The 54,626-nt window shown below is 73.3% G+C and carries 53 protein-coding genes and 1 tRNA gene (1 of these 54 running past the window's edge); 28 read left to right on the forward strand and 26 right to left on the reverse strand.

The genetic code is table 11. The annotated features are described in order from the left end of the window. Window positions 1-119: 119 nt before the first annotated feature. Window positions 120-1,280 (reverse strand): S8 family peptidase, encoded by a 1,161-nt coding sequence (locus AB0L25_RS11530; RefSeq protein WP_500171022.1) that lies wholly within the window; start codon window positions 1,278-1,280, stop codon window positions 120-122. A 251-nt stretch (window positions 1,281-1,531) separates the two neighbouring features. Between AB0L25_RS11530 and AB0L25_RS11535 the strand changes: the two genes are divergently transcribed. Then, window positions 1,532-2,026, forward strand: a complete 495-nt coding sequence (locus AB0L25_RS11535; RefSeq protein ID WP_500171024.1) for a DUF3145 domain-containing protein — start codon at window positions 1,532-1,534, stop codon at window positions 2,024-2,026. Between the two features lie 367 nt (window positions 2,027-2,393). Here AB0L25_RS11535 and AB0L25_RS11540 read toward each other — a convergent pair whose 3' ends face one another. The 9 genes from AB0L25_RS11540 to AB0L25_RS11580 all read right to left on the reverse strand — a co-directional run bounded on the left by AB0L25_RS11540 (window position 2,394) and on the right by AB0L25_RS11580 (window position 11,650). Continuing rightward, entirely contained in the window at window positions 2,394-3,701 is a 1,308-nt protein-coding gene (locus tag AB0L25_RS11540; RefSeq protein ID WP_500171026.1) for a beta-ketoacyl-[acyl-carrier-protein] synthase family protein, read from the reverse strand. Between the two features lie 76 nt (window positions 3,702-3,777). Then, entirely contained in the window at window positions 3,778-4,029 is a 252-nt protein-coding gene (locus AB0L25_RS11545; RefSeq protein WP_191328964.1) for an acyl carrier protein, read from the reverse strand. A 55-nt stretch (window positions 4,030-4,084) separates the two neighbouring features. After that, the gene (locus tag AB0L25_RS11550; RefSeq protein ID WP_500171028.1) at window positions 4,085-5,053 is read right to left on the reverse strand and encodes a beta-ketoacyl-ACP synthase III; all 969 of its coding nucleotides are present in this window, start codon (window positions 5,051-5,053) and stop codon (window positions 4,085-4,087) included. Beyond that, entirely contained in the window at window positions 5,050-5,982 is a 933-nt protein-coding gene (locus AB0L25_RS11555) for an ACP S-malonyltransferase (RefSeq protein ID WP_500171030.1), read from the reverse strand. The genes AB0L25_RS11550 and AB0L25_RS11555 overlap by 4 nt, the downstream gene beginning before the upstream one ends. Before the next feature lie 160 nt (window positions 5,983-6,142). After that, window positions 6,143-7,390: a PucR family transcriptional regulator gene (locus AB0L25_RS11560; protein WP_500171032.1), complete on the reverse strand. Its 1,248-nt coding sequence runs from the start codon at window positions 7,388-7,390 to the stop codon at window positions 6,143-6,145. Between the two features lie 64 nt (window positions 7,391-7,454). Further along, window positions 7,455-8,579 carry an acyltransferase family protein gene (locus AB0L25_RS11565; RefSeq protein ID WP_500171034.1) on the reverse strand — a complete coding sequence of 375 codons (1,125 nt, stop codon included), beginning with the start codon at window positions 8,577-8,579 and terminating at the stop codon, window positions 7,455-7,457. Then, window positions 8,572-9,522, reverse strand: coding sequence for an alpha/beta hydrolase (locus AB0L25_RS11570; protein WP_500171036.1), 951 nt, complete (start codon window positions 9,520-9,522; stop codon window positions 8,572-8,574). The genes AB0L25_RS11565 and AB0L25_RS11570 overlap by 8 nt, the downstream gene beginning before the upstream one ends. A 161-nt stretch (window positions 9,523-9,683) precedes the next feature. Continuing rightward, window positions 9,684-10,349, reverse strand: coding sequence for a response regulator (locus AB0L25_RS11575; RefSeq protein WP_500171038.1), 666 nt, complete (start codon window positions 10,347-10,349; stop codon window positions 9,684-9,686). Beyond that, window positions 10,346-11,650 carry a sensor histidine kinase gene (locus AB0L25_RS11580; protein ID WP_500171040.1) on the reverse strand — a complete coding sequence of 435 codons (1,305 nt, stop codon included), beginning with the start codon at window positions 11,648-11,650 and terminating at the stop codon, window positions 10,346-10,348. The genes AB0L25_RS11575 and AB0L25_RS11580 overlap by 4 nt, the downstream gene beginning before the upstream one ends. Window positions 11,651-11,734: 84 nt before the next feature. Between AB0L25_RS11580 and AB0L25_RS11585 the strand changes: the two genes are divergently transcribed. Beyond that, the gene (locus tag AB0L25_RS11585) at window positions 11,735-12,760 is read left to right on the forward strand and encodes a PHP domain-containing protein (RefSeq protein WP_500171042.1); all 1,026 of its coding nucleotides are present in this window, start codon (window positions 11,735-11,737) and stop codon (window positions 12,758-12,760) included. Window positions 12,761-12,782: 22 nt separating this feature from the next. On the opposite strand, the gene AB0L25_RS11590 is transcribed toward AB0L25_RS11585, so the two are convergent. Continuing rightward, window positions 12,783-13,538 (reverse strand): sporulation protein, encoded by a 756-nt coding sequence (locus AB0L25_RS11590; protein WP_500171044.1) that lies wholly within the window; start codon window positions 13,536-13,538, stop codon window positions 12,783-12,785. Between the two features lie 90 nt (window positions 13,539-13,628). Then, window positions 13,629-14,972, reverse strand: a complete 1,344-nt coding sequence (locus AB0L25_RS11595) for a 3-hydroxybutyrate oligomer hydrolase family protein (protein WP_500171046.1) — start codon at window positions 14,970-14,972, stop codon at window positions 13,629-13,631. 250 nt (window positions 14,973-15,222) lie between these two features. Here AB0L25_RS11595 and AB0L25_RS11600 point away from each other — a divergent pair, with 250 nt between their 5' ends. The 5 genes from AB0L25_RS11600 to AB0L25_RS11620 are packed head-to-tail and all read left to right on the forward strand — an operon-like array spanning window position 15,223 to window position 19,818. Beyond that, a complete protein-coding gene (locus AB0L25_RS11600; RefSeq protein ID WP_500171048.1) occupies window positions 15,223-15,996 on the forward strand; it encodes an ABC transporter ATP-binding protein in 774 nt (257 codons plus the stop codon). Next, complete coding sequence (locus AB0L25_RS11605; protein ID WP_500171050.1) at window positions 15,983-16,690, forward strand: ABC transporter ATP-binding protein; 708 nt, start codon at window positions 15,983-15,985, stop codon at window positions 16,688-16,690. The genes AB0L25_RS11600 and AB0L25_RS11605 overlap by 14 nt, the downstream gene beginning before the upstream one ends. 10 nt (window positions 16,691-16,700) lie before the next feature. Next, window positions 16,701-17,942, forward strand: coding sequence for an ABC transporter substrate-binding protein (locus AB0L25_RS11610; protein ID WP_500171052.1), 1,242 nt, complete (start codon window positions 16,701-16,703; stop codon window positions 17,940-17,942). Window positions 17,943-17,951: 9 nt separating this feature from the next. Continuing rightward, complete coding sequence (locus AB0L25_RS11615) at window positions 17,952-18,815, forward strand: branched-chain amino acid ABC transporter permease (protein WP_500171054.1); 864 nt, start codon at window positions 17,952-17,954, stop codon at window positions 18,813-18,815. Window positions 18,816-18,831: 16 nt separating this feature from the next. Further along, window positions 18,832-19,818 (forward strand): branched-chain amino acid ABC transporter permease, encoded by a 987-nt coding sequence (locus tag AB0L25_RS11620; RefSeq protein ID WP_500171056.1) that lies wholly within the window; start codon window positions 18,832-18,834, stop codon window positions 19,816-19,818. Window positions 19,819-19,867: 49 nt separating this feature from the next. Here AB0L25_RS11620 and AB0L25_RS11625 read toward each other — a convergent pair whose 3' ends face one another. Both AB0L25_RS11625 and AB0L25_RS11630 read right to left on the reverse strand, forming a co-directional pair. Beyond that, a complete protein-coding gene (locus tag AB0L25_RS11625; protein ID WP_500171058.1) occupies window positions 19,868-21,748 on the reverse strand; it encodes a helix-turn-helix domain-containing protein in 1,881 nt (626 codons plus the stop codon). Window positions 21,749-21,759: 11 nt separating this feature from the next. Beyond that, the gene (locus tag AB0L25_RS11630; protein WP_500171060.1) at window positions 21,760-22,515 is read right to left on the reverse strand and encodes a 3-hydroxybutyrate dehydrogenase; all 756 of its coding nucleotides are present in this window, start codon (window positions 22,513-22,515) and stop codon (window positions 21,760-21,762) included. 101 nt (window positions 22,516-22,616) lie between these two features. Between AB0L25_RS11630 and AB0L25_RS11635 the strand changes: the two genes are divergently transcribed. The 3 genes from AB0L25_RS11635 to AB0L25_RS11645 all read left to right on the forward strand — a co-directional run bounded on the left by AB0L25_RS11635 (window position 22,617) and on the right by AB0L25_RS11645 (window position 24,782). Beyond that, the gene (locus tag AB0L25_RS11635; protein WP_500171062.1) at window positions 22,617-23,561 is read left to right on the forward strand and encodes an alpha/beta fold hydrolase; all 945 of its coding nucleotides are present in this window, start codon (window positions 22,617-22,619) and stop codon (window positions 23,559-23,561) included. A 50-nt stretch (window positions 23,562-23,611) separates the two neighbouring features. Further along, window positions 23,612-24,322: a helix-turn-helix transcriptional regulator gene (locus AB0L25_RS11640; RefSeq protein ID WP_500171064.1), complete on the forward strand. Its 711-nt coding sequence runs from the start codon at window positions 23,612-23,614 to the stop codon at window positions 24,320-24,322. Window positions 24,323-24,392: 70 nt separating this feature from the next. Then, on the forward strand, window positions 24,393-24,782 hold the full coding sequence (locus AB0L25_RS11645) for a VOC family protein (RefSeq protein ID WP_500171066.1): 390 nt from the start codon (window positions 24,393-24,395) through the stop codon (window positions 24,780-24,782). A 67-nt stretch (window positions 24,783-24,849) separates the two neighbouring features. Here AB0L25_RS11645 and aceE read toward each other — a convergent pair whose 3' ends face one another. Next, on the reverse strand, window positions 24,850-27,639 hold the full coding sequence (aceE, locus tag AB0L25_RS11650) for a pyruvate dehydrogenase (acetyl-transferring), homodimeric type (RefSeq protein ID WP_500171067.1): 2,790 nt from the start codon (window positions 27,637-27,639) through the stop codon (window positions 24,850-24,852). A 270-nt stretch (window positions 27,640-27,909) separates the two neighbouring features. On the opposite strand from aceE, the gene AB0L25_RS11655 reads away from it, so the two are divergent. The 6 genes from AB0L25_RS11655 (at window position 27,910) to AB0L25_RS11680 (ending at window position 31,625) form a co-directional block, all read left to right on the forward strand. Further along, on the forward strand, window positions 27,910-28,113 hold the full coding sequence (locus AB0L25_RS11655) for a DUF1918 domain-containing protein (RefSeq protein ID WP_500171069.1): 204 nt from the start codon (window positions 27,910-27,912) through the stop codon (window positions 28,111-28,113). Window positions 28,114-28,180: 67 nt separating this feature from the next. Continuing rightward, the gene (locus AB0L25_RS11660; RefSeq protein WP_500171071.1) at window positions 28,181-28,588 is read left to right on the forward strand and encodes a secondary thiamine-phosphate synthase enzyme YjbQ; all 408 of its coding nucleotides are present in this window, start codon (window positions 28,181-28,183) and stop codon (window positions 28,586-28,588) included. A 245-nt stretch (window positions 28,589-28,833) separates the two neighbouring features. After that, a complete protein-coding gene (locus AB0L25_RS11665) occupies window positions 28,834-29,265 on the forward strand; it encodes a DUF3052 domain-containing protein (protein WP_500171073.1) in 432 nt (143 codons plus the stop codon). A 369-nt stretch (window positions 29,266-29,634) separates the two neighbouring features. Next, window positions 29,635-30,093: a peroxiredoxin gene (locus tag AB0L25_RS11670; protein WP_500171075.1), complete on the forward strand. Its 459-nt coding sequence runs from the start codon at window positions 29,635-29,637 to the stop codon at window positions 30,091-30,093. Between the two features lie 60 nt (window positions 30,094-30,153). Next, window positions 30,154-30,501, forward strand: a complete 348-nt coding sequence (locus AB0L25_RS11675) for a hypothetical protein (RefSeq protein ID WP_500171077.1) — start codon at window positions 30,154-30,156, stop codon at window positions 30,499-30,501. 65 nt (window positions 30,502-30,566) lie between these two features. Continuing rightward, window positions 30,567-31,625 (forward strand): potassium channel family protein, encoded by a 1,059-nt coding sequence (locus tag AB0L25_RS11680; RefSeq protein WP_500171078.1) that lies wholly within the window; start codon window positions 30,567-30,569, stop codon window positions 31,623-31,625. A gap of 149 nt (window positions 31,626-31,774) precedes the next feature. Here the strand turns inward: AB0L25_RS11680 and AB0L25_RS11685 are convergent, their stop codons facing one another. Beyond that, on the reverse strand, window positions 31,775-32,722 hold the full coding sequence (locus AB0L25_RS11685; protein WP_500171214.1) for a phosphoribulokinase: 948 nt from the start codon (window positions 32,720-32,722) through the stop codon (window positions 31,775-31,777). 169 nt (window positions 32,723-32,891) lie between these two features. Here AB0L25_RS11685 and AB0L25_RS11690 point away from each other — a divergent pair, with 169 nt between their 5' ends. Both AB0L25_RS11690 and AB0L25_RS11695 read left to right on the forward strand, forming a co-directional pair. Beyond that, window positions 32,892-33,548 carry a response regulator gene (locus tag AB0L25_RS11690; protein WP_500171080.1) on the forward strand — a complete coding sequence of 219 codons (657 nt, stop codon included), beginning with the start codon at window positions 32,892-32,894 and terminating at the stop codon, window positions 33,546-33,548. Then, window positions 33,545-34,762: a sensor histidine kinase gene (locus tag AB0L25_RS11695; RefSeq protein ID WP_500171082.1), complete on the forward strand. Its 1,218-nt coding sequence runs from the start codon at window positions 33,545-33,547 to the stop codon at window positions 34,760-34,762. Before AB0L25_RS11690 ends, AB0L25_RS11695 begins: the two co-directional genes overlap by 4 nt. Here the strand turns inward: AB0L25_RS11695 and AB0L25_RS11700 are convergent. Further along, window positions 34,677-35,855 (reverse strand): saccharopine dehydrogenase family protein, encoded by a 1,179-nt coding sequence (locus AB0L25_RS11700; protein WP_500171084.1) that lies wholly within the window; start codon window positions 35,853-35,855, stop codon window positions 34,677-34,679. The two genes, AB0L25_RS11695 and AB0L25_RS11700, sit on opposite strands and share 86 nt — an antisense overlap. Before the next feature lie 157 nt (window positions 35,856-36,012). Here AB0L25_RS11700 and AB0L25_RS11705 point away from each other — a divergent pair, with 157 nt between their 5' ends. Further along, entirely contained in the window at window positions 36,013-36,189 is a 177-nt protein-coding gene (locus AB0L25_RS11705) for a hypothetical protein (RefSeq protein ID WP_500171086.1), read from the forward strand. Here AB0L25_RS11705 and AB0L25_RS11710 read toward each other — a convergent pair. After that, window positions 36,146-37,093: a LysR family transcriptional regulator gene (locus tag AB0L25_RS11710; RefSeq protein ID WP_500171088.1), complete on the reverse strand. Its 948-nt coding sequence runs from the start codon at window positions 37,091-37,093 to the stop codon at window positions 36,146-36,148. The genes AB0L25_RS11705 and AB0L25_RS11710 overlap by 44 nt on opposite strands. 197 nt (window positions 37,094-37,290) lie before the next feature. Between AB0L25_RS11710 and AB0L25_RS11715 the strand changes: the two genes are divergently transcribed. From AB0L25_RS11715 to AB0L25_RS11740, 6 genes are all read left to right on the forward strand, one after another. Continuing rightward, window positions 37,291-38,724 carry a form I ribulose bisphosphate carboxylase large subunit gene (locus tag AB0L25_RS11715; protein ID WP_500171090.1) on the forward strand — a complete coding sequence of 478 codons (1,434 nt, stop codon included), beginning with the start codon at window positions 37,291-37,293 and terminating at the stop codon, window positions 38,722-38,724. Continuing rightward, window positions 38,724-39,152, forward strand: coding sequence for a ribulose bisphosphate carboxylase small subunit (locus tag AB0L25_RS11720; RefSeq protein ID WP_500171091.1), 429 nt, complete (start codon window positions 38,724-38,726; stop codon window positions 39,150-39,152). Before AB0L25_RS11715 ends, AB0L25_RS11720 begins: the two co-directional genes overlap by 1 nt. Then, window positions 39,149-40,111, forward strand: coding sequence for a CbbX protein (gene cbbX / locus AB0L25_RS11725; protein WP_500171093.1), 963 nt, complete (start codon window positions 39,149-39,151; stop codon window positions 40,109-40,111). The genes AB0L25_RS11720 and cbbX overlap by 4 nt, the downstream gene beginning before the upstream one ends. Window positions 40,112-40,227: 116 nt before the next feature. Continuing rightward, the gene (locus tag AB0L25_RS11730) at window positions 40,228-41,136 is read left to right on the forward strand and encodes a PAC2 family protein (RefSeq protein ID WP_500171095.1); all 909 of its coding nucleotides are present in this window, start codon (window positions 40,228-40,230) and stop codon (window positions 41,134-41,136) included. Window positions 41,137-41,191: 55 nt separating this feature from the next. Beyond that, the gene (locus AB0L25_RS11735) at window positions 41,192-41,620 is read left to right on the forward strand and encodes a CBS domain-containing protein (protein ID WP_500171097.1); all 429 of its coding nucleotides are present in this window, start codon (window positions 41,192-41,194) and stop codon (window positions 41,618-41,620) included. Continuing rightward, window positions 41,617-42,267, forward strand: coding sequence for a dienelactone hydrolase family protein (locus tag AB0L25_RS11740; RefSeq protein ID WP_500171099.1), 651 nt, complete (start codon window positions 41,617-41,619; stop codon window positions 42,265-42,267). The genes AB0L25_RS11735 and AB0L25_RS11740 overlap by 4 nt, the downstream gene beginning before the upstream one ends. Here AB0L25_RS11740 and AB0L25_RS11745 read toward each other — a convergent pair. From AB0L25_RS11745 to AB0L25_RS11755, 3 genes are all read right to left on the reverse strand, one after another. Continuing rightward, window positions 42,230-42,388, reverse strand: a complete 159-nt coding sequence (locus tag AB0L25_RS11745) for a hypothetical protein (protein ID WP_500171101.1) — start codon at window positions 42,386-42,388, stop codon at window positions 42,230-42,232. The two genes, AB0L25_RS11740 and AB0L25_RS11745, sit on opposite strands and share 38 nt — an antisense overlap. Before the next feature lie 311 nt (window positions 42,389-42,699). Beyond that, window positions 42,700-43,374, reverse strand: coding sequence for a response regulator (locus tag AB0L25_RS11750; protein WP_500171104.1), 675 nt, complete (start codon window positions 43,372-43,374; stop codon window positions 42,700-42,702). Then, window positions 43,371-45,917, reverse strand: coding sequence for a sensor histidine kinase (locus AB0L25_RS11755; RefSeq protein WP_500171106.1), 2,547 nt, complete (start codon window positions 45,915-45,917; stop codon window positions 43,371-43,373). Before AB0L25_RS11755 ends, AB0L25_RS11750 begins: the two co-directional genes overlap by 4 nt. Window positions 45,918-46,296: 379 nt before the next feature. Between AB0L25_RS11755 and AB0L25_RS11760 the strand changes: the two genes are divergently transcribed. Continuing rightward, a tRNA-Val gene (locus tag AB0L25_RS11760) sits at window positions 46,297-46,371 on the forward strand. Window positions 46,372-46,434: 63 nt separating this feature from the next. Here AB0L25_RS11760 and AB0L25_RS11765 read toward each other — a convergent pair. Genes AB0L25_RS11765 through AB0L25_RS11780 form a run of 4 tightly spaced genes read right to left on the reverse strand, consistent with a single transcriptional unit; the run spans window position 46,435 to window position 51,908 of the window. Further along, window positions 46,435-47,409, reverse strand: a complete 975-nt coding sequence (locus AB0L25_RS11765) for an ABC transporter ATP-binding protein (protein WP_500171108.1) — start codon at window positions 47,407-47,409, stop codon at window positions 46,435-46,437. Next, entirely contained in the window at window positions 47,399-49,300 is a 1,902-nt protein-coding gene (locus AB0L25_RS11770) for a dipeptide/oligopeptide/nickel ABC transporter permease/ATP-binding protein (protein WP_500171110.1), read from the reverse strand. Before AB0L25_RS11770 ends, AB0L25_RS11765 begins: the two co-directional genes overlap by 11 nt. Continuing rightward, window positions 49,290-50,237, reverse strand: coding sequence for an ABC transporter permease (locus AB0L25_RS11775; RefSeq protein WP_500171112.1), 948 nt, complete (start codon window positions 50,235-50,237; stop codon window positions 49,290-49,292). Before AB0L25_RS11775 ends, AB0L25_RS11770 begins: the two co-directional genes overlap by 11 nt. A 6-nt stretch (window positions 50,238-50,243) precedes the next feature. Further along, window positions 50,244-51,908: an ABC transporter substrate-binding protein gene (locus AB0L25_RS11780; protein WP_500171114.1), complete on the reverse strand. Its 1,665-nt coding sequence runs from the start codon at window positions 51,906-51,908 to the stop codon at window positions 50,244-50,246. 163 nt (window positions 51,909-52,071) lie between these two features. On the opposite strand from AB0L25_RS11780, the gene AB0L25_RS11785 reads away from it, so the two are divergent. Next, on the forward strand, window positions 52,072-52,722 hold the full coding sequence (locus tag AB0L25_RS11785) for a TetR/AcrR family transcriptional regulator (RefSeq protein WP_500171116.1): 651 nt from the start codon (window positions 52,072-52,074) through the stop codon (window positions 52,720-52,722). A 36-nt stretch (window positions 52,723-52,758) separates the two neighbouring features. On the opposite strand, the gene AB0L25_RS11790 is transcribed toward AB0L25_RS11785, so the two are convergent. After that, entirely contained in the window at window positions 52,759-53,679 is a 921-nt protein-coding gene (locus tag AB0L25_RS11790; protein WP_500171118.1) for a DUF6891 domain-containing protein, read from the reverse strand. A 124-nt stretch (window positions 53,680-53,803) separates the two neighbouring features. On the opposite strand from AB0L25_RS11790, the gene glnII reads away from it, so the two are divergent. Further along, on the forward strand, window positions 53,804-54,626 hold the 5' portion of the coding sequence (gene glnII, locus AB0L25_RS11795; protein ID WP_500171120.1) for a glutamine synthetase. The gene runs 191 nt beyond the window's last position; only the first 823 of its 1,014 coding nucleotides appear in the window; it begins with the start codon at window positions 53,804-53,806; the stop codon falls past the right edge of the window.

Consider the following 54,626-nt stretch of genomic DNA (forward strand, 5'->3'; position numbering starts at 1 on the left):
CGTGCGAAACCGTTATGCCGGGCTAATGAGAACTCCCTCCGAGCCCCCCGCGGACCGACAACTTTACGTTCCGAACAACCTCAAGTACCCAGAGTTACCTTTTCGCCATCGTGCCGTAGTCAAGACCTGATGATTACTCCGAGGTCCGGGTGGGTAGGACGAACCGTTTGATCGAGGATCCTGTCCGCGGCGGCGACCGCGCCGAGCCCCTCGGCCGCCGCCAGGCCCGCGATCAGCCCCGCGACCATCGGCGTCGCGAACGACGTCCCGCTCCACGTCGCGAACCCGTCGAACCGGTCGGGATCGGTGCCGTCCGCGGGCGGCCGCGGCCCGTCGTACCGGACGAAGCTGCTCGCCACGTCCACCCCCGGCGCGGCGGCGTCCACCCACCAGCCGTAGTTGGAGAACCAGGCCCGGTCGTCCCCGTCCAGCGCGGCGACCCCGATCACCGACTTGAGCGCGGCGGGCCAGAACGGCCGGTCGTCCGCCGCGTTCCCCGCGCACGCCACCACGACCGTCCGGCGGCCCAGCGCGGCGATCGCCCGGGACAGCACCGGCGACGGGCGGTCGTCGTAGGTGTGGCAGCCGAGCGACAGGTTCACCACGTCCGCGTGGTCCCGCTCCGCGAGCCGCGCCAGCGCGCGGATCACGCCCAGCTCGTCGCCCACGCCGTCCCCGCCGAGCACCCGGCGCGCCAGCAGCCGCGCCGTCGGCGCGTGCCGCAGGACGACGCCCGCGACGAACGTCCCGTGCCCCGCCTGGGCGTCCGGTTCGCGATCGAGGTCGGCGTCCAGGACGTCCGCGTCCTCCGGGCGCCGCTCCCGGAACCAGTCCGCGCCCTCGAACCACGGGTGCGCCGCCAGCCCCGTGTCGAGGATCGCGACGGTCACGTCCCGGCACGCGTCCGCGGCGGGCCGCGGCGCCGGGACCGGGCCCGCCGGACGCGGCCGGTCCGCGGGCCCGCTCCACCACATCGGCTGCCCGTGCACCAGGTGGTTCGGCGCCACCGCGAGCCGGCGGTGCGGCCCGTCCCCGCCCAGCTCCGCCGCCAGCTCGCACACGTCCGGCCGCGCCCGCAGCCGCAGCCGCGCCACCCCCGGGCCGTCCTCCCGCGCGTCGCACCAGCGCCGCACCCGGTCCTCCGCCGCGGCGGCGTCGTGCCCGGCGACCAGGAGCTGGTCGCGGCGGACCAGCGCGGGACGTCCCGGCACCGGCTCCACCACCACCGCGTCCCGATGCCGCGCCAGCACCCTCTCCAGGACCGCCTGCTGATCGAACATCCGTCCTCGCCTCCCGTCGGTCGCTTCCGCACACATGGTGCCGCAGCGGTGACCGTGTGTAGTGGCGAACCGCGCGAGGCGCTCACCGTGGACGATCAACGGTGTGCATGGCGTGGTCAAGTGTTCGACAAACAGCGAACTCGCGGTGGTGCGACCCGTGCCGATGATGCACAATGAGGGACGCGGACGCCGACCTGGGACGTACGAGGCCGTAGGGGAAGACGAGCCTCGGTACAGATCCAGGAGGTCCGGTGACCGCACGTGGCGTTTTCTACGTCCACTCCGCGCCACCTGCGCTGAGCCCGCACATCGAGTGGGCCGCCGCAGGTGTCCTCGGCGTGCCCGTTTCCCTTGAATGGGCTGATCAGGCGGCCGCGCCGGGGACGCTGCGCGCCGAACTGCATTGGGAGGGCAAGCCTGGGACGGCCGCCGGCATCACGTCGGCGCTGCGGAGCTGGAAACTGGTGCGCTTCGAGGTCACCGAGGATCCCACTCCGGGCACCGACGGCGTCCGCTACAGCTTCACCCCGTCGCTCGGGGTCTTCACCGGCGTGATCGGCGCGAGCGGCGACATCATGGTCCCCGAGGACCGGCTCCGCTCGATCATGGCCAACGCCGCCGTCGGCAAGGCCAATCTGGAGCACGAGCTCGAGCGCCTGCTCGGCACGCCGTGGGACAACGAGCTCGAGCCGTTCCGCCGCGCCGGCGACGGCGCCCCCGTGCGCTGGCTGCACGCCGCCGTCTGACCGGCGCCCGGCCCGTCCGCCGGTCGTCCGCCGGAGCGTGCCCGCCCCGCAACGAGCACGCCCCACCGGACCCGGATCCCGCGTTCCGCGCCGCGCCGCCGCAACCGCGGTGGCGCGGCGCGCTCGTGCGCCGACACTCGGACGCGACGCCCCGGCGCGGCGCGTGCGCGTTGGAGGCGCCGCTCCCGGGCAACCCTGCTCCCGGCGCCTGGCCCCGTCGACGGGCGGGGCACGCGCTCGGTTGTTCGGACATATCGCCCAGGAGATGCCGTCGCGGGGCATGCGAACGGCCCGGGCCCCTGGTGGGGCGCCGGGCCGGGTCGCGCGGTGCGGGTCGGCGGGTCGCCGCCGCGGACGCCGCGGGCGGTCAGACGGCGCGCTGGAAGGCGACCGACACGTTGTGGCCGCCGAAGCCGAACGAGTTGTTGAGCGCGGCGGCCGGGCCGTCCGGGAGCTTGCGCGGCTCGTCGCGCACGATGTCCAGGTCGACCTCGTCGTCCATGTCCTCCAGGTTGGCGACGGCGGGCACGAGGCCCTCCTTCAGCGCGAGGAGCGTGAAGATCGACTCCAGTGCGCCGGCGCCGCCGAGCAGGTGCCCGGTCATGGACTTGGTCGCGGTGATGACGGCGCCGCGGGCGGCGTCCTCGCCGAGGCCCGCCTTGATGGAGGCGAGTTCGGCGACGTCCCCGGCCGGGGTGGACGTGGCGTGCGCGTTGATGTGCACGATGTCCGCGGGCTCCAGCCCGGCGTCCTTGAGCGCCCGCTGCATGGCCTTGGCCTGCCCGGCCCCGCTCGGGTCGGGCAGCACGATGTCGTAGGCGTCACCCGAGTAGCCGCAGCCGGCGGCGTACCCGAGGACGTTCGCGCCGCGGGCGCGGGCGTGCTCCTCCGACTCGAAGATCATCACCGCGGCGCCCTCGCCGAGGACGAACCCGTCGCGGTTCTTGTCGTAGGGACGGGACGCGCGCTCCGGCTCGTCGTTGCGGGTCGACATCGCCCGCATGGCGCCGAACGACGCCATCTGCAGCGGGTGGATGCAGGACTCGGTGCCGCCGCAGATCACCACGTCCGCGCGGCCCGCGCGGATCATGTCGATGGCGTAGCCGACGGCCTCGCCGCTGGACGCGCAGGCGCTGACCAGCGCGTGCGAGCCGGCCATCGCGCCGAACTCGATGCCGACGTGCCCGGACGCGCCGTTCGGCATCAGCATCGGGACGGTGAAGGGCGAGACCCGCGACCAGCCCTTCTCCCGGAAGACGTCGTAGCTGTTGAGGGCGGTGTGCAGGCCGCCGATGCCGCTGGACAGCACGACGCCGAGGCGCTCGCCGTCCACGGTGAAACCGCCGTCGACGCCGGCCTTCTCCATGCCCTTCTGGGGCTTGCCGCCGGTCGGCGGCGCGAACCCGGCGTCGCCCCACGCCTCCCGCGCGGCGATCAGCGCGATCGCCTGGCTGCGGTCGAGACGGCGCAGGGTCTGCCGGGGGATGACCTCGGACGGGTCGACCTTCAGCGTCGCCGCGAACTTCACCGGCACGTCGTCGATGTTGTCCCAGTCCAGCTTGCGGACCCCGGACTCTCCGGCGAGCAGGGCGGACCAGGTCGACGGCATGTCGCCGCCGAGAGGAGTCGTTGCACCGAGACCGGTCACCACGACCCTGGTCTGGCTCTTGCTCATGTCGGTTCTCCTTGCCGGCTGAGGGGGGTGGGTTCGGGCGCGCCGTCCGGGGCGGCGGCGCGCCTTCCCCGCGTCGTCAGGCCTTGAGCTTCTGGACGAAGTTGATGACGTCCTGGACCGTCTTGAGGTTGCGCAGCTCGTCGTCGGGGATCTCGACGCCGAACTCGTCCTGCGCGGCCACGGCGATCTCTACCATCGACAGCGAGTCGATGTCGAGGTCGTCGATGAAGTTCTTCTCGGGCGTCACCTCGGCCTTGTCGATGCCGACGATGTCGTCGATGATCTTGGCGAGGCCCTCGAGGATCTCGGCTTCGGTGGCGACTGCCATGGTTTCGCTCTCTTCCTTCAGTGGGTTTTCCGGGACGCGGCGCGGGCGCCGCGGCCTACGGGATCTGGATGACTTGGGCAGCGTAGGACAGTCCCGCGCCGAACCCGACCAGCAGGGCGGGGGCGCCGGACGGCACGTCGCCGCGTTCGATCATCCGGGACATGGCCAGCGGGATGGAGGCTCCCGAGGTGTTGCCGGAGTGGACGATGTCGTCGGCCACGACGGCGTTGACGGCCTTCACCTTGCGGGCGATCGCCTCGATGATCCGCAGGTTGGCCTGGTGCGGGACGATCGCCGCGAGGTCCTCGGGGGCGACGCCGGCGCGCTCGCACGCCTCCAGCGCGACGGGCGCGATGGCGGTCGTCGCCCAGCGGAAGACCGCCTGGCCCTCCTGCCGGATGAACGAGTGCCGGTCCGGAATGATGATCTTGTCGAAGCCCTCGCCGGCGCTGCCCCACACGACCGGGCCGATGCCGGGCTCGTCGCTGCCGGTGACGACCGCCGCGCCGGCGCCGTCCGCGAAGATGATGCACGTCGACCGGTCGGTCCAGTCGAGCCACTGCGACATCTTCTCGGAGCCGATGACGAGCACGTTGCGGGCGCTCCCGGCCCGGACGGCGGCGCTGGCGGTGCCGAGCGCGTAGCAGAACCCGGCGCACGCGGCGTTCAGGTCGAACGCGCCGGGCGCGTCGATGCCGAGGCGGTGCGCGACGGCGGCCGCGTGGCTCGGCATCGGCGACTCCGCCGAGCAGGTCGCGAGGATGACCAGGTCGATGTCGGTCGGCGCGAGGCCGCTGTTGGCGAGCGCCTTGCCGCCCGCGTGGACGCCGAGTTCGACGATGCCCTCGTCGTCGGCGGCGATGCGGCGCTCGGCGATGCCGACGCGGCTGCGGATCCAGGCGTCGTCGGTGTCGACGGTCTGCGCGAGCTCGTCGTTGGTGACGACGCGGGCGGGCCGGTAGTCGCCGAACGCGAGGATGCGCGCGCCCGCGGCCACCTCGGGGATGCGGAGCCCGGCGCTCATGCCGTGCGTCCGTTCGCGTGCGCCGCGATGACCTCGCGGGCCTTGTCGAGGTCCGCGGGCGTCTTCAGGGCGACCAGCTCGACGCCCTTGAGCTCGCGTTTGGCGAGCCCGGTGAGCGTCCCGGCGGGCGGCAGCTCGATGATCGCGGTGACGCCGATCTCGCGCATGCCGTCCATGCAGGCGTCCCAGCGGACGGGCGCGCTGACCTGCTCGACGAGCCGGTCGACGAACTCGCGGCCGGAGTCGACGAAGGCGCCGTCGCGGTTCTGCAGCAGCCGCGGCGCGGGGTCGGCGACGGGCACGCCGCGGGCGAGGCGGCGGAGCGTGTCGACGGCGGGCGCCATGTGCTCGGTGTGGAAGGCGCCGGCGACCGACAGCGGCCGGAGCCGGGCCTTCGCGGGCGGCTCCTCGGCGAACTCGGCGAGCCGCTCGACGGTCCCGGCGGCCACGATCTGGCCGGCGCCGTTGACGTTGGCGGGGGTGAGCCCGTGCTTGTCGATCGCGGCGAGGACCTCGTCGGCGTCGCCGCCGAGCACGGCCGTCATGCCGGTCTCGGTGACGGCGGCGGCCTCGGCCATCGCGCGGCCCCGCTCCCGGACGAGCACCAGCGCGGCCTCGGGGGTCAGCACCCCGGCGATCGCGGCGGCGGCCAGCTCCCCGACGCTGTGCCCGGCCACCGCGTCCGGCCTGCGCACGTCGTTCTCGAACAGCACCTCGTAGGCGGCCAGTGCGGCGGCGACCAGCAGCGGCTGCGCCACGGCGGTGTCGCGGATCTCCTCGGCGTCGGCGGTCGTCCCGTACCGGACCAGGTCGAGCCCGGTGACGGCCGACCACCAGCCGAGCCGGTCGGCGACGCCGGGGATCTCTAGCCATGGCTCTAGGAAGCCGGGGGTCTGAGCGCCCTGGCCGGGCGAGGCGACGAGAATCACAGCGACAAGCCTGCCCGTAAGGGGTCCCGGGTGCCGATGCGGATGAGTACGAACTTTCCTCGTGGGGCTTTGTAAGACCCCTACAAGCGGCGGGGCCGGTCGTTGTCCAGATCACTTGCGCGGCGCCGCGCGCCGCTCACTTCCGGAGAGCGCGTGCCGTTCACGCCCGGCTCACCCGGTTCGGGCGGTTGGCGAACCGCCCGAGGACGAGCGCGATCCGGAGCGTGAACGCGTTGCGGCCGTCCGTCGGCGCGAGCCCGGTCAGCTCGGTGACCCGCCGCAGCCGGTACCGGACCGTGTTGGGGTGGACGAACAGCATCCGCGCCGTGGCCTCCAGCGACGAGCCCTGCTCCAGGTAGGTCGTGAGCGTGTCGAGCAGCGGGGCGCCGGCGGCCAGCATCGGGTTGTAGACGGAGTCGACGAGGTAGCGGCGGGCGTCGTCGTCGCCGTCCAGCGCCCGTTCGGGCAGCAGTTCGACGGCCAGGACGGGACGCGGCGCGTCCGGCCAGCCCGCGGCGGCGCGGAGCCCGGCGACGGCGGCCTGCGCGGACGCCGTCGACTCGTACAGGTCGCCGACCTGCGGGCCGACGACGACCGGGCCGGGGCCGCACTTGGCCGCGATCGGCCGCGCCGCCTCGAGGGGGTCGGTGTCGCCGCCGACGATGACGATGACGCGGTGCCCCTGGACGCCCGCGAGGACGTCGGCGCGCGCGCGGCGCGCGGCGAGCTGCATCTGGTCGATCGTGACCTCGGGTTCCTCGTCCTCCGGCGTGAACCCCGCGATGACGGTGACGGGCTTGGACGTCCAGCCGAGCGCCGCCGCCCACGAGTGCATGCCGTCGTCGACCTCGCCGCGCATCACCGCGTTGACCACGAGCGCCTCCAGGCGGGCGTCCCAGGCGGCGCGGGTCTCGGCGGCCCGCGCGTACACCTGCGCCGCGCCGAACGCCACGTCCCGCGTGTAGCGCAGGATGGCCTCGCGGAGCTGCTGCTCCCCGCCGGGCGCGGCCAGCTCGTCCAGCCGCGTCTCCACCACGTCGATGATCACGCGGATCATGTCGATGGTGTGGTGCAGCTTGATGGAGCGCATCAGCTCGCGGGGCGCGGTGCCGAACACCTCGCCGGCGATGGCCGGGCGGGACTGCTCGTCGTTCTTGAACCACTCCACGAACGCCGCGATGCCGGCCTGGGCGACGAGCCCGATCCAGGAGCGCTGGTCGGGCGGCATCCGCCGGAACCAGGGGAGCTTGCGCTCCATGCTGGCGAGCGCGGCGGTCCCGAACGTGCCCATGGCCTTCTCCAGGCGCTGGGTCGTCTGCTCGCGGACCTTCGCGGAGTCGGCCTCGGCGGAATCTGTCCGGGCGGAATCCGTATGGGCGGAATCGGTCTCGGCGTCGGGGTCGTTCACGGTGGTCACCTTCCCAGAGTGCCACCCCGCCGCCGATGACCCGTCCGGAACCACGCGGGCGGCCTCACCGCCGCCGCGGCTTCTCGAACCGGTGCACCAGGGCCGCGAGCCCGGCGAGGACGGCCGCGAAGACCGGCAGCCACGCGACCCGGTGGACGATCCAGGCGGCGTCGTCCGGGCGGGTGTGCAGGCCCCCGGCCGCGCCGAACGCGAGGGCGGCCGCGACCGTGACGGCCATCAGCGCGGTCTGGTGCCACAGGTAGACCGTCATGGCGGGACGGTTCGCGGCGGACACCGCCGACCGCACGCGGGGCCGTCGCGTCCAGCGGGTCAGCGGCCCGTGCAGCAGCAGCGCGAGGCCGGTCTGCGCGAGGCCGAACGCGACGGCGGCGAGCGTCGGCGGGCTGAGGTTGGAGACGTCGGCGCCCGGCACCCCGACCATGCTCGCCGGGTAGCCCGCGAACGCGACGAGCGCGGCGGTCGCGGCGGCGCCGCCGGCCAGCAGCGCGACGGCCGTCCGGCGGGAGCGCAGCCCGCCGCGCGCCCAGCCGACGCCGAGGTAGAACGGCAGGAGCCAGCCGGTCGGGACGGTGAACCAGCCGATCCATTCGGGCGCCCCGAGCGCGAACCGTCCGGCGTCGATCAGCGCGGTGGCGGCGACGAGCAGGATCGCGCCCCGGGCGCCGAGCCGGTCCCAGAGGGCCGCGACCATCGGGGTCAGCGCGGTCAGCGCGACGAACACGACGAGGAACCACAGCGGGCTGAGCACCAGCTCGACCAGCGTCGACAGCGTCGCGCCGTCGAACCCGGCCCACGCCAGCGCCGCGGCGACCGGGACCCAGGCGGCGAACAGGAGCGGCAGCGGGCGCGCGAGCCGCCCGAGCCGGTGCGCGAACCGGCGGCCCCACGGCTCGTCCGGCCGCAGGCCCTTCGCCGCCGCGTACCCGCCGACGAGGAAGAACAGCGCGAGCGTCTGCAGCGCCCAGGTGACGGGCGCGAACTCCGGCATGGCCTTCAGCGGGCTGGTGACGTGCAGGTCGGTGCCGTGCCCGACGAACGCGGTGACCAGCCAGTGCCCCAGGACGACGCCGAAGATCGCGAACGCGCGCAGCGCGTCGATCGCGTGGTCGCGCCCGGGGGCCGGGGGCGCCGGTCCGGCCGGGGGCGCGGGGCGGGCGGTGTCAAGCACGGGCGACCTCCGAGTCGTGGCCGAGCGCGATGAGGGCGAGGTTGCGGAGCGCGGCCGACCCGGGCTTGAGGTAGCCGCTGTGGGGGCCGGTCCCGGCGTCGAACCGGACGGCGCCGAACCCCGGGGAGACCGGGTCGGGCCCGAAGCCGAACCCGGCGAAGCGCACGTGCGGGACGAACCGGATCCAGTCGCCGGACGAGCGGCCCGCCCAGACGGTCGCGGACGTCCGCAGGTCCGCGGCGCGGCGGGCGGTCGTCCCGGGGCTGCCGAACAGCGCGATGTCGTCCACCGGGACCCCGCCCAGGCCGGGGGCGGCCGCGCCGCACACCACCGACCCGTAGCTGTGGCAGAACAGGGCGAAGCGGGCCTTCCCGTTCACCCGGGCCAGCCCGCCGAGGAACCCCTCGAGCCGCCGCGCGCCCGACTCGGCGCGGTCGCCGCTCAGGACGTCCGGGCCGAGCGTCGCGGGGGCGCGGTAGCCGAGCCAGGCGACCACGGCGACCCGCGCGGACGGCGCCTCGGCGGCCGTCCGCCGGTACAGGGCGCGGGCGCCGCCGCCCGCGAACTTGACCGAGTCGAAGTTGGCGAGCGCGTTGTCCGCGCCCGGCACGACGACCGCGATCCGGTCGGCGCCGCGCAGGTCCCCGAAGACCTCGACGGCGCGCCCGTCCCCGCGCGGGTCGAAGGCCAGGAAGCGGCGCCCGGGGGCGAGGAACGCCGTCAGCGTGCGGGCCCGGTCCTCGTCGCCGGTCCGGACGGCCGTCGCGCGGGCGGCGGCGATGTCGCGGGCGGTCGCGGCGAACCGGTCGTCCAGCGTCGCGGCGGACAGCGCCGGGACGGGGGAGGGCGCGGCGTACGGGCCGGGCGCGCTCGTCGCGGCGACGGTCGAGCCCGCCGCGGTGAGCACCGTGAGGGCGGCCGCGGATCTGCGAACCCAGCGCATGGAGGGGCGTCCTTCCTGGTCAGTGGGGGTGAAGCACTGACAAGGAAGTTAGGAAGCGGAGGCCGTGTCGCAGATCAACCGGCGGTGCCGTCTTTCCGCCTCACACCGCGGTATGACCGGCGGAACCCAGGTATCGGTCGCGGGCCATGCCCCGGTGGAAGTCAGTCGCCGGGACGGACGAGCCCGACCTCGTACGCGAAGACGATCGCCTGCGGCCGGTCGCGCAGGTCCAGCTTCATCAGGATCCGCCCGAAATGCGTCTTCACGGTCTGCTCGGCCAGCACCAGCCGCTCGGCGATCTCCCCGTTGGACAGGCCCCGCGCGACGAGCGTGAGCACCTCGGTCTCCCGCTCGGTCAGCTCGTCCAGCCGCTTGCGGGACGGCGCCCGCGGGCCGCCCAGCCGGGCGAATTCGGCGATCAGCCGGCGGGTGATCGACGGCGACAGCAGCGCGTCGCCCGCCGCGAGGACCCGCACCGCGTCCGACAGCTCGGCCGCGGACGCGTCCTTCAGCAGGAACCCGCCGGCCCCGGCGCGCAGCGCCTCGTACACGTAGTCGTCGAGGTCGAACGTCGTCAGCATGAGGACCTTCGGGGCGTCCTCGGCGCCGTCCGCGAGCAGCCGGCGGGTGGCCTCCAGGCCGTCCATCACCGGCATGCGGACGTCCATCAGCACGACGTCCGGGCGCAGTTCGGCGACGCGGCGCAGCCCCTCCTCGCCGTTGACGGCCTCCCCGACGACCTCGATGTCGGGCTGGGCGTTCAGCAGCACCCCGAAGCCGGACCGCACCATGCCCTGGTCGTCGACGATCACCACGCGGATGGTCACGGCGCGCCCTGCGCCTTCTCGGCGGCCTTCTCCGGCAGCGTGGCGGTCACGGCGAATCCTCCCTCGGACGTGGGCTCGGCGGTCAGCCACCCGCCGAGCATGGCGGCGCGCTCGCGCATGCCGACCAGCCCGTGGCCGCCGCCGGTCGCGAAGCGCGCGCGGCCGCGGCCGTCGCCCGGGGGGCCGTTGACGACGCTGATCGAGAGTACGCCGTCCGCGCGGGCCGCCTCGACGTCGACCCGCGACCCGGGCGCGTGCCGCATCGCGTTGCTCAGCGCCTCCTGCAGGATCCGGTACGCGGTCAGCCCGACGCCGGACGGGAGCCCCGCGAGGTCGCCGGTCAGCCGCGTCGTCACGTCCAGTCCGGCGCCGCGGGCCCCCGCGACCAGCTCGTCCAGCCGTTCCAGGCTGGGCTGCGGGGCGGTGTCGGAGCCGTCCTCGGACCGCAGGACGCCGAGGATGCGGCGCAGCTCGGTGAGCGCGTCGAGCGCGGTCGACCGGATCTCGGCGAGGTCCTGCCGGGTGACGTCCGGGACCGCGTCGCTCTTGTACGGCGCGGCCTCCGCCTGGATCGCGATCATCGACATGTGGTGGGCGACGACGTCGTGCAGCTCCCGCGCGATCCGCTGCCGCTCGGTGAGGACCGCCTCGGCGTCGGCGTGCCGCCGCTCCTGCTCGGCCAGCTCGCGCCGCGACGTCCGCCGCACCCGCATCGCGTAGCCCACCGCCAGCGGCAGCAGGATCAGCAGGGACGCCCCGGGCGCCGACTCGGCGTCCTTGATCCACACCCCGGTCGCGGCCATGATCCCGGCGCCGAGCGTGACGTTCCCCGAGCAGCGCACCGCCACCGTGTACAGGCACACGATCGCGGCGAACGCCCCGGCCGGGACGTACGGGACGGTCAGCCAGTCGCTCACGCCGATGAGCGCCATCGCGACGAAGCTCAGCCGCCACGCCGCCAGCGGGTGCCGGTCGCGCAGCGCGAGCGGCGCGCACGCCGCGATCGAGATCAGCAGGAGGGTGGCGTCACCGGGGTGCCGGCCGCGTGCGGCGCTCTCGGTCTCCAGCAGCGACTTCGATCCGGCGATCAGCCCGATCGTGACGGCGAACCAGAACAGGTTCTCCACCACCCCGTACGGGAACCGGCCGACGATGACGTGCCTGGTCCAGCGCAGAGGGGCGGGCCAGGGGCGGTCGAGCGGCTCGGGGTCGGCCCGTCCGGTCACCGCGGCGGCCAGTACCCCGTCCAGCAGCAGGGTGCGCAGCAGGCTCGGCTCGTCCGCGCTCTTGTCCTCGACCATGCCGACCAGGCTAGGGACCGGCCGGCCGCACCGGGATGACACCAGGGTGGGACACCCATGTCATACCTGGGTACTCCCCGGGGCGTGGAGCCCGTCGAAGCGCTGCGCCGGATCGCGTTCCTCCTCGAACGCGCCGGGGAGCCCACCTACCGCGTGCGGGCGTTCCGCACGGCCGCCGCCCGGGTCGAGGCCACGCCCCCGGACGACCTGGACGCCCGCGCCCGCGCGGGCACGCTCACCGACCTGCCGGGCATCGGGAAGGTCACCGCCCTCGTCGTCGAGGAGGCGCTGCGCGGCGAGACGCCCGTCTACCTGCGGCGCCTCGAGGCCACCGAGGGCGAGCCGCTCGACGCGGCCGCCGCCGCGCTCCGTGCCGCGCTGAAGGGCGACCTGCACACCCACAGCGACTGGTCGGACGGGGGCTCGCCCATCCGCGAGATGGCCGAGGCGGCGCGCGCGCTCGGGCACGAGTACATCGCGCTCACCGACCATTCGCCGCGCCTGACGGTCGCGAACGGGCTGTCGGCCGACCGCCTGCACCGCCAGCTCGACGCCGTCGCCGAGCTGAACGCCGGGCTCGCGCCGTTCCGGATCCTCACCGGCATCGAGGTCGACATCCTCGACGACGGCGCCCTCGACCAGGAGCCCGATCTCCTCGACCGGCTCGACGTCGTCGTCGCGAGCGTCCACTCGAAGCTCCGCATGGACCGCGTCGCGATGACGGCGCGCATGGTCAACGCGGTCATGAACCCGGCGGTGGACGTCCTCGGCCACTGCACGGGACGGATCGTCAAGGCGGGAGGGCGGCGCGGCGGCCTGCGCCCGGAGTCGGACTTCGACGCCGAGCTGGTGTTCGACGCCTGCGCCGCGCACGACGTCGCCGTCGAGATCAACTCGCGGCCGGAGCGGCTCGATCCGCCGAAGCGGCTGCTGCGCCTCGCCGTCGAGGCCGGCTGCCGGTTCGCGATCGACTCCGACGCGCACGCCCCCGGCCAGCTCGACTGGCAGCCGCACGGCTGCGACCGCGCCGCCCGCTGCGCCGTCCCCGCCGACCGGATCGTCAACACCCTCCCCGCCGCCGACCTCCTGGCCTGGACGAACGCGGCGTAGACGGCGGGGCGCGGCGGACGGGTCAGACGTTCGGCGACCAGTACTTGCGGATGTGCTGGTCGATGGCGGAGGTCCAGGCGGCCCGGTCCCGGTCCGCGTGGCGCAGGGTGACGGCCGGATAGCCGCCCGGGTGCACGTCCAGTTCACCCTCGAACGTGATGAGCACGGTCTCCAGCTCGTAGGCGCCCTTGTTCCAGGCGGGCGGGAAGAAGAAGTCGAGCTCCTGCCAGTAGGGGGACGGGCGGCGGTCCTCCATGTTCTTCCAGCGGGCGGCCATGATCTTCACCTCGGACTCGTGGAAGCGGAACCCGAGGTCCTCGTAGACCTGGAAGACCATGTCCTGCGCGGGCAGGGCGTGCACGTGGACCTCGTCGAAGTCGCCCTTGTCCATCGCGTTGTCGATCGAGAGCTCCGTCCGCACGGCGACCCGGGCGCCGCGGAGCGGACGGCCGCGCTCGTGCGTGAGCGGCATGTCCCACGGCACGTCCAGCGCGACCGGGTGCGCGAGGGTCTCGCCCGCGGGCAGCCGGAAGCCGCCGAGGTCGGCTTCGACGATGGTGTACGGGTTCTTCCATTCGGTCGACCCGTCCTCCTCCAGGTCCTCCGCGCGGACGACCAGGTCCAGCCGGAGCCGCTCGATCTCGACGTCCGCGCCGCCGCCCCGGACGTGCACGGTGCAGCGCAGCGTGTCGCCGGGGCGGACGCTCGGGGTGTCGACGATCGTCTCGACGCGGGGTGCGTTGACGCCGAGCGCGCTGAGGAACGTGCGGAATGCCATGTGGGTGCCTCTCCCGTGCGAGTTCGTCCGAGCCGCGATGATCCGAGAGGCACCATAGTGGAGTCATCATCCGCTTTGCCGGGAGTGCGGTCAGCCGGTCAGGGAGCAGGTGTTCAGGACGTCCCCGGACGGCTCGGGCAGGGTGGCGCTCGGCGGCGGGGCGCCCCCGCCCGACGTCCAGGTCTCGAGCGCGGTGAAGGCGGAGCGCATGCAGGGCAGCAGCGGGCGCAACCGTCCGGGATGGGCGTCGACGAGGCCGTCGGTGTGGTTGGCGGCCTCGACGCGGTAGTAGCGGAACGGGGCCCGGCCGCGGTCGCGGACGAGCGCGGCGTACGCGTCGCCGTTGCGGCCGATCGGCAGCAGCGAGTCGTACGTGCCCTGCAGGCTGATCAGCGGCTTGCGGACGCGGCCGGTGAGGGACACGCGCTCGACCGCGCGGCGCACCTCGCGGGGCCGGGACGCGTAGTCGTACTCGGCCTCCGCGCCCGTGTACGCGGGGTCGAACTCCTCGCGGTAGATGCGCTGCGTCAGCTCCCAGTAGACCTTGTCGTGGTACGGCCAGAGGAACTCGGAGCCCGCGGTGAGGCCGACGTCGAGCAGCGCCAGGTGTGCGGAGGCGTCCCCCGCGGCGTACGACGGGTACGCGCGGAGAATCTGCGGCAGGTAGGTGAACAGGTTCGGGCCGTCCGCCCGCCACAGGGTGCCCTCGGCGTCGATGCCGCCGTCGTAGAGGTGCGGGCGGTTCTCGAGCTGCCAGCGGACGAGGTATCCGCCGTTGGAGATCCCCGCCGCGTAGGTGCGGGACGGGCGGCGCCCGTAGTGGCGCGCCGCCGTCTGCTGCGCGGCGCGGGTGAGTTCGGTCAGGCGGTGGTTCCATTCGGCGATCGCGTCGCCGGGGCGGCGGCCGTCCCGGTGGAACTCCGGGCCGCTGTTGCCCTTGTCGGTCGCCGCGTACGCGTAGCCCCGGCCGAGGACCCAGTCGGAGATCGTGGCGTCGTTGGCGTACTGCCGCCGGTTGCCGGGCGACCCGGCGACGACGAGGCCGCCGTTCCACCGTTCGGGGAGGCGGATGACGAACTGCGCGTCGTGGTTCCAGCCGTGGTGGGTGTTGAACGTGGAGCCGTCCCGGAAGTACCCGTCGATCTGGACGCCGGGGACGCCGCTCGGGTTGCGGGTTCCCGTCGCGTGCAGGCCCGCGTAGTCTCCCGGCACGGTGTGGCCCGACGCGACGGTCCCGGCGGTCGTGAGGTCGTCGAGGCAGGCGGCGACCTGCTTCTGGGCGCCCGGCACGGCCGGTGCGGGCTCGCAGCGGTTCTCGTGCGCGCGCGCCGGTGCGGCCAGCGCGAGGGTCAAAGCGCCCGTGGTGAGCAGGCCCGTGGCGAGCAGGCCGGTCGTGAGCAGGCCGGTGGTGAACAGGGGGCGGGTGGTCGGCATTCCGGCTCCTCTGGACGGAGGCGAGTGCCGACATGGTGCGGACCCCGGCGGGCGACGGCCACGTGTCCGGCCCACATAAGCGCGCGGCGTCCCATGTGAACGGGGCTCCGACCTGCACGTGATGTGGGTCACATCCGTATCGGCCGGGCGGAATGTGTCGCTGGCTCACATAGTCCGTTTCGCGGTGGCGGCCTAGCGTTCCCGAGCACGGCGGCCCGGTGTGGTCCGGGTCACCATGGGAGGAGGGCGCATGGGCGCTACCGTCCGGCCGGCGCCGGTGCTGACGGCGCGCGGCCTGGTCAGGGAGTTCCGCGGGTTCCGCGCCGTGGACGGCGTGGACCTGGACGTCGCGGAGGGCGCGGTGCACGCGCTCGTCGGGCCGAACGGCGCGGGCAAGACGACGCTGTTCAACCTGCTCACCGGCTTCCTCAAGCCGACGTCCGGGAGCGTGCGGCTGGCCGGGCGGGAGCTGGCGGGCAGCAGCCCGGAGCGGATCGCGCGGCTCGGGCTGGCGCGGTCGTTCCAGATCACCAGCCTGTTCGCCGAGCTGACCCCGCGCCGGCACGTGGAGCTGGCGCTCGCCGGGCGCACCGGCCTCGGGTGGCGGTTCTGGAAGTCGGACAAGTCGCTCGGGCGGTTCGCGGACCGCGCGGCCGAGCTGCTCGCCCAGGTCGGCCTGGAGGAGCACGCCGAGACCCCGGCGGGCGCGCTGGCGTACGGGCGCAAGCGGGCGCTCGAACTCGCCCTCGCGCTCGCCCTCGACCCGAAGGTGCTGCTGCTGGACGAGCCGACCGCCGGGATGGGCGTCGAGGACGTCGACCGCACCGTCGAGCTCGTCCGGCGGGTCCGGGCGGGGCGGACGGTCGTGCTGGTCGAGCACAACATGAGCGTCGTCTCCAGCCTCGCCGACCGGGTCACCGTCCTGCAGCACGGCCGGGTCCTGGTGGAGGGCCCGTACGCCGAGATCCGCCACGACCCCCGGGTCATCACCGCCTACCTCGGAGACGCCCATGCTGCGAGTTGACGGCCTGTCCGCCTGGTACGGCGAGGCGCAGGCCCTGCGGGACGTGTCGCTGCACGTGGACGAGGGCGAGATCGTCACCCTCGTCGGCCGCAACGGCGCCGGGAAGACCACGCTGCTGCGCTGCCTGATGGGCCTGCACGCGGGCGCGTCCGGAACCGTGGAGTTCCTCGGCGAGGACATCACCGCCCTGGGGCCGCACAAGCGCGCGCGGCGCGGCCTCGGGTACGTCCCGGACGACCGCGGCGTCTTCGCCACCCTGTCGGTGGAGGAGAACCTGCTGCTGCCGCCCGCCCGGCCGGCGAACGGCAAGGGGCCCGAGGCGTGGCCGCTGGACCGCGTCTACGACACGTTCCCGCGGCTCAGGGAGCGCCGCCGGTTCCCCGGGACGAAGCTGTCGGGCGGCGAGCAGCAGATGCTCGCGCTCGCCCGCGTGCTGCGCACCGGCGCCCGCCTGCTGCTGTGCGACGAGCCCACCGAGGGCCTGTCGCCGCTGATCGTCGCGCAGATCGGCGACATCCTGCGCGAGGTCAAGGCCGCGGGCGTCACCGTCCTGTTGATCGAGCAGAACGTGCACTTCGCCGCCACCGTCGCCGACCGCCACCACCTGCTCGCCGAGGGCCGGATCGTCCAGTCGATGGACAACGACGAGGTCCGCGCCCGCGAGAGCGAACTCCTGCAGTACCTCGGAATCTAGGGAGAGCCCGATGAAACTCATGGGACGCTCGGCCGCGCTCGCGGCCGCCGGAGCCCTGCTGGCCGGCTGCGGCGCGGGCGGACCCGGCGGGGGCGGCGGCAAGATCAGCGACGACAAGATCGTGCTCGCGGTGCTGACCGACCAGTCCGGCGTCTACGCCGACCTGTCGGGCGAGAACGCCGTGAAGGCGGTCGAGATGGCCGTCGCGGACTTCAAGAAGAAGTACGGCGACAAGGCGGTCGCGACGGAGATCGAGGTCGTCTCCGCCGACCACCAGAATAAGCCCGACATCGCCAACACCAAGGCGCGCGAACTCTACGACCGGCAGAAGGCCGACATGATCGTGGACGTGCCCACGTCGTCGGCCGCGCTCGCCGTCGCGAACGTGGCGGAGGGCAAGAAGCGCGTGTTCATCTCCGTGGGCGCCGCCACCACCGCGCTGACCGGCGAGCAGTGCAACAAGTACACCTTCCACTACGGCTACAACAGCTACATGCTCGCCCACGGGACGGGCACCGCGCTGACCAAGTCCGGGGCGAAGAACTGGTACCTCGTCTACCCCGACTACGCGTTCGGCCAGGACATGGAGAAGACGTTCAGCGCCTCGGTCAAGGGTGCGGGCGGGACGGTCGTGAAGTCCGACCCGACCCCCTTCCCCAACGACAACTTCTCCACGTTCCTGCTGAAGGCCCCGGACCTGGACCCGAAGCCGGACGTCATCGGCGCCATGCAGGCCGGCGGCGACCTCGTGAACCTCGTGAAGCAGTACAACGAGTACAAGCTGCGCGACAAGGGCGTGGGCCTCGCCGTCGGGCTGATGTTCATCACCGACATCCACTCGCTCGGCCCGAAGGCCCTGGAGGGCACCCGCTTCACCGACTTCTGGTACTGGAACCAGGACGACGACAACCGCGCGTGGGCCGACCGGTTCAAGCGGGAGACGGGCGCCCGTCCCACGGCCGTCCACGCGGGCGACTACTCCGCCGCCCTGCAGTACCTGGAGGCCGTCCAGCGCGCCGGGACGGACGCGTCCGACCCCGTGGTGGAGGAGCTCGAAGGCCACAAGGTGAACGACGTGTTCACCTCCACCGGAACGATCCGGGCCGAGGACCACCTGCTGACCCACGACGCCTACCTCGCCGAGGTCAAGCCGGAGAGCGAGGTCTCCGAGCCCTGGGACTACGAGAAGATCATCGAGACGATCCCGGCGGCCGAGGCGTTCCAGCGGCCGAGCCCGGCCTGCGAGCTCTGAGGCCGCCGGATGCTGCAGCAAGCCTTCAACGGCCTGGTGGGCGGGGCGTTCTACGCCCTGCTCGCCCTCGGCCTCGCGGTCATCTTCGGGATGCTCGGCGTCGTCAACTTCGCGCACGGCGCGTTCTACATGCTCGGCGCGTTCGGCTCCTACGTCCTCCTCGACTCCTTCGGCGTGAACTTCTGGATCGCGCTGCCGCTCGTCCCGCTCGTCCTGGGCGTGGCCGGCGTCGCGGTGGAACGGCTGTTCATCCGCCGGCTGGCGCCCCTCGATCCCCTCTACAACTTCCTGTTCACCTTCGGGCTGGCGCTGATCCTGCAGGACCTGGTGAAGCGGCAGTACGGCGTGCAGTCGCAGCCCTATCCGCGCCCGTCCGCGCTGAACGGCTCGATCGACCTCGGCCTGTTCACGTATCCCGCGTACCAGGTGTTCGTCCTGGCCGTGTCGCTCGTCGTGTGCGGCGCGGTGTGGTTCGTGCTGGCCCGCACCCGCGTCGGCATGATCGTCCGGGCGTCCACGGAACGGCCGGAACTGACCCGCGCCCTCGGCATCGACGTGGCGCGCTGGGTGACGCCCGTGTTCGGCTTCGGCATCGCGCTCGCCGGGTTCGCGGGCGTGCTCGCCGCGCCGATGCGGGCCGTCAACCCGCTGATGGGCGCCGACCTGATCGTCACCGTGTTCGCCGTCGTGGTGATCGGCGGCCTCGGCTCGGTGTTCGGGTCGGTCGCCGCCGGGTTCGCGGTCGGGCTCGTGTCGGCGCTCGGCAACTACTACGTCCCGTCGCTGTCGCAGACGCTCGTGTTCATCCTGATGGCCGTCGTGCTGCTGTGGCGTCCCGCCGGCCTGTTCGGGCGCGAGGAGGCCGCACTGTGAACCCGGAGGTGGCACCGTGATCCTGTCCAAACTCGCCGGACGCCCCGTGCTGCTCGCCGTCGGCCTCGTGGCGGCGCTCGCGCTGCCCTGGTTCGTCTACCCGCCGGTCGCGCTGGACATCGCCTGCTGGGCGCTGTTCGCCGTCGCCGTCGACCTGCTGCTCGGCTTCACCGGGCTGCTGTCGTTCGGGCACGCCGCCTTCTGGGGCGGCTCGGCGTACGCGACCGGCCTGATCGCCCTGCACTCCGGGCTGCCGTTCCCCGTCGCGATCCTGGGCGGTGCGGCGTTCGCCGCCCTGCTCGCCCTCCCGATCGGGTTCCTGTCCGTCCGGTTGCGCGGCATCTACTTCGCGATGGTCACCCTGGCCTTCGCGCAGATGGTGTACTTCGTCGCCAACCAGTGGAGGGACGTCACAGGCGGAGAGAACGGCCTCCAGGGCATCCCCAGGGAACTGTTCGGGCTCGACCTGTCCGACCCGTTCTACTTCTACTACGCGGGCCTCCCGTTCATCCTGGCCGGACTGTTCGCCGCCTGGCGCATCGTCCGTTCCCCGTTCGGGTGCGTACTGATGTCCATCCGCGACAACCCCGCACGGGCGCGCGCGCTCGGCTACAGCGTCGACCGCTTCAAGCTGCTCGCGTTCGTCCTGTCGGCGGCCCTGTCCGGACTGGCCGGCGGCCTGTTCGCCATCGGCCACGGCTTCGCGTCCCTGCAGGGCGTGTACTGGACGACGTCGGGCGAGGCCGTGATGATGGTCGTCCTCGGCGGCATCGGCACGCTGTGGGGCGGCATCGTCGGCGCCGCGCTGATCGTCGAGCTGAACGACTACCTGGCCACCGCCGGGTTCCAGGAGACCGGCATCATCACCGGCGGCATCTTCATCCTCGTCGTGCTGCTGTTCCGGCGCGGCGTCTGGGGCACGGCCCGCGACCTGATCGCGGCCCGCGCGGCGCGCCGCCGTCCGGCGGAACCCGCGCGCGACAAGGTCGAGACCCCCGCGTGACGCACGGAACGGGCCGCCGTCCCCGCAGGACGGCGGCCCGTTCGCGGCGTCACCGCAGGCGGTGCAGCCGCAGCGCGAGCTGCAGCTCCAGCGCCCGGTCCGGGGACTGCCAGTCCTCGCCGAGCAGCCGCCCGATCCGGTCCAGCCGCTGGCTGACCGTGTTCACGTGGATGTGCAGCTCCTGCGCCGTCCGCGCGAGCCCCCCGCCCGCCCCGAAGTACGCCTCGAGCGTGCGGACGAGCGCCGTCCCGCGCCGCTCGTCGTAGTCGATGACCGGCCCCAGCGACCCGGCGAGGAACCCCGGCACGTCCCGGTCGTCGCCGATCAGCAGGCCGATGAACCCCAGCTCGGACGCGCCCGCCCCGTTCCCGCGGCGGCCCAGCGCCACCAGCGCGTCCGCGCACCGCTGCGCCTCCCGGTGCGCCCCGGCGACCTCGCCCGGCCCCCGCACCGGGCCGGCCGCGCCGACCGTCGCCGGAGCCCCCAACGACGCGCCCAGCTCCTTGGCGACCCGCCGCGCGGCGTCGCCCGGACGCTCGCCCGGCAGCAGCAGCACGACCTCCTCGCCGCGGGACGCGGCCAGCCCGTGCTCCACCGCCGCGAACGACGACGCCCAGAACTCCGCGCGCCGCCGGTGGTCGCGCGACTCGTACCGGGCCGACAGCACCACGTGCGGCGCCCCGAGGTCCACGTTCACGCGCCGCGCCCGCGCCGCCAGCGCCGCCGCGTCCGCCCGCCGCTCCGACAGCAGGTCGTCGAGCAGCTCGCCGCGCACCCGCCCCTCCGCCTCGGTCACGCTGCGCTGGAACAGCAGCAGCAGCGCGGTGACGAGCGCGGCGCGCTCCAGGATCCGCTGGTCGGCGTCCGACACCTCGCCGGACGTGCGCAGCACCAGCGTCCCGAGCATCTCGTCGCCGCTCGACACGGACGCGATCCACAGATCGCCCCGCCGCACCGTCCGTCCCTGCGCGCGCGCAGAGTGCGCGGACGCCGAGACCCCGGCCAGCTCCTCGTCGCTCAACGGTGCCGAGGCGGCCCCCGTCGTCGCCAGCCGGGCGCCGTCCGCGTCCAGGACGTGCAGGGTGCCGCCCAGCAGCTCGGTGACGATCGCGGCGACGTCCTCGACACCACCCCCGCGCACCACGACCGCCGTCATCCGGTCGTGCGCGCGCGCCGCCACCTCCACGGCCGCGCTACGCGCCTTGACCTCCTCGTTGGCGGCGCTCAGCTCCTCCAGAGCCGTGCGGGTCTCCTCCAGCAGGCGCGCGTTGTCGATCGCGATCGCCGCGTGCGCCGCCAGCGACCCGAGCAGCGCGACCTCCTCCTGGTCGAACGGACGCTCGCTGCGGTTCGCCGCCGTCAGCACGCCGATCACCCGGTTGCCCAGCTTCATCGGCACGCCCAGGATGGCGACCAGGCCCTCCTCGGCGACCGCCTCGTCGATGAACCCGCGATGCTGGAACTGCTCGTCCACCAGGTAGTGGTCGCTGTTGTACGGCATCGCCGTCTGCGCGACCAGCCCGACCAGCCCGGTTCCCATCGGCAGCCGCAGCCGCCGGAACGCCGCCGACACCGACCCGTCCGTCACCCGCATGTACGTGTCGCCGCGCGCGTCGTCGTTCAGCGTCAGGTACGCGATGTCGGCGTTCAGCAGCCGCCGCGCCCGCCGGGTGATCGCCTCCAGCACCGCGTCCAGATCGCGCAGCCCGGCCAGATCGCCCGCCGTGTCGAACAGCGCCGCGAGCTCCGCCTCCCGCCGCGCGTGCCGCCGCATCACCGCCCGCACCCGCAGCGCCGCCAGCTTCGCCGCCTCCAGCTCCGCCAGGACGGCCGGGGGCGCCCCCTCCGCCCGCGCCTGCACCAGCGGCCCCTCGAACTCCACGGGGGACGCCTCGCGGGCGAGCAGTTCGAGAAAGACGCCGCACGACATACGCGACATTGTCAATGGGCCGTCCAGCCTCCGTCGAGGGTCAGCGACGCACCCGTGACCATCGCCGCCGCGGGAGAGCACAGGTAGGCGACCAGCTCGGCCACCTCCTCGGGCTCCGCGAGCCGCTTCACAGCCGCCTTCTGCAGCATGACCCGCTCCACGACATCGTCCTCCGACATGCCGTGCGCGCGCGCCTGATCCGCGATCTGCCCCTCCACCAGTGGGGTCCGCACATAAGAAGGATTGACGCAGTTGGACGTCACGCCGTGCGGCGCGCCCTCCAGCGCGATCACCTTCGACAACCCCTCGAGACCGTGCTTGGCCGTCACGTACGCGGCCTTGAACGGCGACGCGCGCAGCCCGTGCACCGACGACACGTTCACGATCCGGCCCCAGCCGCGCTCGTACATTCCCGGCAGCGCGTCCCGCACCAGCCGGAACGGCGCCTCCACCATCAGCCGCAGGATCCGGGCGAACACCTCGGGCGGGAATTCGTGGAGCGGCGCCACATGCTGCACCCCCGCGTTGTTGACCAGGACGTCGAACCCGGCGCCCACCCCGGCCACATCCGGCCCCGCGAGATCCACCGCCAGCGCGGCGCCGCCGAACTCCCGCGCGGCGCGCTCCGCCGCCGTCCCGTCCAGGTCCGCCACGGTCACCCGCGCCCCCGCCGCCGCCAGCCGCCGGGCGCACGCCAGCCCGATCCCGCTCGCCCCGCCGGTGACCAGGGCCTGCCGCCCCGTCAGGTCCGGTGTCACGCTCGTCATGCGCAGAACCTACGCACACCGCCACCCGGGACCCATGTGGCCCGGACACACAATCCCGGCCCGACCGATGTGGGCCCCGCCGCGCCGTCTACGTTGGTGCGATGACCGAGATCGCGCACCGTTTCGTCGAGGGGAACGGCGGCCTGCGGATGCACGTCGCCGAGGCCGGCGAGGGCCCGCTCGTCCTGCTCCTGCACGGCTTCCCCGAGTGCTGGTACTCCTGGCGCCACCAGCTCACCGCGCTCGCCGCCGCGGGCTTCCACGCCGTCGCCCCCGACCAGCGCGGCTACGCCCGGACGGGCGGCCCCGCCGACCCCGCCCAGTACACGATCATGCACCTGGCGGGGGACGCCGTCGGGCTCATCGACGCCCTGGGCGCCGAACGCGCGGTGGTCGTCGGGCACGACTGGGGCGCGCCCGTCGCGTGGGCCGTCGCCCAGATGCGTCCCGACAAGGTCCGCGGCGTCGTCGGCATGTCGGTGCCGCACCGCCCGCGCAGTTCCCGCCCGCCCGTCGCGACGATGCGCCGCTACTTCGGCGACGGCTTCTACATGGTGCGGTTCCAGGAACCGGACGCCCCCGAGGCCGAACTCGACCGCGACCGCGCCTCCACGTTCCGCCGCATGTTCCACGCGATCTCCGGCGACGGCCCCGGCACCGCCCTCGTCGCCCCCGAGGGCGGCGGCGTCCTCGACGCCCTCCCCGAACCGGACGAACTCCCCGCCTGGCTCACCGCGGACGACATCGCCGCCTACGTCGCCGAGTACGCCGACAGCGGCTTCACGGGCCCGGTCAACTGGTACCGCAACCTCGACCGCAACTGGGACCTCACCGCCGCCTGGCACCGCGCCCCCGTCACCCCGCCGGCCCTGTTCGTCGCCGGCGACCGCGACCCGGTCGCCGCCCCCGACGCCGTCGCCCGCCTCCGCGACTTCGTCCCGAACCTGCGCGGCACCGTCTCCCTCTCCGGCTGCGGCCACTGGACCCAGCAGGAACGCCCGGACGAGGTGAACCAGGCCCTCCTCGACTTCCTCCACACCCTCTGACCCACCCGGCCGCGGGCCGGGATGTCGGTGGTGGGGCGTACGGTCGCGGCGTGAACCGGACCGATCGCCTGTACGCCCTGGTGGAGGAACTGCGGGCCCGCGCGCCGCGCCGGGTCAGCGCCCGCGAGCTGGCCGCGCGCTACGAGGTCAGCTCGCGGACGATCGAACGCGACATCGGCGCCCTGCAGCAGGCCGGTGTCCCGATCTACGCCGACGTCGGGCGGGGCGGCGGGTACACGATCGATCCCGATCGGACGCTCCCGCCGCTCAACTTCACGCCCGCCGAGGCCGTCGCCGTCGCGATCACCCTGGCGCGCGCCGACGGCTCCCCGTACTCGCGCGCGGCCCGCACCGCGCTGCACAAGATCGTCTCCGCGATGTCGGCGAACGACGGCGCGTCCGCGCGGGAGCTCGCCGAGCGCGTCCGGTTCCTGACGCCGCACGACGCCGCCGCGTCGCCGTCCGTCCCGTCCGTGCTGGAGGAGGCCGTGTCGGCGCGCCGCGTCGTCCGCCTCGAGTACGTGAACGGGGCCGGGGACGAGAGCGAGCGCGACGTGGAGCCGGTCGCGTTCACGTGCGCGTCCCTGCGCTGGTACCTCATCGGCTGGTGCCGGCTGCGGGGGGAGGCCCGGATCTTCCGCATCGACCGCATCCGGCGCGCCGCCCTGCTCGAGGAGACCGCGCCCGAGCGCCGGTACGAGGACGTCGTGGTCAAGGACGTCCCCCTCGACTACGTCACCCGGCGCCTCGAATTCGTCTGAGAAACACCGACAGGGGGCTGTCGCCGGGACGCCCGAAGCTGGGCCCGTCACCTATTCGAGGAGGAAGACGATGGCGATTCCGGCGTTCAACACCGTCGCGTGGTTCCAGATCGGCACCGACGCCCCGGACGAGGCGCGCAGGTTCTACGGCGACATGTTCGGCTGGCGGTTCGACGCGGACGCGGGCTCGATCGTCCCCGGCACCGAGGGGTACGACCTGGTGCGCTACGCCGGGGCGGACGCGCCGAGCGGCGGGCTCTCGCACGAGACCGGCGCGGACGGGGCGCACGCGATGTTCTTCGTCCTGGTCGAGGACGTCGACGCGGCGTGCGCGCGGGCGGAGAAGTGCGGCGGGAAGGTCGCGGCGGCGACGGCGGCGACGCCCCGGGGCCTGCGCTTCGCCTACCTGGAGGACCGGTCGGGCAACCGGTTCGGCGTCTTCACGCCGCCGATGCCCTGAGGACGCCCGCGGGCGGCGGGGAACGCGGCCTACACCTCCGCGTTCGCGCGCCGCCCGCTTCGCGCGGCTAGCTCTCGCCGCCGGTGTTGCTCTCGGCGCTGCCGACGCCGCCCGCGAACACGTCGCTGACCTCCGCGTTCAGCCGGTACTTCGCGATGGCCTGCGGGAGGGCCTCCGGCTTGACCTCGCCCTGCCGGACGAGCCGGGTGAGGACGGCCAGGACGATCGACGCCGCGTCCACGTGGAAGAACCGGCGGGCGGCGGCCCGGGTGTCGGAGAACCCGAAGCCGTCGGTGCCGAGCGACGTGTAGTCGCCGTTCACCCACGGGGCGATCTGGTCGGGGACGGCGCGGGCGAAGTCCGACACCGCGACGATCGGCCCGGCGACGCCGTCGAGGGTGCGGGTGACGTACGGGACGCGCTGCTCGCCCTCGGGGTTCAGCAGGTTGTGCTCGTCGCACTCGCGGGCCTCGCGGGCCAGCTCGTTCCACGAGGTCGCGGACCAGACGTCCGCGGCGACGCCCCAGTCCTCGGCGAGGAGCCGCTGCGCCTCCAGCGCCCACCGGCCGCCGACGCCGGACGCGAGGATCTGCGCGCGCGGCGACTGCCCGTCGCCCGCGGCGATCTCCGGCGCGGACCGGTACCGGTACAAACCCTTGAGCAGCCCGGCGACGTCCAGATCGTCGGGTTCGGCGGGCTGCTGGTAGGGCTCGTTGTAGACGGTGAGGTAGTAGAAGACGTCCTCGCCGTCCGGGTGCTCCTCGGACGTCCCGTACATGCGGCGCAGCGCGTCCTGCGTGATGTACGCCAGCTCGAACGACCAGGTCGGGTCGTAGTGGACGCACGCCGGGTTCGTCGCCGCGAGCAGCGGGGAGTGGCCGTCGGCGTGCTGGAGGCCCTCGCCGGTGAGGGTGGTGCGGCCGGCGGTGGCGCCGAGCAGGAACCCGCGGCCCATCTGGTCGCCGAGCGCCCACATCTGGTCGCCGGTCCGCTGGAACCCGAACATCGAGTAGAAGATGTAGACGGGGATCATGTGCTCGCCGTGCGTCGCGTAGGACGTGCCCGCGGCGATCGTCGACGCCATCGAGCCGGCCTCGCTGATGCCCTCGTGCAGCATCTGCCCGCTCTCGGACTCCTTGTACGACAGCAGCAGCTTCCGGTCCACCGCGTCGTAGGTCTGCCCGTGCGGCGAGTAGATCTTGGACGTCGGGAACAGCGAGTCCATGCCGAACGTGCGGTACTCGTCCGGGGCGATCGGGACGAACCGGGCGCCGATGTTCTCGTCCTTGATCAGGTCCTTGAGCAGCCGGACGAACGCCATCGTCGTCGCCACGTTCTGCTTGCCGGACCCCTTCTTCAGCTCGGCGTACACCGGGTCGCCGGGCAGCTTCAGCGGCTTGGCCCGCACGACCCGCTTCGGCAGGAACCCGCCGAGGGCCGCGCGGCGCTCGCGCATGTACTGGATCTCGTCGGAGTCCTCGCCCGGGTGGTAGTAGGGCGGCAGCGGCTGCTCGAGCGCGGAGTCCGGGATGTCCAGGTAGAGGCGGTCGCGGAACTCCTTCAGCTCGGCCTTGGTGAGCTTCTTCATCTGGTGCGTGGCGTTGCGCGCCTCGAAGTCGGAGCCGAGCGTCCAGCCCTTGATCGTGTGCGCCAGGATCACCGTCGGCTGCCCGACGTGCTCGCGGGCCGCCTTGAACGCCGCGTACACCTTCCGGTAGTCGTGCCCGCCGCGCGACAGCTTGCGCAGGTCGTCGTCCGTCAGGTCCTGGACGATCTTGCGCAGCCGGGGGTCGTCGCCGAAGAACTTCTCCCGGATGTACGAGCCCGACTCGACGCTGAACGTCTGGAACTGGCCGTCGGGCGTCGTGTTCATCTTGTTGACGAGCGCGCCGTCGACGTCCTGCGCGAGCAGCGGGTCCCAGTCGCGGCCCCAGATGACCTTGATGACGTTCCAGCCGGCGCCGCGGAAGAACGACTCGAGCTCCTGGATGATCTTGCCGTTGCCGCGCACCGGGCCGTCGAGCTGCTGCAGGTTGCAGTTGACGACGAACGTCAGGTTGTCGAGCTCCTCGCGGGCGGCCAGGCCGATCGCGCCGAGCGACTCGGGCTCGCCCATCTCGCCGTCGCCGAGGAACGCCCACACGTGCGAGCGCGACGTGTCCTTGATGCGGCGGTTGTAGAGGTAGCGGTTGAACCGGGCCTGGTACACCGCGTCGATCGCGGTGAGGCCCATGGACACCGTGGGGAACTCCCAGAAGTCCGGCATCAGCCGGGGGTGCGGGTAGGACGACAGCCCGCCGCCGGGGTGCGACTGCTCCTGCCGGAAGCCGTCCAGCTTCTCCTCCGGCAGCCGCCCCTCGAGGTAGGCGCGCGCGTAGATGCCGGGGGAGGCGTGCCCCTGGATGAACACCTGGTCGCCGGACTCGCCGTGGTCCTTGCCGCGGAAGAAGTGGTTGAAGCCCACCTCGTACAGCGACGCGGCCGACGCGTACGTGGCGATGTGCCCGCCGACGCCGATGTCGGGACGGTTCGCGCGCGACACCATGATCGCGGCGTTCCACCGGATGTAGGCGCGGATGCGGCGCTCGACGTGCTCGTCGCCGGGGAACCACGGCTCCAGCTCCGGCGGGATCGTGTTGATGAAGTCGGTGCTGCGCAGGCCCGGCACGCCGACCTGCAGCTCGCGGGCCCGCTCCAGGAGGCGCAGCATCACGTAGCGGGCCCGGCCTCGGCCCTCGGTCTTGATGACCGTGTCCAGCGATTCCAGCCACTCCCGGGTCTCGTCCGGGTTGATGTCGGGCAGCTGGCTCGGCAGGCCGTCGCTGATGATCGAGTAGCGTTGACGTCCGGAAGCCACGGGGTCCCCTCTGTGCTTACCGTCTGTGCTGGTGAGACCCCGGCCGGAGGCCGCCGGTCTCCGCACGACTGTTCGTCGCCTGCATTCGCGTCCATCGTCGCCGCTCACGACGGTTAACGCATCTCTACTGTCCGGTAACCATCGTCCCCGCCCGGCCGGGGCGCGGACCCGATCGACGACGCGTTTTTTGCGCGTCCCCGTGAGATTGCCCGTCCGGGCGGGGAACGAACGTAGGAGGCCGGGAAAAGGCGACCGTGACTTGGGGGAGACATGAACGGACGCATAGGAGACAGGCTGCACGTCCACGGCAAGATCGTGGGGCAGCCGGACCGGACGGGCGAGATCATCGACGTGCGCGGCGAGAACGGCGGCCCGCCGTTCCTCGTCCGCTTCGAGGACGGGCACGAGACGCTCGTCTACCCGGGGCCCGACGCCGTGATCGAGCCCCGCGAGATGCACACGGCGTCCCGCTGAGGGGAACGCGCCCGGCGGCACGGGGGCCGGACGGGTCCCGCGCCGCCGATGGGGTAGACCCGAGTCCATGGAGAGCACCGTGATCCGGGTGTCCACCGGATCGAAGGAGGCCGTGCACGACATCACGGCGGAATGCCAGAGATTCGCGGCCGACGCCGGCGGCGACGGGCTGCTGCACGTGTTCGTGCCGCACGCCACCGCCGGCGTCGCGATCATCGAACTCGGGGCGGGCAGCGACGACGACCTGCTCGCCGCGCTCGGCGACCTGCTGCCCGCCGACGACCGGTGGCGCCACGCCCACGGGTCCCGCGGGCACGGCAGGTCGCACGTCATGCCCGCGCTGGTCCCGCCCTTCGCGACCGTCCCGGTCACCGCCGGACGCCTCGCGCTCGGCACGTGGCAGTCGATCGCCCTGGTGGACCTCAACGTCGACAATCCCGACCGCGAGGTCCGGTTGTCCTTCCTCAGGGGTTGACGGTTGTATCAAGAGACGGGCTCGAACTTCACCCTCGGTGGCCGCATCGTGACGGCCGATTCCGGCATCGGCCCAATGAGGGCGCCAAATGCCGGGAAGACACTTGCGCTAGGGGCCCACACTTGTGTGGACTGTCCCGCAAACACCGCACAGGTGCGGACGGGCCGCCCGTCCCGGGGGGCCGTACAGGAGATGTGCACAGGTGCACGGAGCACCGTGCGGACGAACGACATGGGAGGACTTTCGTGAGCGCGACCGCGGGTCAGGCGCAGTCTGAGCGCAGCCTGGCCGAACGGCTCGGCCTGAAGGCGGGCCAGGTGGTGCAGGAGATCGGCTACGACGACGACGTGGACGAGGAGCTCCGCGATTCCGTCGAGGCCGTCACGGGGAACGAGCTGGTCGACGAGGACTACGACGACGTGGTCGACATCGTGCTGCTGTGGTGGCGCGAGGACGACGGCGACCTGTTCGAGGGCCTGACCGACGCGATGGTCCCCCTCACCAGCGGCGGCGACATCTGGCTGCTGACGCCCAAGGCGGGACGCGAGGGGCACGTGGAGCCCAGCGACATCGGCGAGGCGGCCGACACGGCCGGCCTGTCGCAGTCGCGCAGCCTCAGCGCCGGCAAGGAGTGGTCGGGGACGCGGCTCGCCGCGCCCAAGGTCAAGGGGAAGTAGACGTGCGGGGACGGGCGCCCGCGCCCGTCCCCGAATGCGCCCCCGCCCCCGCATCCCCGGTCGGGCTTGGAAAGGGCCGGGGCGCGCGGGAGTGTCCGCCTGGATTGCCTTAACGTAGAGTCGTCCAAGACTCGCCAAGGACCTCCGGACACGACCTCAGCCCGCAGCCCCAGCCGGAGCGGACGGGAAACACTGCGATTGCGTCCGAAGGCCGGGCCGGGGGCGGAGGCGCGAGCGAAGCGAGAACCTGATCGCGCAGCGAGCCCCTGGGGCGAGTCGGAGCGATGCAGCGATCGCACGTAAGGCCCATTGGAGGAAGGCCGCCTAGCGGCCTGACGCCGAGGGTCTTGCAAACAAACAGGAGTGGCTTTGGCGGTTGAGGTAGGCGACGGCGCACCGGACTTCGAGCTGAAGGACCAGCACGGGACGCCGGTGAAGCTGTCGGACTTCCGGGGGCGGAAGAACGTCGTCCTGGTGTTCTACCCGCTGGCGTTCAGCGGTGTCTGTACCGGTGAGCTGTGCCAGATCAGGGACGAGCTGCCCACGCTGGGCGGGGACGACGTGCAGGTCCTGGCGGTGTCGGTGGACTCGATGTTCGCCCTGCGCGCCTGGGCCGAGCAGGAGAAGTACCAGTTCCCGCTGCTCGCGGACTTCTGGCCGCACGGCGGGGTCGCACGGCGCTACGGGGTGTTCGACGAGGAGAGGGGCCTCGCCACGCGCGGGACCTTCATCATCGACACCGAGGGCGTGGTCCGGTGGAAGGTGGAGAACGCCATTCCGGACGCGCGCGACATCGACGAGTACCGCAAGGCGCTCGCCGATCTCTGAGCGAACGGGCCGGTTCCGGACAGGTGGCCGGAACCGGCCCCCGCACCTTCTGGAGGTGTGATGCCCTGCTTCCGCTGCGGGGCGCGGCAGACCGATCCCGTGCGGGGCGCGAGCCCGTGGCGGCGCGGGGTCCGGGCGGACCACCAGGTGCTGGTGTGTCCCGGCTGCCAGGCCGTTCACGGCTGGGCGGACGAACTCGACCGCTGCACCGTTTGTGAATCGGCCGCGCTCGTGTGCCGGCTGGGCGAGGTGGAGTGCCGCGACTGCGGCCACACCCGCGACGCCGTCCGGGACGACCTCGTCCGCGCGGGCGCGCCGGGCGGGACGGACGGGACGGACGACCGGGACCTGTCGGCGGAGGTCGCGGCGGCGCTGAGCCGGGTCCTCAGCCGAGGCCCGGCGGGCTGACCGGCGCGTACCGGCCGACCTGCGCGTACTTGACCGGCGGCGGTGCGTGCTGCCACGCTGCGCGGATGCCGATCCTGCTGTTCCAGCTGCTCAACCGGGTGACGGCCCGGTCCTGGCGGGTGCCCGCGCTGGTGCTGGCCGGCGCGTTCGTCGCGGGCTGGGTGCTGATCGCGGTGTTCGAGCCGTCCGGCGCGGAGATCAAGAAGCCGCTCGGGTACGTCTGGTACTTCATCGTCAGCGGCACCACGACCGGGTACGGCGATCTGTCGCCGGAGTCGGCGGGCGGGCGGATCGGCGGGGTGCTGATCATCGGCTCGGGCGTGACGGCGGGGCTCGTGCTGTTCGCGGAGCTGACGCTCTGGATGTCGAAGGGCAGGACGATGAAGGCCAACGGGCAGGCGCGGCTGCGCCATCGCGGGCACGTCGTGGTCGTCGGGTACGAGCGGGACGGGCTGCGCTCGATCATCGGGCAGCTGCGGGCCGATCCGGACTTCGCGCGGACGGCCGTGGTCACGGTGTTCTGGCCCGGTGAGCTGCCGGGGGAGAATCCCGACCCGGACCTGTACGACGTGGTGGAGTTCGACGCGACGGCGTTCGAGCGCGCGTGCCTGCCGGACGCGCGGACGGTCCTGGTGGTGGGGCGGAACGACGACGAGACCGTCCGGGTGCTGCTGCAGGTCGCGGCGCATCTGCGGCGGCACGGGGACCCGGCGGTGCATCTGCTGGCGGGGCTGCGGGACGGGGGCCGCCGGGCGGAGATCGCCGACGCGCTGTCGCTGATCGGGCGGGACGTCGAGCCCGTCGACATCGACGATCCCGCGGTGGTGGCCGTCGCGATCCGCAATCCGGGCGTTTCGGCGATCTACCACAATCTGGCGAGCACGCTCGACACCGACGGGACGCTGTACCGGGTGGACGTGCCGGAGGGCGCGGGGGAGTGGCCGCGGCTGGACGTCGCGATCTTCCTGCTGCGGCGGGGCAGCACGCTGCTGGCGGTGGGGGAGTCGCACCGGCCGAACGCCCGGTTCCGGCTGTCGGCGGCGCCGGACGAGACGGTCCGCGGCGGGCAGTCGCTCGCGCTGGTCGCGCCGGAGCGGCCCGTGATCCCCTGGCACGAGCTCTAGCGCACGAGTTGTCAAGCACGGGCCGTGGAAAGGCCGGGAGGGCGCCGTGCGCCCGCTGGGCGCCCTCCCGGCCGCCGCGTCGCGCGGCCCGGGGCACAGGTCCGAAGCCCCGGGGCCTCCCCGCGCGTCGCGGAGCCTGAACTCTACGGTCAGGCGGCTTGGCGGTGGTCCGCGTCGAGCAGGTGGTAGAGCAGGAGCAGCTGGGTGATGGCGAGCGGGTCGCTGGTGCCCGCGCCGCCGAGCCTGCCGAGGGCGTCGGGATCGACGAGGCCGTCGCCGGCGCGGGCGCCGAGCCGCGACCAGATGGCCTTCTTGACGACCTGCGACTCCTCGGGCGACACGTACCCGTGCACGTGCAGGGCGTCCACGGGACGGCCGTCGGTGTCGCGGTGCAGCCGCAGGTGCATGGCCGTCCCGGCGCCGGGTTCGGCGTCGAGGACGCCCGACAGTTCGGGGTGGTCGATCGTCGGGCGCAGCAGCAGTTCGGCCGACAGCGGGGTGCCGGGCGGGTCGACGCGGCCCGCGACGGGCGCGAACCGGACGACGATGTCGGCGTGCTTGCGCTGGGGGCGGATGTAGGCGGCGCTCTCGGGCTCGCGGCGGTCCAGCTCGGCGCGGACCTGGTCGGGGGAGTAGCCGCGCTTCTCGCAGTCGCGCGCGATCTTCCAGGAGTGCCGCAGCGGTTCGGGCGGGTCGAGGTAGACGGTGATGTCGAAGCAGGCGCGGGCGAGGCGGGTGTGCAGGGGAAGCAGCCCTTCGACGATCACGAAGTCGCGGGGTTCGACCAGTTCCGGCCGGACGAGCCGTCCGGTGGAGTGGTCGTACACGGGCTTCAGGATCGGTTCGCCCATCGACAGGAGCTGCAGGTGCTGCTCCATGATGTCGATGTGATTGCAGTCGGGGTGCAGCGCGGTGAAGGGTTTGCCGGCGCGTTCCTCCCGGTCGTAGCGGTGGTAGTCGTCCACGCAGACCGCGGTCATCCGGTCGGCCCCCAGGCACTGCACAAGCCCCCGCGTGAGTGTGGTCTTGCCCGCCGCGCTGTCCCCGGCGATGGCGAGCATGACGGGGCGGCGGCCCGAGCCGCGCGCCCGGAGCATATGCACGATCCGATGGGGCACCTCGCTCCTCCGTCCTGCGAAATTCAGTTTTCGCCATGAAGAGTATGCTGCACGTGCCCGGGCTGCTTCCCCCAATCAGGGGAGAGCGCGGGTGAGACGCCGGAACGGGGGCTACTGGCGAGTAGCTTCCGGTTGTTATCGTGCCGGGATGAGCGCCCCCGTACGCGTCGTCCTGGTCGACGACCACGAGATGATCCTGGCCGGATTGCAGGCGATGCTGGCCGGGTTCTCCGGCCGCGTGCGCGTCGTCGGGCAGGCCGGGACGGGCGCGGAGGCGACCCGGCTGGTCGCCGCGCTGCGCCCGGACGTGGTCCTGCTGGACGTCCGGCTCGGCCCGGAGAGCGGGCTCGACCTGTGCCGGCAGCTCACCGGCCGGGTCCCCGAGGTGCGCGTGGTGTTCCTGTCGGTGTACGACGACGAGCAGTACGTCTTCGAGGCGCTGCGCGCCGGGGCCGGCGGCTACCTGCTGAAACGGGTGGACGGGCCGGAGCTGGTGCGGCGGCTGGAGGAGGTCGCGCAGGGCGAGACCGTCGTCGATCCCACCCTCGCGGGGCGGATGGCGGTCACCGCGGCCCGGCTGACCCGCGGCGAGTTCTGGCCGGGCGCGAACCGGGGCCTCACCCAGCGCGAGAGCGAGGTGCTGTCGCTGCTGGTCGGCGGGCTGTCGAACAAGGCGATCGCGTCCCGGCTCGTGCTGAGCGAGGAGACGGTCAAGAGCCACCTGCGCGCGCTGTACCGCAAGCTGGAGGTGGCCGACCGGTCGGCCGCGATCGCGGTCGCGCTGCGCGAGGGACTGTTCCGGTGACCGTCCCGGACGCGCTCGCCGGGCGCGGCTCCGACCTGCTCGTCCGGATCGTCGGGGTCGCGTGCTCCGACCGCGAGCTTCCGCGACTGGCGGACGAACTCGCCGGGCTCGTCGTCCGGTCGGCGCGCGCGCTGACGTTCTGCGACGTCTACGTCCTGGACGACGACGGCCGCTTCCTGGAGGGCGCGGGACGTCCCGTCCCCCTGGGCGAAGGGGACGTCGGGCGGGCCGCGGCCCACGGACGGGCGCGCGCGCACGCGGACGGCAGGGGCGCGGCCATCCCGATGCACAGCGGCGGCTCGGTCATCGCGGTGCTGGACGTCCGGTCCGCCGGGCCGTGCCCGCCGGAGGACGTCGCGCTGGTCACGGCGCTCGCCGAGCTGTTCGCGCCCGTGCTGTGCTCGTGCCGCCGGCTGCGTGCGGCCCGCGAGCGCGAGCACGCCGCCGAGCGGTTCGCGGAACGGGCCGTCGAGGCGCAGGAGGCCGAGCGGTCGCGGCTCAGCCGGGAGATCCACGACGGGATCGCGCAGCGGCTCGCGGGCCTCGGGTTCCACCTGTCGGCGGCCGAGCGGGCGCTGCCCGAGCACCATCCCGAGAGCCTCGCGCAGATCATGATGGCGCGGTCGCTGTGCGAGCTGGCGGCGGCCGAGACCCGCGCGGCGATCGGGGGCCTGCGCCCGCCCGTCCTGGACGACCTCGGGCTGTCGGCGGCGCTCGCGACCCTCGCCCGCGAGGCCGGGGACGGCCCGGGACCGTCCGGGCGCCCGCTCGACGTGACCGTCACCGTCGAGGGCGAGCTGGAGGACGCGCTGCCCGACCACGTGCAGACGGCGCTGTACCGGATCGCGCAGGAGGCCGTCGGGAACAGCCTGCGGCACGCGTCCGCGTCCTGCGTCGACCTGCTGCTGGAGCACTTCGGCGACCGGGTGCGGCTGACGGTCGCCGACGACGGCGTCGGCTTCTCGATCCGGGACGTCTTCGCGCCGGGCCGCCGTCCCGACTCCTACGGGCTGCGCGGCATGACCGAGCGCGCCGAGCTGCTCGGCGGGCGGGTCACCGTGACGAGCCGTCCCGGGGGCGGCACGACGGTCGAGGCCGTAGTCCCGATCCCCGGCCGGGCCCGGCCCGCTAGCGGGAGGTCAGCACCCGGAACTCAAGACCCGCCCGGGCGAGCCGCGCCAGCAGCGCGTCCCCCATCGCGGTGGCCGTCGTGACCTGCCCGGACGTCTTCGGCAGCGCGTCGTGCGCGAGGCACAGCGCCGACTCGCCCAGCATCTTCGCCGTCTCGTCGTAGCCGGGGTCGCCGCCCCTGATCTCGGTGACGACGCGCCGCCCGCCGCCCTCGCCGACGAACTTCACGCTGAACCAGCTCCGGGCGCGGGTCTCCGCCGACGGCCCCTCCCCGGCGGGCTTGATCTTCGTCACCAGCCGCCGTGCGGGGGGCACCTGCGCGAGGACGGTCAGCGCACCCGCTCCGGCGGCGAGCGCGGCGGCCGTCGGCAGCCGCTTCACCGCGAAGTAGTGGCCGTAGGTGAACTCGGGCCCGTACCGGTCGAGCGCGGCGGCCGAGCGGGCGACGATCTGCGGGTCGAGCGTCGGCATCGGCAGCGTCCAGCCGTCCCCGACGCGGTTCTTCGGCGCCGGGCGCCGTGACACGCGCACCGTCCGGCCGTCCGGACGTCCCTCGGCGGCGCGGCGCTCGCGCTCGGCCCGCGCCATCGCGGGCAGCTCGGCGAAGATCCCGAGGGCCGAGTGGATCGTGCCGCCGGACGCCTGCATGCGCGTCCGGACGAACCCCTCGACGTGCAGCGGGACGCCCTCGGGGAGCTGCTTCACCGTGAAGTAGGCGCCGAGGTCGTGCGGGATCGAGTCGAAGCCGCACGCGTGGACGATCCGGGCGCCGGTGCGCACGGCCTCCGCGTGGTACTTCACGTACATCTGGTCGACGAACGTCGGTTCGCCGGTGAGGTCGACGTAGTCCGTGCCGGCGCGCGCGCACGCCGCGACGAGCGGCTCGCCATGCTTCACGTACGGGCCGACGGTCGTGACGACGACGCGAGCCGAGCGGGCCAGCTCGTCGATCGAAGCCTGGTCGGACGAGTCGGCGTGCAGCAGCGGCAGCTCGGCGCACGCGGGGTCGATCGCGGCGAGCCGGTCGCGCACCTTCTCGAGCTTGGCGGTGCTGCGTCCGGCGAGCGCCCAGCGCGTCCCCGGATCGGCGTGGCCGGCGAGGTACTCGGCGGTCAGCCCGCCCGTGAACCCGGTGGCCCCGTACAGGACGATGTCGTACGGGCGGTCGGCGGTCATGGGTGCCCCTTTCGGTGCCCTTTCGCGGTCCCGAACCCCATTCTGTCGTCCGGACGGGGTGGTGCGTGCGGGAAGCGCGGTGTGTGTGCGACCGCACAGGGCCGCCCGATGTGGGAACGTTGCTCGTACCGCAGGTGAACGGAAGGGGAAGGGACGCGTGACGGGCCTCGCCGCGGCGATGGACGTCGCCGCACTGATCTTCCTCGGCTGGTGCGCGGCCGCGATGCGCCGGAACCGGGACGAACCCGACGGCGATGCCGGGAAGTCGGCCGGTCTCGCGCTGATCGGGGTCAGCCTGATCTTGCTGTCGATCCCCCTGTGGGCCCTTCCGTAGCCGCACCGGCCGCGCCCGCACCGGACGCGCCCGCACCGGACGCGGCCGTCCAGCCCGGCGCGTCCAGCAGGTGCCGGACGAACAGCAGCGTCGTCGCCGTCGGGACCGCGCCGCCGACCGCGTGCCACGGCCGGTTCAGCGGCAGGCCCGGCGCCGCCACGACGACGAGGCGGCGCGCGTCCAGCTCCGCCCCGACCGCGTCCCGCGACACCAGCGCCGCGCCCAGCCCCGCCGCCGCGCCCGCGATCACCGCGCCGTTCGAGCCGAGCACCAGCCGCGGCGGGGACGCGTCCCGCTCGGCCAGGTAGGCGTCGGCGGCGGCCCGCGTCCCCGACCCCGGCTCCCGCATCACCCACGGCGTCCGGTCGAGCGCGAAGCCCGCCGCGACGTCCGGCGCGGCCACGACGACCAGCTCGTTCGGGCGGCGCGCCAGGACGGTCGCGGCGACGTCGGCGGGCGGCCGCCCGGCCAGCACCAGATCGGCCTCGTGCGCGGCGAGGCTGCTCCACACCTGGCGGCGCGGCCCCACCTCCAGCGCCAGCTCCACCTCCGGCCACCGCGCCCGGAACGACGCCAGCAGCTCGGGCAGGATCTGGTCGGCGGCCGTGGTCACCGCCGCGAGCCGCAGCGGCCCCCGTCCCGGGTCGGCCGCCCCGCGCGCCGCCGCCCGGCCCTCCTCCAGCAGCCCCAGCACCTGCCGCGCGTAGCCCGCGTAGACCGTCCCGGCCGGGGTGAGGCGCACCCCCCGCCCGACCCGCTGGACGAGCGGGACGCCGAGCTCACGCGTCAGCGCGGCCACCGCCGCCGACACCGCCGACTCCGTCACGTACAGCCGCCGCGCCGCCGCCCGCACCGAGCCCGTGTCGGCGAGCGCCACGAGCGTCCGCAACCGCGCCTCCGTCACGCCCGACCTCCTGGTTCAAGCGAACACTTGACAGTCACCGTAGAACACTTGATGGACATCGCAAGTATCCGCCGGGCACGCTCGGTCCCGTCACGGTCATTCGACCGGGGGCGCGGCGCCCCGTCCCATCCCCTGGGCATGCCGTCCTTCCGCGGGCGGAGCGCCGCGCCCGTCCCCCAGCGCGAAGGAGAGCGGCGATGAGCTCGGGCAGATGGTCGGCGGGCGTGATCCCCTACGCGGAGATGGGCTACTGGCGCCCGGACTACGAGCCGAAGGACAGCGACGTCCTCGCCGCGTTCCGGATCACCCCGCAGCCGGGCGTCCCGCCGGAGGAGGCGGGCGCGGCCGTCGCGGGCGAGTCGTCCACCGCGACCTGGACGGTCGTGTGGACCGACCGGCTCACGGCGTACGAGAACTACCAGGCCAAGTGCTACCGCGTGGACGCCGTGCCGGGGCAGGACGACCAGTTCATCGCGCACATCGCCTACGACCTCGACCTGTTCGAGGAGGGCTCGATCGCGAACCTGACGTCGTCCATCATCGGGAACGTCTTCGGGTTCAAGGCCCTCAAGGCGCTGCGGCTCGAGGACATGCGGATCCCGACCCACTACGTGAAGACGTTCCAGGGCCCGGCCCACGGGATCGTCATGGAGCGCGAGTACCTGGGCAAGTTCGGCCGTCCCCTCCTAGGGGCCACCGTGAAACCCAAGCTCGGCCTCTCGGCCCGCAACTACGGCCGTGTCGTTTACGAAGCGCTCCGCGGCGGCCTGGACTTCACCAAGGACGACGAGAACATCAACTCGCAGCCGTTCATGCGATGGCGCGACCGGTTCCTTTACTGCATGGAGGGCGTGAACCGCGCCCAGGCCGCGACCGGCGAGGTCAAAGGCCACTACCTCAACGTCACCGCCGCGACGATGGAGGACATGTACGAGCGCGCCGAGTTCGCCAAGGAACTCGGCAGCGTCATCGTCATGATCGACCTGACCATCGGCTACACCGCGATCCAGTCGATGGCCAAGTGGGCGCGCAAGAACGGCGTCATCCTGCACCTGCACCGCGCCGGGCACTCCACCTACACGCGGCAGAAGAACCACGGCGTCAACTTCCGCGTGATCGCCAAGTGGATGCGGCTCGCCGGCGTCGACCACATCCACGCCGGGACCGTCGTCGGCAAGCTGGAGGGCGACCCGAACAGCGTCCGCGGCTACTACGACACCCTCCGCCTCGACACGATCGCCGCCGACCCGACCAAGGGCCTGTACTTCGACCAGGAATGGGCGTCGCTGCCGGGCACGATGCCCGTCGCGTCCGGCGGCATCCACGCCGGCCAGATGCACCAGCTCCTGCACTACCTCGGCGAGGACTCGATCCTGCAGTTCGGCGGCGGCACCATCGGCCACCCGATGGGCATCGCCGCCGGCGCCACCGCCAACCGCGTCGCCCTCGAAGCGATGATCAAGGCACGGAACGAGGGCCGCGACTACCTCGCCGAGGGCCCCGACATCCTGCGCGCCGCCGCCAAGCACAGCCGCGAACTCGACATCGCCCTGTCCACCTGGGGCGACATCACCTTCACCTACGAGTCCACCGACACCCCCGACGTCGTCGAAACCCCGGTGAGCATCTGATGCGGATCACACAAGGCACCTTCTCGTACCTGCCCGACCTCACCGACGAGGAGATCACCCTCCAGATCGGCTACGCGCTCGGCCAGGGCTGGCCCTGCTCGGTCGAGTTCACCGACGACCCCCACCCCCGCAACGCGTACTGGGACATGTGGGGCCTGCCCATGTTCGACCTCGCCGACCCCGCCGGCGTCCTCTACGAGATCAACGAGTGCCGCAAGGCGTACCCGTCCCACTACGTCCGGCTGAACGCCTACGACGCCCGCTACGGACGGCAGACGACCGCGCTGTCGTTCATCGTGCAGCGCCCGCCCGCCGAGCCCGGCTTCCGCCTCGACCGGCAGGAGACCTCCGACCGGCGGATCCGCTACACGCTGCACTCCTACGCGGCCGACCGTCCCGAAGGCGAGCGGTACGGAGCGGAGCGTTGACCGAGCGCCCCGGCTTCGGCATGCGCGCGAACGGCTCGGCCGACCGGACCGGCTCCCCGGCGGACACCTCGCCCTCCGCCGGGGAGCCCCTCCCCCCGGACGCCCGCGTCGACCTCGCGAAGGAACGCGCCGACTCCCACGTGGACGACGTCCTGACCGCCCTCGACGCCGAGCTCGTCGGCCTCGCGCCCGTCAAGACCCGCATCCGCGAGATCGCCGCGCTCCTCCTCGTCGACCGCGTCCGCGCCCGGTTCGGCATCGACTCCGGCCGCCCCAACCTGCACATGTGCTTCACCGGCAGCCCCGGCACCGGCAAGACGTCCGTCGCCGTCCGGCTCGCCGAACTGCTGCACCGCCTCGGCTACATCCGCCGCGGCCACCTGGTCTCCGTCACCCGCGACGACCTCGTCGGCCAGTACGTCGGGCACACCGCGCCCAAGACCAAGGAGGTCCTCAAGCGCGCGATGGGCGGCGTTCTGTTCATCGACGAGGCCTACTACCTGTACCGGGCCGAGAACGAGCGCGACTACGGCCAGGAGGCCATCGAGATCCTGCTGCAGGTCATGGAGAACCAGCGCGACGACCTCGTCGTCGTCCTCGCCGGCTACAAGGACCGCATGGACTCCTTCTTCGCCTCCAACCCCGGCATGAGCTCCCGCATCGCCCACCACATCGACTTCCCCGACTACGAACCGGACGAACTGGAAGCCATCGGGCACATGATGATGCGGCGCGAGGGCTACGCCCTTGCCGCCGAGGCCGAACCCGTCTTCCGCGACTACCTCGACCGGCGCCGCGCCCGCCCCCGGTTCGCGAACGCCCGCTCCGTCCGCAACGCCATCGAACGCGCCCGCCTCCGCCACGCGAACCGCCTCCTCGACCGTCCCGGCGAGGTCGGCCGCGCCGACCTCACCACCCTCCACCCCGAGGACTTCCTCGCCAGCCGAGTGTTCGGGTGACCTACGGCCGGCCTCCGTCTAGGGGTGGTCGGGTGGGAGTGATCACCTCGTGCCGAAGGGATGACCCCCGCATGTCCTAGTGTTGAGAACATCGACATGATGATGTGGGGGAGAAGTTGCTGAACCCTGAGGATCTGTACGAGCTGGACACCGACCTGCCGGCGATGACCGGGCCGGTGCTGCTGCACAGCCTCGACGGCTTCGTGGACGCCGGTTCCACCGGGCAGCTCGTGCGCGAGCACATCCTGGACGCGCTGGACCACCGGGTCATCGCCCGCTTCGACGTCGACTCGCTGATCGACTACCGGGCCCGGCGGCCGCCGATGACGTTCGACCGCGATCACTGGGCGTCCTACGAGGCCCCCGAACTGGTCGTCCGGCTCGTCCACGACGAGACCGGCACGCCGTTCCTGCTGCTCACCGGGCCCGAGCCCGACCGGCTCTGGGAGGGGTTCACCGCGTCCGTCCTGCACCTGGTCAAGCGGCTCGGGGTGGGGCTGGTCGTGGGGGTCCACGGCATCCCGATGGGCGTGCCGCACACCCGTCCGGTCGGGATCACCTCGCACGCGACGCGGCCCGAGCTGATCGACCGGGGGACCTGGTTCGACAAGGTGCAGGTGCCCGGCAGCGCCGCCGGGCTGCTGGAGCTGCGGCTCGGCGAGGCCGGGCACGACGCGATCGGGCTGGCCGTGCACGTCCCGCACTACCTCTCGCAGTCGGCGTACCCGGCCGCGGCCGTCGCGGCGCTGGAGGCGATCATCGCCGCGACCGGGCTGGCGCTGCCGGTGGACGCCGTCCGCACCGCGGCCGCCGCCACCGACGCCGAGATCGCCGAGCAGGTCGAGGGCAACGACGAGGTGGAGAAGGTCGTCCGCGCGCTGGAGCAGCAGTACGACGCGTTCGCCGGCGCCGCCGAGCGCGACAACCTGCTCGCCGAGTCGCAGGACATGCCGACCGCCGAGGAGCTCGGCGCCCAGTTCGAGCGCTTCCTCGCCGAGCAGGACGGGCCGGACGCCTCGCCCTGACGCGCATGCCCGCCGGGCCCCTGGGTACGCGAGCCCCCGAGAGGGGAGGCGCGACATGACCCACCACGGCATGACGGTGAACGAGGTGATGACGCCCGTGCCGGTGACGGTGTCCCCGGACACGCCGCTGGCGCGGGTCGGCGAGCTCATGCGCGAGCACGGCATCGGGGACGTCCTCGTCGTGCAGGAGGGACGGCTGCGGGGGCTGGTGACCGACCGCGACATCGTCGTCCGCGCCGTCGCCCTGGGGCGCGACATGGCCGGCACCGCCGTCGGCGACGTCTGCAGCACGAACGTGATCACGGTCCCGGCGGGCGCGGCCGCCGACACGGCCGTCCGGCTGATGAGCGAGCACGCGATCCGCCGGCTGCCCGTCGTGGACGGGGACCGGCCCATCGGCATGGTGTCCATCGGCGATCTCGCGGTCCAGCGGGACGACCACTCGGTCCTCGCCGACATCAGCGCCGAGCCCCCGAACACATGAGCGCCGTCCGGATCGGCCTCGCCGACGCCTCCCTCGACGCGGACCTCGACATCCCGGACGAACCGACCGGCATCGTGCTCGTCGCCCACACCGGCGACGGCCCCCGCGACCGCACCGTCGCGCGCGGGCTGAACGCGGCGGGCCTCGGCACCCTCGTGCTCGACCTGCTCACCGGGCACGAGGAGGAGCTCGACCGCGTCACCGCCGCGCTCCGCTTCGACATCGAACTGCTGACGCTCCGGCTGATCGGCGCGATCGACCGGCTCACCGAGGGCCTGGAGGCCGCCCCGCACACCGCCGGGCTGCCCGTCGGGCTGTTCGGCGCGGGCACCGGCGCCGCCGCCGCGCTGGCCGCCGCGGCCGCGCGCCCGCGCGTCGCGGCGGTCGCGTCGCGCGGCGGCCGCCCCGACCTCGCGGGCCCGTCGCTGCCGCGCGTCCGGGCGCCCGTCCTGCTGATCGTGGGCGGCGCCGACACGCCCGTCCGCGACCTGAACGAGCGCGCCGCCTGGACCCTGGACGTCGCCGAAGTCCACGTCGTGGACGGCGCCGGGCACGCGTTCGAGGAGCCCGGCGCCCTCGAAGAGGTCACCACGCAGGCCGCCGACTGGTTCAACCGGCACCTGACCCGCGCCGCGACCCGCCGGTGACCGTCGGCCGTCCCGCGACGGGCGGACCGGACGCGCCCGCCGAGCCGCCGTCGCCGTCCCCGCAGGCCGCCAGGCCGATGGCGAGGGCCGGCAGCAGGATCGTCCCGAGAACATGCTTCATATCGAACCTTCCGTTGTGTGCCGTTTCGTGCCGTCGAGGTGCGCGGACCTCTACAGGCGCAGCACGGCCAACTGGAAGGGAGTCGGGCACGGGGGAGAGCGCCCGGCGCGGAACGCGGTCCGCCAGGTCCGGCCCCGCGCCTCCCGCGTCGCCGTCGGGAGGCGCCACCGGACGAGCGCGAGCGCCACCGCCCCCAGGAGCAGCACGCTCAGGAACGCCGGGCACACCTGCCCGCCCGGATGGTGGTCACCGCCGTCGTGGGCGGGCGCGGGCCGCTCGGGAGAGGGATGGTCCGCGGCCGCGTGCGGCGGTCACGGCTCGAAGCGGTACCCCATGCCCGGCTCGGTGATCAGATGCTTCGGACGGGACGGGTCCGCCTCGAGCTTGCGGCGCAGCGACGCCATGTAGACCCGCAGGTAGTTCGTCTCCTTGACGTAACCCGGCCCCCACACCTCGGCGAGCAGCCGCCGCTGCGGCACCAGCGCCCCCGGGCTGCGCAGCAGGATCTCCAGGATCCCCCACTCCGTCGGCGTCAGATGGACCGGGCCGCCGTCGCCGGTGACGGTCTTGCGGGCCAGATCGACGAGCCGCCCGCCGACCGCGACCGTGGGCGACGTCCCGTCCGCGGGCGCGCGCCGGGTGATCGCGCGGATGCGGGCGAGCAGCTCGTCCAGCCCGAACGGCTTGGTGACGTAGTCGTCCGCGCCGGCGTCGAGCGCCTCCACCTTGTCGCCGCTGCCGGACCGGCCCGACAGCACGATGATCGGCACCTGCGTCCAGCCGCGCAGCCCCCGGATCACCTCGACGCCGTCCAGATCGGGCAGCCCCAGATCGAGGACGACCAGGTCCGGGCGCCAGTCGGCGGCCCGCACCAGCGCCTGCCCGCCGTCGGCGGCGACCTCGACCTCGTAGTCCCGGGCGCGCAGGTTGAGGCGCAGCGTCGTCAGGATCTGCGGGGAGTCGTCCACCACCAGCACCCGTGTCATGCCCGCTCCTCCCGTACCGCCGCGGGCAGGGTGACCACCATGGTCAGCCCGCCGCCCGGCGTCTCCTCGATCTCGATCGAGCCGTCCATCGCCTCGGTCAGCCCCCGCGACAGCGCCAGCCCCAGCCCGACGCCCGTCCGGTCGTCCCGGTCGCCGAGCCGCTGGAACGGCGCGAACGCCCGGTCGCGGTCGGCCGCCGGGATGCCCGGCCCGCGGTCGATCACCCGCACCTGCACCCGCGCCGCGTGGGCGCTCGCGGTGACCAGCACGGGCTCGCCCGGCGGGTTGTGGCGGACGGCGTTCGACACCAGGTTCGCGAGCACCCGCTCCAGCAGCGCCGGATCGGCGGCCATCTCCGGCAGCCCCGGCGGCACGCTGACGTCGACGTCCGCGGCGGCGTCCCCCAGGCCGTCCAGCGCGCGGGGCACGACGTCCTCGACGGCGATCGGCCGCCGCGCCACCCCGAGCACCCCGGCCTGCAGCCGGCTCATGTCGAGGAGGTTCGCGACGAGCCGGTCGAGCCGCTCCAGCGACTCCGCGGCCATCGCCGTCAGCTCGTCCCGATCCTGGTCGCTCCACACCACGTCCGGGCTGCGCAGGCTCTCCACGGCGGCCATCGCGGACGCCAGCGGCGTGCGCAGGTCGTGGCTCACGGCGGACAGCAGCGCGGTCCGCATCCGGTCGGCGGCCTCCAGCGGCGCGACCTGCTCGGCGGTCTCGGCGAGCCGCCGGTGCCGCAGCGCCACCGCGGCCTGCGCGGCGAACGCCTCCAGGATCCGGCGGTCGGACGCGGGCAGCGTGCGGCCCCGCAGCGCCAGCGCGAGCCCCTCGTCGACGAGGACGTCGCAGTCGCCGTCGTCCGGACGCGTGACCGGCGGGCCCCCGGCCGACGCGACGATCGTCCACGGGACCTGCGGCGCGGCGCGTTCCAGCAGCGTCACCGACGCCAGCGCGTACGTCTCCCGCAGGCGTTCCAGGATGCCGTTCAGCGGGCCGCGCCCCGCCGCCGGGACATCCGCGCCGTCGCCGCGCAGGATGTCGCCGGCGAGCGTGGACAGCACCTGCGCGTCGGCGCGCGCCCGCGCCGCCTCGCGGCCCCGCCGCGCGGTGACGTCAACGATCGTGCTGACCGTGATCCCGACGACCACGAACACCACCAGCTGCAGCATCGACTCGGTCCCGTACACCGTGAACGTGCCGGTCGGCGGCGTGAAGTAGAAGTTCAGCAGCAGCGTCCCGGCGACCGCCGCGAACAGCGCCGGGTAGAGCCCCCCGACCAGCGCGACCCCGACCACCGCCGCCTGGAACAGCAGGATGTCGCTGTTCAGCGACACCTCGCCCCGCAACCGGTGCAGCAGCAGCGTCAGCAGCGGCAGCCCGACGGCGGCGAGCGCGAACCCCGCGGCCCGCCGGGCCCCCGGCACGCCCCACGCCGTCCGCAGCGCCCGCCACCGGCGCCCCTGCCCGGCCTCCTCGTGGCTGACCAGATGCACGTCGATCGGCCCCGACATCGCCGTCACCGTCACCCCGACCCCGCGCGAGAACACCTGCGCCAGCCGTCCCCGCCGGGACGCGCCCAGCACCAGTTGGGTCGCGTTGACGCCCCGCGCGAAGTCGAGCAGCGCGTCCGGCACGTTCGTCCCGACGACCTGGTGGTAGCTGCCGCCGAGGCTCTCCACCAGCGACCGCTGCCGGGTCAGGTTCGCGGGCGACGCGTCCGTCAGGCCGTCGCTGCGGGTCACGTGCAGGGCCAGCAAATCCGCGCCCCGCGCCCGGTCGGCGATCCGCGCGGCCCGCCGGATCAGCGTGTCGCCCTCCGGTCCGCCGGTGAGCGCCACCACGACCCGCTCCCGCGCCTGCCACGTCCCGCGGATCCCGTGATCGGCCCGGTACCGGTCGAGCTGGTCGTCCACCTTGTCGGCCAGCCACAGCAGCGCCAGCTCCCGCAGCGCCGTCAGGTTCCCGACCCGGAAGTAGTTCCCGAGCGCCGCGTCGATCTTCTCCGGCGCGTACACGTTCCCGTGCGCCATCCGCCGGCGCAGCGCCTCCGGCGCCATGTCGACCAGCTCGACCTGCTCCGCGCGCCGCACCACCTCGTCGGGGACGGTCTCGCGCTGCGGCACCCCCGTGATCTGCTCGACCACGTCGTTCACCGACTCGAGATGCTGCACGTTCACCGTCGACACCACGTCGATGCCCGCGTCCAGGATCTCCTCGACGTCCTGCCACCGCTTCGCGTTCGCCGAACCCGGCACGTTCGTGTGCGCCAGCTCGTCGATCAGCGCCACGTCGGGCCGCCGCGCGACGACCGCCGCCGTGTCCAGCTCGGTGAACTCCGCGCCCCGGTGCCCGATCGTCCGCCGCGGGACGACCTCTAGCCCGTCCAGCAGCGCGGCGGTGCGCGCCCGCCCGTGCGTCTCCACCAGCCCCACCACGACGTCGGTGCCGCGCTCACGCCGCCGCCCGCCCTCCGCGAGCATCGCGTAGGTCTTGCCGACGCCGGGTGCCGCGCCCAGGTAGATCCGCAACCGCCCCCGGCCCATCGTCCCTCCTCGGCCTCACAGTACTCCCGGGTAGCGAGAGCCCCGGAAACGCCGTGTCCAGGGCGTTCGCGAGTCAACCACCGATACGAGACGATCCCGCCCGCCTTGACGACCCCTTAGCGCCCGCCGCGGACTCTTAACGCCGCCCTAACGCGGACGGTCCGCTCGTAAGGCCACATGCCGCCCCCGGATCACCCGAGGGATCCTGGAACCTGAAGATCGGCACGTCCGGGATGCGGCCCGGCGCGTACCCGCACAGCCCCCGCCACGCGTCGACCGCCCCGACGTCCCAGACTGCGGACATTCCCTCCCATCCCCGACCCGAGAACCGTTTCGCGATCGTCCCCGGGGTCGGGGTACGCTTTCCCGGCGAGCACGCGGGCGCGTAGCTCAGGGGTAGAGCACTCGCCTTACAAGCGAGGAGTCGGCGGTTCGAAACCGTCCGCGCCCACCAGCAGACAGACCCCCGATCTCCGAATGGGAGAGCGGGGGTTTTGTGTTGCCGGGGGCTGCTTGGTTAGGGGAGGACGGGGTGGTGGCAGGCGGTCCAGTGGTTGGGGGCTATGGGGCGCATTTGGGGTTCTTCGGTGGTGCAGCGGGTGTCGGCGCGGGGGCAGCGGGTGCGGAAGCGGCAGCCGGTGGGCGGGGAGAGGGGGGACGGGGGTTCTGCGGTTTCGGGGGGTTCTTCTTCCGGGGGGAGGCGGAGCGGGCCTCGGGGGACGGACGACAGCAGCGTGCGGGTGTACGGGTGTGCGGGGCGGGCGACGAGGGTTTCGCTGGGTGCGAGTTCGCAGGTCTTGCCCAGGTACATGACGAGGACGCGGTCGCTGATGTTCTTGATGACCGCCAGGTCGTGGGCGATGAAGACGAGGGTGAGGGCGTAGCGGGCCTTGAGGTCCTCGAGGAGGTTGAGGATCTGCGCCTGGACGGAGACGTCGAGGGCGGACACGGGTTCGTCGCAGATGATCAGTTCGGGGTCGAGGGCCAGGGCGCGGGCGATGCTGATGCGCTGGCACTGGCCGCCGGAGAACTCGTGCGGGCGGCGGGCGGCGGTGGTGGACGGGTCGAGGCCCACGGCGTGCAGGGCCTCGTCGACGCGGGACGGGTCGCCGCCCCAGATGCGGGGGCCTTCGGCGACGATGTCGCGCACCCGGCGGCGGGGGTTCAGGGAGGAGATCGGGTCCTGGAAGATCATCTGGAGGCGGCGGCGGGTGCGGCGGAGGGCTTCGCCGTGCAGGCCGGTGAGTTCCAGGCCGGCCAGGCGGATCGAGCCGGCGGACGGCGGGGGCAGTTGCATGATCGCGCGGGCGGCGGAGGACTTGCCGCAGCCGGACTCCCCGACGATGCCGAGGGTTTCGCCTCTGGCCACGTCGAAGCTCACCCCGGACACGGCGTGCACGCGGCGGCGTCCGGCGGGGAAGGTGACCGTCAGGTCCTGGACGCGCAGGAGTTCGTCGCCGTCGCGCAGGTGCGCGGTTCCGCTACCCGCCATGTCGTGTGCCTTCCTTCGTGTCGGCCGGGTACCAGCAGGCGTGGGACCGGTCGCCGTCCGGGACGAGCGGGGGTTCGTCGGTGCGGCAGCGTTCGCGGGCGAGCGGGCAGCGGGGGTGGAACCGGCAGCCGGACGGGGGGCGGGCGAGGTCGGGCGGGCGGCCGTCGATGACGGCGAGCCTGGTGTGGGGCGGGGCGGTGAGGTCGGGGGCGGCCCGCAGGAGCGCCTCGGTGTAGCGCATGCGGGGGGCGTTGAGGACGGCCTGGGCCGGGCCCCGCTCGACGACGCGGCCCGCGTACATGACGATCACCTCGTCGGCGTGGTCGGCGACGACCGTGAGGTCGTGGCTGACCAGGACCATCGCCATGTCGCGCTCGTCGCGCTGCCGGTGCAGGAGCCGCATGATCTGCTTCTGCACGGTGACGTCGAGCGCGGTGGTGGGTTCGTCGGCGAAGAGGATCTCGGGGTCGCAGGACAGGGCCATCGCGATCGTGATCCGCTGGCGCATGCCGCCGGAGAGCTGGTGCGGGTAGCCGCGCAGGACGCGCCGGGGTTCGGGGATGCCGACCGAGGCGAGCAGGCGTTCGGCGGCTTCCCGGGCTTGGCGGCGGCTCATCCCGCGGTGGACGCGGAGCGGCTCGGTCACCTGGGTGCCGATGGTGCGGACGGGGTTGAGGGCGGTCATCGGGTCCTGGAAGACGGTGGCCATGCGGGTGCCGAGGACGTCGCGCATGGCGTCCGGGCCGGCGTCGGTGAGGTCCCGGTCGCCGAGGTGGACGCGGCCGGTGCGTTCGGCGGCGTCCGGGAGCAGGCCGAGGACGGAGCGGATGAGCACGGACTTGCCGCTGCCCGACTCGCCGACGATGGCGAGCGTCCTGCCGCGTTCGAGGGTGAACGAGACGCCGTCGACGGCGCGGACCGTCCCGGCGGGCGTGGGGAAGAGGGTGCGCAGGCCGGCCACCTCGAGCAGCGGCGCGGGCCCGGCGGGCCGGGGGACGGGCGGGGCCGGGGCCGTCGTGCGCTTCTTGGGACGCGCGGGTTCGAGGCCGCTCTCCCGGTAGCCGGTGAGTTCCTGCAGGCGGTCGCCGACGAGGTTGAAGGCGAGGACGGTCAGGAACATCACGGCGGACGGGACGAGCACGATGTGCGGCGCGGTGTCCATCGTGCTGCGGCCCTCGTTGATCAGGCCGCCCCAGGTGGGCGTGGGCGGCTGCACCGACAGGCCGAGGAAGGCGAGGCTCCCTTCGGCGATCATGACCACGGCCATCACGGTGAAGGCGTAGGAGAGGGCGGGCAGGGCGACGTTGGGCGCGATCTCCCGCCACATGAGGGTGCCGCCGCGGGCGCCGAGCGCCCGTGCGGCGGTGACGAACTCGCGCCGGGCGTGGGAGAGGGTCACGCCGCGGATCAGCCGGACCCAGGCGGGCACGCCGAGCAGGCCGAGGACGATCAGGACGTTGCGGACGCTGGGGCCGGCGAAGGCGACCACCGCGAGCGCGAAGACCATCGCCGGGAAGGCGAGCAGGACGTCGTTGGCGGTCATGACGATCCGGTCGAGGAGGCCGCGCCGGTAGCCGGCGAGGAGGCCGAGCGGGCCGCCGATCAGCAGGCCGAGCAGGACGGCGCCGACGCCGACGCCGAGGGACACCCGGGCGCCCTGGACGATCCGGCTGAGCAGGTCGCGGCCGAGCGCGTCGGTGCCGAGCGGGTGGCCGGGGGCGGGTCCGCTGCCGGGTTCGCCGCTGAGCGTGGCGTCGTGGCCGGGCAGCGGCAGCACGTCGGCGGTGAGGGCCGCGGCGGTGACGAGGACGATCCACAGGACGGCGAGCCGGAAGCCCCGGTCGAGCCGTCGGCGTTTCGGCGCGGACGCCGGCACGGTCTCAGGACGCATGGCGGATCCTCGGGTCGAGCACGCCGTACAGCAGGTCGATGGCGAAGTTGACCAGGACGTATCCGATCGCGACGACGAGGACGCCGCCCTGGACGACCAGGTAGTCGCGGGACAGGATCGAGTCGACGATGAGGCGGCCCACGCCGGGCAGCCCGAACAGGGTCTCGATGATGACCGCGCCTCCGATCAGCGCTCCGAGGTTGAGGCCCGCCACCGTCACGAGCGAGATCGCGGACGGGCGCAGCGCGTGCCGCCACAGGACGCGGCGGGGCGACAGGCCGCGGGCGCGGGCGAGGGTGATGTAGTCCTCCTGCAGGGTCGCGACGAGGTCGGAGCGCAGGAGCCGGGCGTAGATCGCGAGCTGCCCGGCGGCGAGCGTCACCGCCGGGAGCAGCATCGAGCGCAGGTTGGCGGCGGGGTCGGCGGTGAACGGGGTGTGGCCGGTGGCGGGGAGCAGCGGCCACCGCACCGCGAAGACCATGATGAGGGCGACGCCGGACACGAACACGGGGGTGGACAGCAGCCCGAAGCCCACCGTGGTGACCGTCCGGTCGAGGAGGCCGCCGGGGCGGCGGGCGGCGGCGACGCCGGCGGGCACCGCGAGGCCGAGCGAGATCGCCTGGGAGATCAGCAGCAGTTCCAGTGTGACCGGCAGCCGCTGCGTCAGGGACTCGGTGACGGGGGTGCTGGTGATGTAGGACGTGCCGAGGTCACCGGTGACGACGCCGCCGAGCCAGGCGAGGTACCGCCGCCAGAACGGTTCGTCCAGGCCGAGGTCCCGCCGGACCGCCTCCCGTGCGGCCTGGTCCCCGGAGTAGCCGAGGATCTGCGTGGCGGGGTCGCCGGGCAGCAGCGTGATCATCCAGAAGGCGAGCAGGGTCACGACGAGCAGGACGAACAGCAGCTGGGCGCCTCGCCGCAGCGCGATCGCGGCCATCGGCGCTCAGCCGCCGAGCCAGATCTGGCCGAACGGGTGCGTCGCCGAGCCGGTGAGCGGCTTGCCGGTCGACCCGTCCGGAAGCTCGTACCGCGCGAGGCCGTGCACGTTCGGTTTGGTGATCACCGCGCTGGTGCTGAGGTGGTCGACCCAGATGAACGGCAGCGTCGCGCGCAGCCGCTGCTGGACGGTCGCGTACGCCTTCTTGCGCGCGGCGTCGTCGGAGCCGGCGCGGCCCGCGTCGAGGGCGGCGCTGAGCCGTTGGTCGTCGATCCGGCTCATGTTGATGGACATCGATCCGACCGGCCGGACGAACCGGGAGTGCAGGAACGAGTACTCGCCGTCGGGGTCGGGGCGGGTGAACTGCTCCCAGACGATCGCGCCGTAGTTGCCGGTGAGTGCGCGTTCGATGAGGGTGGCCTGGTCGGCCTGCCGCACCGTGACCTCCATGCCCGCCTTGCCCCACATGTCCTGGACGAGTTCGGCGTTCTGCATCGACGACTGGTCGGGGACGCTCAGGAGCTCGATCCGGACGGGGCCGTTCTCCCGTTCGTACTCGTCGATCAGCGCCTTCGCCCGGGCCGGGTCGAACGCGGGGTAGCCGCCGGGGACGTACCAGGGCGAGTCGGGCGACCAGGGGCCGTCGGCGGGTTCGGTGAGGCCGGAGCGGAGCGTCTTGATGAACGCGTCGCGGTCGGTGGCGTGGGCCATCGCCCGCCGCACCCGCAGGTCCCGGGTCGGTCCGGCCGCGGTGTTGAGCATGAAGGCGAGTTCGGGCACCGCCATGCCGGACGTCCGGTACAGCTCGTACGCGCCCTGTTCGGCGAGCCGGCCGAACTTGACGATGTCGGTGTCGCGCTGGGTGGCCATGGCGGTCAGCCCGCCCGACTCCAGGGTCTGCGCCCGGGTCTGGAAGTCGGGCAGGATCCGGAACTCGACGGCGTCGAGATAGGGCAGCCCGTCGCGCCAGTACTCGGGGTTGCGCTTCACGATGAAGCGGTTGTCGGGCGTGTAGCTCTGGAAGACGAACGGTCCGGTGCCGACGGGTCGCCGGCTCGCCCGGTCCGGCGCGGTGAGCGACGACGGCGGGACGATCATGCCGATCTGGGTGGACAGGGTGCTGGGGAAGCTCACCCAGGGGGCGGCCAGATCGACCTGGACGGTCCGGGCGTCGACGGCCGTGATGCCGCTGACGGGGGCGAGCACCGCGGCCGTCAGCGGAGACGCCTTCTGGGCCGCCAGGTTGGCCTTGACGACCTCGGCGTTCAGGGGTTCGCCGGTGGAGAACGCGACGCCCTGCCGGACCTTGATCGTCCACCGGGTGGAGTCCTCGTTCGGCTCGACGGACTCCGCCAGCAGCGGCCGCCACCGGCCGGTGGCGTCGACCGCGGTCAGCGTCTCGATGATGGTGCCGGCCATCGCGTAGGTCTGCGTGGAGAACGAGTCGGTGACGGGGTTGAACCCGTCGGCGTCCGCCCCGAGCCCGTAGACGAGCCGCCCGCCGCGCACCGGCGGGCCCTCGGCGCCGTCACCGGAGCCCGCGCCGGAGGTTCCGCCGCCCGAGCAGGACGTCGCCAGCGCGGTGCAGGCGGCGAGGGCCAGTGCGGAGACGGTGCCCGCGCGCCGTCTCGTCCGGTGCCGCCGGTGCCGCCGTGTCGTCCGGAGTCCCATGGCCGCCCCTCCCGTGACCGAGGTCACAATTTTCGCCGATAGTACTATCGCCGAACGAGATTTCAACGGATTGACGTAGGGCTGTTTCTGTGCGATGGCCAGCGGGTTCGGTTGCTTATCCAGCCGGTACGGCTATCGTTGGATGGACCGTTCAGGGGGACCGATGCCCGATGTGACACTGAGCCGGCGCGAGGCCAAGGACCTGACCCGCCGCCGGCTGCTCGCCGCCGCGCTGCGCATCCTCGACACCGAGGGGGAGGGCGGGCTCTCGACGGGGAACGTCTGCCGCAGCGCCGGCATCGCCCAGTCGACCTTCTACGTGCACTTCCGCAACATGCAGGACCTGCTCGAGGCGCTCGGCGAGGAGGCCTCCCGGCACGTCGGCCCGGTGATCCGCGAGGCGAGGCGGCGGTCCAGCGCGGCGCCGCACAGCGCCGACCGGCTCCGGGACGCCTTCCGCGTCCCGCTCGAGAAGATGTGCGGGCACCCCGAGTTCTTCCGGCTCAACGTCCGTGCCCGTTTCGACCGTGCCACCCCGCTGGGCGAGGCGGCGCGGCGCCGCGCTGCCGTCACCCGCGCGCAGCTGGTCGAGGACCTCGTCGCCGCCGGGCTTCCGTCGGGCACGCCGGAAGAGGCGCTGCGGCTGGAGATGGTCGCCGACGGCGTCACCGCGCTGACCGAGGCGATGGCGATCGGCCATCTCGAGGGCCGCTATCCGGACCTCGAGCAGTGCGTCGACGTCCTCGTCGAGTTCTTCGCGGGCGTCCGCACCCAGCTCCTGGGGGACCGGCCCGCGTCCGGCTCGGGGGGATGAGCCGGGCCCGGCCCGGTATCCGGCTCGCCCCGGTGTTCAGCCGCCCCAGTATTCGGTGGTGAGGTCGCCGGTGAGCGCGATGCGGTCTTCGGTGGCGAGGACGGTCACGACCTCCTCGGCCTCCTCGATGGTGACGTGGCGGCTGTAGTAGCAGCGCTTCGCGGGGTCGGGGATCTCGAACTTGAGGCGGGGGCCCGGGTCCCAGATGGCGATCAGGCTCTTCGTCGGGGTGATGAAGTTGATGAAGTTGCCCATGTAGGGCGTGACGGTGAGGAGGACGTCCCGCGCCTGCGCCGGGGTCACGGGGAGTTCTCCGAACTGGCCGCCGCCGGACGGGCCGTTCTCGTAGGAGACGGACACGGTCTGCGCGGCCGGGGGCGGGGAGCCGGGGTAGGCGGCGAGGCGCCCGTAGCGGCGGCGCCGCCAGGTGAGGGCGACGTCGATGCGGCGGCGGGGGCTGCCGTCCCAGTCGACCCGGAGGCCGTGGCGGCGGAGGGCGGCGGCGACCTCCTCGCCGATCGCGGCCTGGGCGTCCGGGGGCTGCTCGTCCTCGCAGAAGACGCCGTAGGCGAGGGTGAGGGCGCCGCCGGGGACGGCGGCCTGCATGTCCTGCCGGTGGGCGAAGACGTAGCCGCGGGGTTCGTCGCCCTTCGCGACCTCGCCGCCGATCTCGTCGATCCCGCAGTTCTGGCAGCAGGTGTGGTCGAGGCGGGCGACGATCCCGGACGTGTCCAGTTCGCGGAACGCGCGCTGCAGGCGGTCGGTGTCGAGCTCGTCGGGCCACGTCTCCTGGTCGGCGAGGTGGGCGGCGAACGCGTCGGCGACGACGGCGGGGAGGTCGTCCGCGTCGAAGAGCTCGCCGCACCGGCCGACGACGGATGCGAAGTCGTGGCGGCCGAGGGCCACGAGAAAGCGGGCGTGGTCGCGCGCCGAGGAGTCGACCGGCTCGTGAGTCATGGCGCCGCAGTATGGCAAACGTCACCGACGTTCCGCGTTTTACACGTCGTTCACAAATGGGCAATGGATGCGAAACGGCTGGTTGGCACGTTCGTGGAAGCCCGATACCTGCGGAGGGACCGACGTGAGCTACAAGGCCGAGTACATCTGGATCGACGGCACCGAGCCGACCGCCCGGCTGCGGTCCAAGACCAAGATCCTTCCGGACGGCGCGGACCTGCCCGACTGGGGGTTCGACGGGTCGAGCACCAACCAGGCGCCCGGCGACAACTCGGACTGCGTGCTCAAGCCCGTGTTCGTGTGCCCCGACCCGATCCGCGGCGGCGACCACAAGCTCGTCCTGTCCGAGGTGTACCTGGTGGACGGGACGCCGCACAAGACGAACACGCGCGCCGAGCTGCGGCCCGTCGCGGAGAAGTACGAGGTGCAGGACTCCTGGTACGGGATCGAGCAGGAGTACACGTTCTTCAAGGACGGGCGTCCGCTCGGGTTCCCGGAGCGGGGCTTCCCCGCGCCGCAGGGCTTCTACTACTGCGGCGTCGGCGCGGACGAGGTGTTCGGCCGGGAGATCGTCGAGGCGCACCTGGACGCGTGCCTCGCGGCGGGGCTGAAGATCTCGGGCATCAACGCGGAGGTCATGCCCGGCCAGTGGGAGTTCCAGATCGGGCCGGCGGGGCCGATCGAGGTCGGCGACCACCTGTGGGTGGCGCGGTGGCTGCTCTACCGCATCGCGGAGAACTACGGGGTCTCGGCGACGCTCGACCCGAAGCCGGTGGAGGGCGACTGGAACGGCGCGGGCGCGCACACGAACTTCTCGACGAAGGCGATGCGCGAGGGGTACGACGCGATCGTCACGGCCTGCGAGGCGCTGGGCGCGCGGGCGCAGGCGCACGTCGAGGGCTACGGCGCGGACATCGAGCGGCGGCTGACCGGCATGCACGAGACGG

Source organism: Spirillospora sp. NPDC052242, assembly GCF_040679555.1.
In the GTDB taxonomy this organism is placed as follows: Bacteria; Actinomycetota; Actinomycetes; order Streptosporangiales; family Streptosporangiaceae; genus Spirillospora.

Excerpts from the sequence above, each read along its gene's own strand:
- AB0L25_RS11530 (WP_500171022.1), bottom strand. The coding sequence starts at position 1,280 with ATGTTCGATCAGCAGGCGGTCCTGGAGAGGGTGCTGGCGCGGCATCGG.
- AB0L25_RS11540 (WP_500171026.1), bottom strand. The coding sequence starts at position 3,701 with ATGAGCAAGAGCCAGACCAGGGTCGTGGTGACCGGTCTCGGTGCAACG.
- AB0L25_RS11545 (WP_191328964.1), bottom strand. The coding sequence starts at position 4,029 with ATGGCAGTCGCCACCGAAGCCGAGATCCTCGAGGGCCTCGCCAAGATC.
- AB0L25_RS11550 (WP_500171028.1), bottom strand. The coding sequence starts at position 5,053 with ATGAGCGCCGGGCTCCGCATCCCCGAGGTGGCCGCGGGCGCGCGCATC.
- AB0L25_RS11570 (WP_500171036.1), bottom strand. The coding sequence starts at position 9,522 with ATGCGCTGGGTTCGCAGATCCGCGGCCGCCCTCACGGTGCTCACCGCG.
- AB0L25_RS11580 (WP_500171040.1), bottom strand. The coding sequence starts at position 11,650 with ATGGTCGAGGACAAGAGCGCGGACGAGCCGAGCCTGCTGCGCACCCTG.
- AB0L25_RS11590 (WP_500171044.1), bottom strand. The coding sequence starts at position 13,538 with ATGGCATTCCGCACGTTCCTCAGCGCGCTCGGCGTCAACGCACCCCGC.
- AB0L25_RS11595 (WP_500171046.1), bottom strand. The coding sequence starts at position 14,972 with ATGCCGACCACCCGCCCCCTGTTCACCACCGGCCTGCTCACGACCGGC.
- AB0L25_RS11600 (WP_500171048.1), top strand. The coding sequence starts at position 15,223 with ATGGGCGCTACCGTCCGGCCGGCGCCGGTGCTGACGGCGCGCGGCCTG.
- AB0L25_RS11605 (WP_500171050.1), top strand. The coding sequence starts at position 15,983 with ATGCTGCGAGTTGACGGCCTGTCCGCCTGGTACGGCGAGGCGCAGGCC.
- AB0L25_RS11610 (WP_500171052.1), top strand. The coding sequence starts at position 16,701 with ATGAAACTCATGGGACGCTCGGCCGCGCTCGCGGCCGCCGGAGCCCTG.
- AB0L25_RS11615 (WP_500171054.1), top strand. The coding sequence starts at position 17,952 with ATGCTGCAGCAAGCCTTCAACGGCCTGGTGGGCGGGGCGTTCTACGCC.
- AB0L25_RS11625 (WP_500171058.1), bottom strand. The coding sequence starts at position 21,748 with ATGTCGTGCGGCGTCTTTCTCGAACTGCTCGCCCGCGAGGCGTCCCCC.
- AB0L25_RS11630 (WP_500171060.1), bottom strand. The coding sequence starts at position 22,515 with ATGACGAGCGTGACACCGGACCTGACGGGGCGGCAGGCCCTGGTCACC.
- AB0L25_RS11635 (WP_500171062.1), top strand. The coding sequence starts at position 22,617 with ATGACCGAGATCGCGCACCGTTTCGTCGAGGGGAACGGCGGCCTGCGG.
- AB0L25_RS11645 (WP_500171066.1), top strand. The coding sequence starts at position 24,393 with ATGGCGATTCCGGCGTTCAACACCGTCGCGTGGTTCCAGATCGGCACC.
- AB0L25_RS11655 (WP_500171069.1), top strand. The coding sequence starts at position 27,910 with ATGAACGGACGCATAGGAGACAGGCTGCACGTCCACGGCAAGATCGTG.
- AB0L25_RS11660 (WP_500171071.1), top strand. The coding sequence starts at position 28,181 with ATGGAGAGCACCGTGATCCGGGTGTCCACCGGATCGAAGGAGGCCGTG.
- AB0L25_RS11675 (WP_500171077.1), top strand. The coding sequence starts at position 30,154 with ATGCCCTGCTTCCGCTGCGGGGCGCGGCAGACCGATCCCGTGCGGGGC.
- AB0L25_RS11680 (WP_500171078.1), top strand. The coding sequence starts at position 30,567 with ATGCCGATCCTGCTGTTCCAGCTGCTCAACCGGGTGACGGCCCGGTCC.
- AB0L25_RS11685 (WP_500171214.1), bottom strand. The coding sequence starts at position 32,722 with ATGCTCCGGGCGCGCGGCTCGGGCCGCCGCCCCGTCATGCTCGCCATC.
- AB0L25_RS11690 (WP_500171080.1), top strand. The coding sequence starts at position 32,892 with ATGAGCGCCCCCGTACGCGTCGTCCTGGTCGACGACCACGAGATGATC.
- AB0L25_RS11700 (WP_500171084.1), bottom strand. The coding sequence starts at position 35,855 with ATGACCGCCGACCGCCCGTACGACATCGTCCTGTACGGGGCCACCGGG.
- AB0L25_RS11715 (WP_500171090.1), top strand. The coding sequence starts at position 37,291 with ATGAGCTCGGGCAGATGGTCGGCGGGCGTGATCCCCTACGCGGAGATG.
- AB0L25_RS11720 (WP_500171091.1), top strand. The coding sequence starts at position 38,724 with ATGCGGATCACACAAGGCACCTTCTCGTACCTGCCCGACCTCACCGAC.
- AB0L25_RS11735 (WP_500171097.1), top strand. The coding sequence starts at position 41,192 with ATGACCCACCACGGCATGACGGTGAACGAGGTGATGACGCCCGTGCCG.
- AB0L25_RS11740 (WP_500171099.1), top strand. The coding sequence starts at position 41,617 with ATGAGCGCCGTCCGGATCGGCCTCGCCGACGCCTCCCTCGACGCGGAC.
- AB0L25_RS11745 (WP_500171101.1), bottom strand. The coding sequence starts at position 42,388 with ATGAAGCATGTTCTCGGGACGATCCTGCTGCCGGCCCTCGCCATCGGC.
- AB0L25_RS11750 (WP_500171104.1), bottom strand. The coding sequence starts at position 43,374 with ATGACACGGGTGCTGGTGGTGGACGACTCCCCGCAGATCCTGACGACG.
- AB0L25_RS11755 (WP_500171106.1), bottom strand. The coding sequence starts at position 45,917 with ATGGGCCGGGGGCGGTTGCGGATCTACCTGGGCGCGGCACCCGGCGTC.
- AB0L25_RS11765 (WP_500171108.1), bottom strand. The coding sequence starts at position 47,409 with ATGGCGGGTAGCGGAACCGCGCACCTGCGCGACGGCGACGAACTCCTG.
- AB0L25_RS11770 (WP_500171110.1), bottom strand. The coding sequence starts at position 49,300 with ATGCGTCCTGAGACCGTGCCGGCGTCCGCGCCGAAACGCCGACGGCTC.
- AB0L25_RS11775 (WP_500171112.1), bottom strand. The coding sequence starts at position 50,237 with ATGGCCGCGATCGCGCTGCGGCGAGGCGCCCAGCTGCTGTTCGTCCTG.
- AB0L25_RS11780 (WP_500171114.1), bottom strand. The coding sequence starts at position 51,908 with ATGGGACTCCGGACGACACGGCGGCACCGGCGGCACCGGACGAGACGG.
- AB0L25_RS11785 (WP_500171116.1), top strand. The coding sequence starts at position 52,072 with ATGCCCGATGTGACACTGAGCCGGCGCGAGGCCAAGGACCTGACCCGC.
- AB0L25_RS11790 (WP_500171118.1), bottom strand. The coding sequence starts at position 53,679 with ATGACTCACGAGCCGGTCGACTCCTCGGCGCGCGACCACGCCCGCTTT.